At 53.7% G+C, this 55,961-nt stretch carries 60 protein-coding genes and 1 tRNA gene (2 of these 61 running past the window's edge); 30 read left to right on the top strand and 31 right to left on the bottom strand.

All coding sequences use genetic code 11. The annotated features are described in order from the left end of the window. Nucleotides 1–1,324: the 5' portion of an LPS-assembly protein LptD gene (locus tag J9253_RS09760; protein ID WP_210224390.1), read on the bottom strand. 860 nt of this gene lie to the left of the window's left edge; 1,324 of the gene's 2,184 nt are visible here — the first part of the coding sequence; its start codon is at nt 1,322–1,324; its stop codon lies off the left edge, out of view. 360 nt (nt 1,325–1,684) lie between these two features. On the opposite strand from J9253_RS09760, the gene J9253_RS09755 reads away from it, so the two are divergent. Beyond that, nucleotides 1,685–2,113: a DNA-binding protein gene (locus J9253_RS09755; RefSeq protein WP_228291559.1), complete on the top strand. Its 429-nt coding sequence runs from the start codon at nt 1,685–1,687 to the stop codon at nt 2,111–2,113. A gap of 5 nt (nt 2,114–2,118) precedes the next feature. Here J9253_RS09755 and dapE read toward each other — a convergent pair whose 3' ends face one another. From dapE to J9253_RS09720, 7 genes are read right to left on the bottom strand one after another with little or no spacing between them, the layout of a single operon-like run. Next, on the bottom strand, nt 2,119–3,258 hold the full coding sequence (dapE, locus tag J9253_RS09750) for a succinyl-diaminopimelate desuccinylase (RefSeq protein WP_210224389.1): 1,140 nt from the start codon (nt 3,256–3,258) through the stop codon (nt 2,119–2,121). Between the two features lie 17 nt (nt 3,259–3,275). Next, a complete protein-coding gene (locus tag J9253_RS09745) occupies nt 3,276–3,623 on the bottom strand; it encodes an ArsC family reductase (protein ID WP_028489122.1) in 348 nt (115 codons plus the stop codon). Further along, nucleotides 3,620–4,021, bottom strand: a complete 402-nt coding sequence (locus J9253_RS09740) for a S24 family peptidase (RefSeq protein ID WP_028489121.1) — start codon at nt 4,019–4,021, stop codon at nt 3,620–3,622. The genes J9253_RS09745 and J9253_RS09740 overlap by 4 nt, the downstream gene beginning before the upstream one ends. 3 nt (nt 4,022–4,024) lie before the next feature. Continuing rightward, on the bottom strand, nt 4,025–5,455 hold the full coding sequence (cysG, locus tag J9253_RS09735; protein WP_210224388.1) for a siroheme synthase CysG: 1,431 nt from the start codon (nt 5,453–5,455) through the stop codon (nt 4,025–4,027). 32 nt (nt 5,456–5,487) lie between these two features. Next, on the bottom strand, nt 5,488–5,940 hold the full coding sequence (locus tag J9253_RS09730) for a hypothetical protein (RefSeq protein WP_051543238.1): 453 nt from the start codon (nt 5,938–5,940) through the stop codon (nt 5,488–5,490). A gap of 12 nt (nt 5,941–5,952) precedes the next feature. Beyond that, nucleotides 5,953–6,189, bottom strand: coding sequence for a hypothetical protein (locus J9253_RS09725; RefSeq protein ID WP_210224387.1), 237 nt, complete (start codon nt 6,187–6,189; stop codon nt 5,953–5,955). Nucleotides 6,190–6,199: 10 nt separating this feature from the next. Beyond that, nucleotides 6,200–7,318, bottom strand: a complete 1,119-nt coding sequence (locus J9253_RS09720; protein ID WP_210224386.1) for a hypothetical protein — start codon at nt 7,316–7,318, stop codon at nt 6,200–6,202. 118 nt (nt 7,319–7,436) lie between these two features. Here J9253_RS09720 and nadD point away from each other — a divergent pair, with 118 nt between their 5' ends. From nadD to ppnP, 10 genes are read left to right on the top strand one after another with little or no spacing between them, the layout of a single operon-like run. After that, on the top strand, nt 7,437–8,072 hold the full coding sequence (gene nadD / locus J9253_RS09715) for a nicotinate-nucleotide adenylyltransferase (protein WP_210224385.1): 636 nt from the start codon (nt 7,437–7,439) through the stop codon (nt 8,070–8,072). Beyond that, on the top strand, nt 8,062–8,451 hold the full coding sequence (rsfS, locus tag J9253_RS09710; RefSeq protein ID WP_210224384.1) for a ribosome silencing factor: 390 nt from the start codon (nt 8,062–8,064) through the stop codon (nt 8,449–8,451). The genes nadD and rsfS overlap by 11 nt, the downstream gene beginning before the upstream one ends. Further along, the gene (rlmH, locus tag J9253_RS09705; protein ID WP_210224383.1) at nt 8,452–8,925 is read left to right on the top strand and encodes a 23S rRNA (pseudouridine(1915)-N(3))-methyltransferase RlmH; all 474 of its coding nucleotides are present in this window, start codon (nt 8,452–8,454) and stop codon (nt 8,923–8,925) included. After that, nucleotides 8,926–9,525 carry a Maf family protein gene (locus J9253_RS09700; protein ID WP_210224382.1) on the top strand — a complete coding sequence of 200 codons (600 nt, stop codon included), beginning with the start codon at nt 8,926–8,928 and terminating at the stop codon, nt 9,523–9,525. It abuts the gene before it with no gap. Between the two features lie 35 nt (nt 9,526–9,560). Next, complete coding sequence (gene rng / locus J9253_RS09695) at nt 9,561–11,039, top strand: ribonuclease G (RefSeq protein WP_210224381.1); 1,479 nt, start codon at nt 9,561–9,563, stop codon at nt 11,037–11,039. Beyond that, entirely contained in the window at nt 11,026–14,550 is a 3,525-nt protein-coding gene (locus J9253_RS09690; RefSeq protein WP_456121862.1) for a YhdP family phospholipid transporter, read from the top strand. The genes rng and J9253_RS09690 overlap by 14 nt, the downstream gene beginning before the upstream one ends. A gap of 51 nt (nt 14,551–14,601) precedes the next feature. Then, a complete protein-coding gene (locus tag J9253_RS09685; protein ID WP_210224379.1) occupies nt 14,602–15,438 on the top strand; it encodes a carbon-nitrogen hydrolase family protein in 837 nt (278 codons plus the stop codon). Further along, nucleotides 15,435–16,892 (top strand): metalloprotease TldD, encoded by a 1,458-nt coding sequence (tldD, locus tag J9253_RS09680; protein ID WP_210224378.1) that lies wholly within the window; start codon nt 15,435–15,437, stop codon nt 16,890–16,892. The genes J9253_RS09685 and tldD overlap by 4 nt, the downstream gene beginning before the upstream one ends. An 11-nt stretch (nt 16,893–16,903) precedes the next feature. Beyond that, a complete protein-coding gene (gene pmbA, locus J9253_RS09675) occupies nt 16,904–18,247 on the top strand; it encodes a metalloprotease PmbA (RefSeq protein ID WP_210224377.1) in 1,344 nt (447 codons plus the stop codon). A 29-nt stretch (nt 18,248–18,276) separates the two neighbouring features. Beyond that, nucleotides 18,277–18,588, top strand: coding sequence for a pyrimidine/purine nucleoside phosphorylase (ppnP, locus tag J9253_RS09670; RefSeq protein ID WP_028489109.1), 312 nt, complete (start codon nt 18,277–18,279; stop codon nt 18,586–18,588). A 1-nt stretch (nt 18,589) separates the two neighbouring features. Here ppnP and purN read toward each other — a convergent pair whose 3' ends face one another. Both purN and purM read right to left on the bottom strand, forming a co-directional pair. Continuing rightward, nucleotides 18,590–19,249 carry a phosphoribosylglycinamide formyltransferase gene (gene purN / locus J9253_RS09665; protein ID WP_210224376.1) on the bottom strand — a complete coding sequence of 220 codons (660 nt, stop codon included), beginning with the start codon at nt 19,247–19,249 and terminating at the stop codon, nt 18,590–18,592. Next, entirely contained in the window at nt 19,239–20,282 is a 1,044-nt protein-coding gene (gene purM, locus J9253_RS09660; RefSeq protein WP_210224375.1) for a phosphoribosylformylglycinamidine cyclo-ligase, read from the bottom strand. Before purM ends, purN begins: the two co-directional genes overlap by 11 nt. 138 nt (nt 20,283–20,420) lie before the next feature. Here purM and J9253_RS09655 point away from each other — a divergent pair. From J9253_RS09655 to J9253_RS09645, 3 genes are all read left to right on the top strand, one after another. Then, nucleotides 20,421–20,508: transfer RNA gene (locus J9253_RS09655), tRNA-Ser, on the top strand. Between the two features lie 165 nt (nt 20,509–20,673). Further along, nucleotides 20,674–21,987 (top strand): tyrosine-type recombinase/integrase, encoded by a 1,314-nt coding sequence (locus tag J9253_RS09650; protein WP_210224374.1) that lies wholly within the window; start codon nt 20,674–20,676, stop codon nt 21,985–21,987. Nucleotides 21,988–22,066: 79 nt separating this feature from the next. Beyond that, on the top strand, nt 22,067–22,225 hold the full coding sequence (locus J9253_RS09645; RefSeq protein WP_210224373.1) for a hypothetical protein: 159 nt from the start codon (nt 22,067–22,069) through the stop codon (nt 22,223–22,225). Between the two features lie 39 nt (nt 22,226–22,264). Here J9253_RS09645 and J9253_RS09640 read toward each other — a convergent pair whose 3' ends face one another. From J9253_RS09640 to atpD, 10 genes are all read right to left on the bottom strand, one after another. Beyond that, nucleotides 22,265–23,641, bottom strand: a complete 1,377-nt coding sequence (locus J9253_RS09640; protein ID WP_210224372.1) for an ATP-binding protein — start codon at nt 23,639–23,641, stop codon at nt 22,265–22,267. A gap of 109 nt (nt 23,642–23,750) precedes the next feature. Then, entirely contained in the window at nt 23,751–24,632 is an 882-nt protein-coding gene (locus J9253_RS09635) for a F0F1 ATP synthase subunit gamma (protein ID WP_210224371.1), read from the bottom strand. After that, nucleotides 24,629–26,053: an alternate F1F0 ATPase, F1 subunit alpha gene (locus J9253_RS09630; protein ID WP_210224370.1), complete on the bottom strand. Its 1,425-nt coding sequence runs from the start codon at nt 26,051–26,053 to the stop codon at nt 24,629–24,631. The genes J9253_RS09635 and J9253_RS09630 overlap by 4 nt, the downstream gene beginning before the upstream one ends. Continuing rightward, nucleotides 26,043–26,813 carry a F0F1 ATP synthase subunit delta gene (locus J9253_RS09625; RefSeq protein WP_210224369.1) on the bottom strand — a complete coding sequence of 257 codons (771 nt, stop codon included), beginning with the start codon at nt 26,811–26,813 and terminating at the stop codon, nt 26,043–26,045. The genes J9253_RS09630 and J9253_RS09625 overlap by 11 nt, the downstream gene beginning before the upstream one ends. A 3-nt stretch (nt 26,814–26,816) precedes the next feature. After that, the gene (locus J9253_RS09620) at nt 26,817–27,098 is read right to left on the bottom strand and encodes a F0F1 ATP synthase subunit C (protein ID WP_210224368.1); all 282 of its coding nucleotides are present in this window, start codon (nt 27,096–27,098) and stop codon (nt 26,817–26,819) included. Next, nucleotides 27,091–27,774 (bottom strand): F0F1 ATP synthase subunit A, encoded by a 684-nt coding sequence (locus J9253_RS09615; RefSeq protein ID WP_210224367.1) that lies wholly within the window; start codon nt 27,772–27,774, stop codon nt 27,091–27,093. Before J9253_RS09615 ends, J9253_RS09620 begins: the two co-directional genes overlap by 8 nt. Further along, nucleotides 27,764–28,057 carry an N-ATPase subunit AtpR gene (locus tag J9253_RS09610; protein WP_210224366.1) on the bottom strand — a complete coding sequence of 98 codons (294 nt, stop codon included), beginning with the start codon at nt 28,055–28,057 and terminating at the stop codon, nt 27,764–27,766. Before J9253_RS09610 ends, J9253_RS09615 begins: the two co-directional genes overlap by 11 nt. Further along, nucleotides 28,050–28,397 (bottom strand): AtpZ/AtpI family protein, encoded by a 348-nt coding sequence (locus J9253_RS09605; RefSeq protein WP_210224365.1) that lies wholly within the window; start codon nt 28,395–28,397, stop codon nt 28,050–28,052. Before J9253_RS09605 ends, J9253_RS09610 begins: the two co-directional genes overlap by 8 nt. A 10-nt stretch (nt 28,398–28,407) precedes the next feature. After that, nucleotides 28,408–28,809 (bottom strand): F0F1 ATP synthase subunit epsilon, encoded by a 402-nt coding sequence (locus J9253_RS09600; RefSeq protein WP_210224364.1) that lies wholly within the window; start codon nt 28,807–28,809, stop codon nt 28,408–28,410. Further along, nucleotides 28,802–30,223 carry a F0F1 ATP synthase subunit beta gene (gene atpD, locus J9253_RS09595; protein WP_210224363.1) on the bottom strand — a complete coding sequence of 474 codons (1,422 nt, stop codon included), beginning with the start codon at nt 30,221–30,223 and terminating at the stop codon, nt 28,802–28,804. Before atpD ends, J9253_RS09600 begins: the two co-directional genes overlap by 8 nt. A gap of 200 nt (nt 30,224–30,423) precedes the next feature. Between atpD and J9253_RS21325 the strand changes: the two genes are divergently transcribed. The 8 genes from J9253_RS21325 to J9253_RS09560 all read left to right on the top strand — a co-directional run bounded on the left by J9253_RS21325 (nt 30,424) and on the right by J9253_RS09560 (nt 36,601). Continuing rightward, nucleotides 30,424–30,861: a hypothetical protein gene (locus J9253_RS21325; RefSeq protein ID WP_407701777.1), complete on the top strand. Its 438-nt coding sequence runs from the start codon at nt 30,424–30,426 to the stop codon at nt 30,859–30,861. A 13-nt stretch (nt 30,862–30,874) separates the two neighbouring features. Continuing rightward, on the top strand, nt 30,875–31,372 hold the full coding sequence (locus tag J9253_RS21320; protein ID WP_407701791.1) for an RNA-guided endonuclease InsQ/TnpB family protein: 498 nt from the start codon (nt 30,875–30,877) through the stop codon (nt 31,370–31,372). Between the two features lie 22 nt (nt 31,373–31,394). Next, nucleotides 31,395–31,703: a hypothetical protein gene (locus J9253_RS09585; protein WP_210224362.1), complete on the top strand. Its 309-nt coding sequence runs from the start codon at nt 31,395–31,397 to the stop codon at nt 31,701–31,703. Next, the gene (locus J9253_RS09580) at nt 31,700–32,011 is read left to right on the top strand and encodes a hypothetical protein (protein ID WP_210224361.1); all 312 of its coding nucleotides are present in this window, start codon (nt 31,700–31,702) and stop codon (nt 32,009–32,011) included. The genes J9253_RS09585 and J9253_RS09580 overlap by 4 nt, the downstream gene beginning before the upstream one ends. 247 nt (nt 32,012–32,258) lie before the next feature. Beyond that, a complete protein-coding gene (locus J9253_RS09575; protein WP_210224360.1) occupies nt 32,259–33,851 on the top strand; it encodes a CotH kinase family protein in 1,593 nt (530 codons plus the stop codon). Nucleotides 33,852–33,868: 17 nt separating this feature from the next. Then, nucleotides 33,869–34,561 (top strand): DUF4956 domain-containing protein, encoded by a 693-nt coding sequence (locus tag J9253_RS09570; protein ID WP_210224359.1) that lies wholly within the window; start codon nt 33,869–33,871, stop codon nt 34,559–34,561. Further along, entirely contained in the window at nt 34,558–35,715 is a 1,158-nt protein-coding gene (locus J9253_RS09565; protein WP_210224358.1) for an OprO/OprP family phosphate-selective porin, read from the top strand. The genes J9253_RS09570 and J9253_RS09565 overlap by 4 nt, the downstream gene beginning before the upstream one ends. Nucleotides 35,716–35,743: 28 nt before the next feature. Continuing rightward, nucleotides 35,744–36,601 carry an SdiA-regulated domain-containing protein gene (locus J9253_RS09560; protein ID WP_210224357.1) on the top strand — a complete coding sequence of 286 codons (858 nt, stop codon included), beginning with the start codon at nt 35,744–35,746 and terminating at the stop codon, nt 36,599–36,601. A 32-nt stretch (nt 36,602–36,633) separates the two neighbouring features. Here the strand turns inward: J9253_RS09560 and J9253_RS09555 are convergent, their stop codons facing one another. Continuing rightward, nucleotides 36,634–37,308, bottom strand: coding sequence for a response regulator (locus tag J9253_RS09555; RefSeq protein ID WP_210224356.1), 675 nt, complete (start codon nt 37,306–37,308; stop codon nt 36,634–36,636). A gap of 48 nt (nt 37,309–37,356) precedes the next feature. On the opposite strand from J9253_RS09555, the gene J9253_RS09550 reads away from it, so the two are divergent. Next, nucleotides 37,357–38,886, top strand: a complete 1,530-nt coding sequence (locus J9253_RS09550) for an ATP-binding protein (protein ID WP_210224355.1) — start codon at nt 37,357–37,359, stop codon at nt 38,884–38,886. A 52-nt stretch (nt 38,887–38,938) separates the two neighbouring features. On the opposite strand, the gene J9253_RS09545 is transcribed toward J9253_RS09550, so the two are convergent. Together J9253_RS09545 and J9253_RS09540 are read right to left on the bottom strand one after the other, a co-directional pair. Further along, on the bottom strand, nt 38,939–39,688 hold the full coding sequence (locus J9253_RS09545; protein WP_210224354.1) for a carbonic anhydrase: 750 nt from the start codon (nt 39,686–39,688) through the stop codon (nt 38,939–38,941). A gap of 128 nt (nt 39,689–39,816) precedes the next feature. Beyond that, nucleotides 39,817–40,503, bottom strand: coding sequence for a TenA family transcriptional regulator (locus J9253_RS09540; protein ID WP_210224353.1), 687 nt, complete (start codon nt 40,501–40,503; stop codon nt 39,817–39,819). 96 nt (nt 40,504–40,599) lie between these two features. Here J9253_RS09540 and J9253_RS09535 point away from each other — a divergent pair, with 96 nt between their 5' ends. Further along, nucleotides 40,600–41,910 (top strand): YihY/virulence factor BrkB family protein, encoded by a 1,311-nt coding sequence (locus tag J9253_RS09535; RefSeq protein WP_210224352.1) that lies wholly within the window; start codon nt 40,600–40,602, stop codon nt 41,908–41,910. On the opposite strand, the gene J9253_RS09530 is transcribed toward J9253_RS09535, so the two are convergent. Then, on the bottom strand, nt 41,837–42,988 hold the full coding sequence (locus J9253_RS09530) for a deoxyguanosinetriphosphate triphosphohydrolase (protein ID WP_210224351.1): 1,152 nt from the start codon (nt 42,986–42,988) through the stop codon (nt 41,837–41,839). The genes J9253_RS09535 and J9253_RS09530 overlap by 74 nt on opposite strands. 143 nt (nt 42,989–43,131) lie before the next feature. On the opposite strand from J9253_RS09530, the gene J9253_RS09525 reads away from it, so the two are divergent. Next, on the top strand, nt 43,132–44,283 hold the full coding sequence (locus J9253_RS09525; RefSeq protein ID WP_210222581.1) for an RNA-guided endonuclease InsQ/TnpB family protein: 1,152 nt from the start codon (nt 43,132–43,134) through the stop codon (nt 44,281–44,283). Between the two features lie 76 nt (nt 44,284–44,359). On the opposite strand, the gene J9253_RS09520 is transcribed toward J9253_RS09525, so the two are convergent. The 7 genes from J9253_RS09520 to J9253_RS09490 all read right to left on the bottom strand — a co-directional run bounded on the left by J9253_RS09520 (nt 44,360) and on the right by J9253_RS09490 (nt 50,769). After that, the gene (locus J9253_RS09520; protein WP_210224350.1) at nt 44,360–44,590 is read right to left on the bottom strand and encodes an OmpA family protein; all 231 of its coding nucleotides are present in this window, start codon (nt 44,588–44,590) and stop codon (nt 44,360–44,362) included. Nucleotides 44,591–44,697: 107 nt separating this feature from the next. Next, a complete protein-coding gene (locus tag J9253_RS09515) occupies nt 44,698–46,479 on the bottom strand; it encodes a hypothetical protein (protein WP_210224349.1) in 1,782 nt (593 codons plus the stop codon). Continuing rightward, complete coding sequence (locus tag J9253_RS09510; RefSeq protein WP_210224348.1) at nt 46,460–47,908, bottom strand: DUF3131 domain-containing protein; 1,449 nt, start codon at nt 47,906–47,908, stop codon at nt 46,460–46,462. Before J9253_RS09510 ends, J9253_RS09515 begins: the two co-directional genes overlap by 20 nt. Then, a complete protein-coding gene (locus J9253_RS09505; RefSeq protein ID WP_210224347.1) occupies nt 47,901–48,422 on the bottom strand; it encodes a hypothetical protein in 522 nt (173 codons plus the stop codon). The genes J9253_RS09510 and J9253_RS09505 overlap by 8 nt, the downstream gene beginning before the upstream one ends. Before the next feature lie 59 nt (nt 48,423–48,481). After that, nucleotides 48,482–49,819 carry an ATP-binding protein gene (locus J9253_RS09500; protein WP_210224346.1) on the bottom strand — a complete coding sequence of 446 codons (1,338 nt, stop codon included), beginning with the start codon at nt 49,817–49,819 and terminating at the stop codon, nt 48,482–48,484. Continuing rightward, nucleotides 49,819–50,367: a heme NO-binding domain-containing protein gene (locus J9253_RS09495; RefSeq protein WP_210224345.1), complete on the bottom strand. Its 549-nt coding sequence runs from the start codon at nt 50,365–50,367 to the stop codon at nt 49,819–49,821. The genes J9253_RS09500 and J9253_RS09495 overlap by 1 nt, the downstream gene beginning before the upstream one ends. A gap of 45 nt (nt 50,368–50,412) precedes the next feature. After that, the gene (locus J9253_RS09490; protein ID WP_210224344.1) at nt 50,413–50,769 is read right to left on the bottom strand and encodes an Hpt domain-containing protein; all 357 of its coding nucleotides are present in this window, start codon (nt 50,767–50,769) and stop codon (nt 50,413–50,415) included. Nucleotides 50,770–50,926: 157 nt separating this feature from the next. Between J9253_RS09490 and J9253_RS09485 the strand changes: the two genes are divergently transcribed. The 5 genes from J9253_RS09485 to J9253_RS09465 all read left to right on the top strand — a co-directional run. After that, nucleotides 50,927–52,129, top strand: a complete 1,203-nt coding sequence (locus J9253_RS09485; protein ID WP_210224343.1) for a PP2C family protein-serine/threonine phosphatase — start codon at nt 50,927–50,929, stop codon at nt 52,127–52,129. 84 nt (nt 52,130–52,213) lie between these two features. After that, nucleotides 52,214–52,552 carry an STAS domain-containing protein gene (locus tag J9253_RS09480; protein WP_210224342.1) on the top strand — a complete coding sequence of 113 codons (339 nt, stop codon included), beginning with the start codon at nt 52,214–52,216 and terminating at the stop codon, nt 52,550–52,552. Nucleotides 52,553–52,686: 134 nt separating this feature from the next. Continuing rightward, nucleotides 52,687–53,118, top strand: coding sequence for an ATP-binding protein (locus J9253_RS09475; protein WP_210224341.1), 432 nt, complete (start codon nt 52,687–52,689; stop codon nt 53,116–53,118). A 2-nt stretch (nt 53,119–53,120) separates the two neighbouring features. After that, the gene (locus J9253_RS09470; RefSeq protein WP_210224340.1) at nt 53,121–55,316 is read left to right on the top strand and encodes a glycoside hydrolase family 2 protein; all 2,196 of its coding nucleotides are present in this window, start codon (nt 53,121–53,123) and stop codon (nt 55,314–55,316) included. A 12-nt stretch (nt 55,317–55,328) separates the two neighbouring features. Further along, a protein-coding gene (locus J9253_RS09465; protein ID WP_210224339.1) for a glycosyltransferase crosses the window boundary here: on the top strand, nt 55,329–55,961 show its start. The gene runs 1,239 nt beyond the window's last position; only the first 633 of its 1,872 coding nucleotides appear in the window; its start codon is at nt 55,329–55,331; the stop codon falls past the right edge of the window.

Here is a 55,961-nt window from a genome sequence, read left to right as displayed (position 1 = left end):
CGGTGTGGCGAAACGTCAGCGAGGGTTTGACGTAAGCGGCATCAGTGGAGAATTTCTTGCTGACTCGCGTCATCAGATCCAGACGCTTGCCGTTGGTTTCGGTTTTACTGCCAGTAAAGTTGGTGTATTCGGTTTCTGCTTTCAGGTTCAGGCCGTTGCTTTTCTGTGGCGGGTTATAGCTCAGCAGTAATTGGGGCAAGCGCGCGTGGGGGGCAGTGCCACCATCCAATACTTGATAGTTTTGCAGTAGGCTGGAAAAAGACCAGTTGCTGCCTGCGGTGCGGTATTCCAGTCGTCGTTCCAGATTGACGACGCTGGTGGCTGCCAGTGAATTGCCGAGATCCACAAAATACTGGTCATCTGACACGCCTTCTGCCTTGAGTTGCAGGCTGGAAAGTTCCCCCAATCGGGTGTCGTTGTTGACATTGAAGTAAAAACGGTTGTCCTTGTCGCTGGCATTGTCTTTGGGGAGTAAAACGTAAGAGGCCGTGCCTTTATGCTTGGGTGTCAGGTAGCGGAATTCACCGCCCAGTTGCAGGCCACGACGGCTCAACAAGGTTGGCGTCAGGGTGAGGTCATAGTTGGGGGCAAGGTTCCAGTAATAAGGTGTGCTGAGTTGCAAGCCAGAGCTCGTATTGGTGCCGATGACCGGCCAGAGGAAGCCTGATTTGCGAGCATCGGTCAGTGGAAACGAGAAATAGGGCAAATACAATACCGGCACATCGCGGATTTTTAGGGTGGCGTTACGGGCAGTGCCGCGTTCCTCGGCGTGGTTCAGCGTGATGGTTTTGGCGTTGAGGCTCCAGTCTGGTTTCTCGACCGGGCAGGTGGTGTAGGTGGAATCTTCCATGCGGGTCAGGTTGGGGGATTCCTGTACCACGCGCTTGCTGAAACCTTGTCCGTCAGCTTGGCTCAGATGGTATTCCGCCTCACGCATTTCCCCGGTGTTCTGGGTAAGGTTGTAGCGGAGCTTGCTGCTGCGCACCTGCATATTGTCACTGCTGAAGCTGACGTTGCCGGAGCCGCTGACAATGCCTGCGGGTTGTTCGTAACTGGCTTCATCGGCCTGTAAGCGCCTGTTTGCCTGCGAAACATGCACGTTGCCGCTCATGGTGGAGACGCCCGTGTCTCGGAACAGTGCTGAGTCTGCTTCGATATAAACGGCTTGGGGGGGCAGATTTGCCGGGCGTTGCACACCCTTGGCAGCGGCTACCTCAGGTACGGGGCAGGCCATCCATTCAGTTTGGGCAAATAAGGTGGAGGGGCTACAGGCTAGGCCAAATAGTACACCACGTAAGCAATGCTGTTGTAGTCGGTTTACCATGCTTTCCATGCAGCATTTAAAGCGCCCTAACATCGCACACAATGCACTTGGACTCAATGGAAAATATCCCTTAAAAAGTTCTTTTTGATTGAAACCGTAACAAAAAAAAGTGTAACCTACGAAAACTTGCGATAGATAACTTAAACAGAAACATCGGCACAAAGATTGTTGGTGCGATTATTGTACCCTTCAAGTGAATAAAATTATTTATTTTTGGATAAATTTCAAATATCATCTTGAAATGTTGAATAATTATTCAGATAATGCTTGTTTGAATGGTCGGTATCAAGCAACAACTTATTTGTTCTTGTGAGGGAGAATACAGTGAGAACTGCTGATTATATGAATGGAATGTCAGGCATGACGGCTTTACACAACAACAGTCAAGACAACGAAACAGGTCATACACCCATGCAGACTGATGATGCGTCTAACAAGCGCGGGCGGGGAAGACCCAAAGGGGCAACGTCAAGTACGTTGGCTGATGTACGGTCACAGGCAGCGGATGAGAAGCGTAAAATCCGCGATGAGCTGACCCATAAAATAACCCAGTTGCGCAGCCAGCTTGACGAGATGGATGCTAACTACAAGGAAGAAGTGCGCGAGTTACGCGAAGCCCTGCGGGCTAGTGAACAACGCGAATCCTTCTTCCGGGCGGCTTTGGAGGAGCGTCTACACGTCGTAGCAGAACACATCCATAAAAGCCTCACGGATTGGGCAACGGCGGAACTGGAAGAAGGGCAGATAACCCAGCGCAAGCGTGGGCGTCCGCGTAAAACCTTCAAATAATGCAGCTAGCCCTTCGCTTCCGGCAATAAACGTTCCAGGATTTTCTGGTAGATAATCGTGAGTGCGTTCAGGTCATCGACCGCAACGCACTCATTGATTTGGTGAATGGTTTTATTGACGGGGCCTAGCTCCATGACCTGTGCACCGGTGGGCGCAATGAAACGTCCGTCGGATGTGCCGCCTGCGGTTGACAGTTCGGTGCTTACCCCGTTGACTGCCTGAATAGCAGCTACGCTTGCCGTGACCAAATCGCCCCGCGCTGTCAAAAACGGATTCCCCGATAATGTCCACTTCAGTTCATGCTTGAAGCCGTGGCGCTGGAAAATCGCTTCCACCTGTTCACGTAAGCTTGCTTCGGTCTGCTCGGTCGAAAAGCGGAAGTTGAATTCCACCGTCATCGTTCCCGGGATTACGTTGTTCGCACCCGTGCCCCCCTTGATATTGGAAATCTGGAAGCTGGTTGGTGGGAAAAATTCGTTGCCCTTATCCCATTCAATGCTCACCAGTTCTGCCAAGGCAGGTGCTGCGCGGTGAATTGGGTTATCCGCCAGATGTGGGTAGGCCACATGCCCTTGCTGACCAATCACGGTCAAGATGCCATTGAGCGACCCGCGTCGCCCGTTTTTCACCACATCGCCTACGCAACAGGTGCTGGAAGGTTCGCCTACCAGACACCAGTCGATTTTCTCGTTACGTTGTTCCAGCCATTCGACGACTTTGACTGTGCCATTGATAGAAGGGCCTTCTTCGTCACTGGTGATCAAAAACGCAATCGAACCTTGATGGTTGGGGTTTTCGCGCACGAAGGTTTCGCAAGCAATCGCGAATGCGGCAATGCTGCCTTTCATATCCGCCGAGCCACGCCCGTAGAGCATCCCGTCACGGATTTCCGGTTGGAACGGGTGGCTATCCCACGCATCCAATGGCCCTGTCGGTACAACATCGGTATGCCCGGCAAAGCAAAATACCGGGGAAGTCGTGCCGCGCCGTAGCCAGATATTATCCACGTCACCAAAGCGCAGATGTTCGGCAACGAAACCTAACGGTGCAAGGCGATCAGCCAGTAATTGTTGGCAACCTTCATCCAGCGGGGTGACGGAGGGGCGTGAAATCAGGTCGATAGCAAGATCGAGGGTAGCGGACATTAACAAAATCCCGTGTTTTAGTTTTGAAAGAGTTGGCGGTAAGTATCGGGTGAAAAACCGACGATGTGGCGTGACCCCAAATCGAGCAGCGGACGTTTGATGATCGACGGCAGTTCTTCCATCACGGCGAGGGCAATGGCCTCATCCATGTTGTCGCGGGTTTCTTCCGGCAGTTTTCGCCAGGTGGTGCCTTTGCGGTTGACCAGCGTTTCCCAGCCAAATTCATCCACCCAAGCACGTAGCCATACCGGGTTCACACCGTCTTTGCGGAAGTCGTGGAAGGTGTATTCAATGCCACGTTCACCTAACCATGCACGGGCTTTTTTCACGGTGTCGCAATTGGGGATGCCATACATAACGGTCATTTGTCGTACCACTTGTGGTAAGAGCGGCGCTTGCCCGCACGTTGGGTGATGACACCAATAATCTGCTTCATCCCATTGATTTCAATGGCTTCGTAATCTTCGTGAAGCGCGGTCAGGATGTATTTGCCTTCGATAATGCGGAGCTGCCGGAAGATGTATTCATCCTTGTTATCCACGGCGAATACATACGCACCGTCACGCACAATGCCGGTCGGGTCGATGACGATGACGCAACCTTTGGCGAATTCCGGTTCCATGCTGTCATCAATGACTTGCAGGGCATAGGGTTCGTTTTCCGAGCAACTGCCTTCGGTGCCCATATTGTGCTTGAAGTCGGGTTGCGCAACAGCATGTAGATTTTGCTTGAAGGTTTCAACGTTGATGCGGGTTTCTGACATGGCTTATGCCTCCACAGGTGGGTTGCGACTGAATTCGCTGGCGATGACGTGGCGTTGCGGTTCATACCAGTGCAGTTTGTCGTGCAGGTTGACGACTTCGCCGACGATCGTCAGGGTAGGGGCGCGTACCCCGCTGTCCTTCACCAGTTGTGGCAAGGTTGCCACCGTGCCGATGTGGACACGCTGGTTACGGGTCGTGCCCTGCTCAATCAGGGCTGCTGGCGTGTCACCGGAACGCCCGAATGCTTGCAATTTCTGGCTGATGACTTCGATGCCGGTTAAGCCCATGTAAAACACCACGGTTTGATTTGGTTGGGACAATTGCGCCCAGTTCAAATCAATCGTGCCGTCTTTCAAATGCCCGGTGGCGAAGGTGCAAGATTGCGCGTAATCGCGGTGGGTGAGCGGGATGCCTGCATAAGACGAGCAGCCGGAAGCGGCAGTAATCCCCGGTACAACTTGGAACGGTACGCCGTTTTCCGCCAACGTTTCGATTTCTTCGCCACCGCGCCCAAAGATGAACGGGTCGCCACCTTTCAAACGCAATACGCGCTTACCTTGTTTGGCAAGTTCCACTAGCAAGTCGTTGATTTTATCTTGTGGAACGGCGTGATTGGCTTTTTCTTTGCCCACGTAAATGCGTTCGGCGCGTTGGTTAGCCATGTCCAGAATCGACTTGGAAACCAGACGGTCATACACCATCACGTCGGCTTGTTGCATCAGGCGCAGGGCTTTGAAGGTGAGCAAATCCGGGTCGCCGGGGCCTGCACCAACCAGATACACTTCGCCCATGGTTTTGCCGTTGGGATAAGCAGCCAGCATTTCATCCAGCAGGCGGCGGGCATCGTCTTCGTGCCCGGCATACACCAACTCGGCGAAGGTGCCTTTCAGGGCTTGTTCCCAGAAGGTTTTGCGCTGTGCTTCCGGCAGGCGCTTTTTCACGATGTCGCGGTATTCTTCGGTAATGCCTGCGAGTTCGCCGCATTGTGGGGAAATCATGGTTTCCAGCCGCATCCGCAATTGCCGCGCCAAGACGGGCGATGCGCCACCCGTGGAGATGGCAATGGTGACGGGGGAGCGGTCGACGACCGAGGGAATGATGAAACTGCCCACGGATGCGTCATTCACCACGTTAACGGGCACATTTCGCGCATCAGCAAGGCTGGCAATGTGTGCATTTACACCGGGATTGTTGGTGGCGGCGACGACGAGGAATTGCCCGTTAATATCGTTGTCGGTAAACAGACGCGCATGGTGCTGGACGTTTTGCCCACTGATGATAATGTCCATTTCTGCCGTTATCTCAGGGGAAACCAGCGTGAGTGCTGCTCCAGCATTGAGCAGGCTGTCTACTTTACGTTCTGCTACTTTGCCACCGCCAACAACGAGGCAAGGGCGGTTATGTAGGTCGAGAAAGACGGGAAAACGATCCATTTGTCACCTAAAACTGGGTATGTTGACTTGCTTTACTTGCCGCGTTTGGGGCGGCTTTCGTAGTGGACGACACCTTTGACCAGTTCGCCATACGGAAAATCGGCAATATTAACGTATTTTGACAGTGCGATGTTGACCAATTCATAGATGTCCTGCGTGGTTTTTTCCGCTATTTGCTCAGGAAAAAGGTGCTGTTGCAGGGCTAATGTGCCGCCAGCCTGCACTTTGAGTTCCTTATTGTGCGGTAGTGGGCCGTCAATCAGGGTTTCACGCAGGGCAAAGCGGGATTTTTCACGCAATGTGTCCAAAAATACCGTGCAGTTGGCAAGACTGGTTGCCGACTTGCACCCCACAGCTTCACGCGTTGCCAGCAAAAACCGTTCGTGACGGCTGCAATCACAGCGGCGATTGTTGAGCGCTTTTTCAAACACGCAACGGTTGGCGTTGAGTTCGTGGTAAACGGCGCGGTATTGGTCTTCGTCCATAGGGCTAGCGGCTTACTTTTCCCATTCCATCAGGATGGGTTTTTCACGGGTTTCGTGCAGGTTTTCTTCGGCTTCGAGCTGGCTGGCAGCGAACACGATTTTGACGATGGCTTTGTCACCCGGCTCCTGTTGTGCACGCAGACTCCGCGCCAGTTCACGCGCTTCCGGGTAGGCTTCGCAGGCTTGTTTTAGATCCAGATTTTTAATCATCGGGTTGGGCTGGGTGATTTTGAAAACGTAGTAGGGCATGTGTATTTACCTATTTCAGTAAAAGAGTGGTTTGGGCAAGCAAGGGCTGGGTTAGCGGTTCGAGACGTTTACGCATCACGGAACCTACCGAGTCATTGCCACCAAAATACGGGATAAGAGAATCTTCCCCCATTTGCGCCAATATTAACATAGCCTTAAATAGGGGCAAGGTCGCAGGATTCAAGGTGTCACGCACGGCTTTTACCTCTGCTGGGCAATCATCGCTGTGGCAAAACTGTTCGGCACGTTGCAGGGCGCTGCTGAGTTCGCGCACGCCTCGGCGCTCCGGCAGTGGTAACGGGAAGCGTTTGCTGATGGCGATGAATAGCGAAATGACCACTTCCTGATCCACGGGTTTTTCCATGGCCAGTTGCAAGGCGCGTAACCAGTTTTGCCCGGTATTGCTGAGCGTGCTGGCAAACGCGTTGGCGTAAGGGTTGCTGGTTTCGATCAATGCCGCCAGTTGTGCGCTAACATCGGCGTGCTGACGATGCGGCTTGTCGGGTAAGGGAATGTACGCAGCATCAGCGTGCAGGAAGCCAATGTAGAAGGGGTTTTTGCGTTTGGCGCGACTCCAGAGTTTCTCGCGTTCTTCGGCGGAAACCAGTTCACCTTGCAGGCACAGGCGCACAGTGTCTACTACGTCGAGTTGCACTTCTTCAAAAGGCAGGAATTCGAGCAAATAGGCGGTGAGTTCCTTGCCAAGTTCGCCGTTGACGACTTCCGGGTTTTCCAGCAAGCAGCGGGCGTTGGTGGAGCTGGGGCTTGCCCACCACGCGCGGCGGGCGATGTCGTGGCTTAGGCCGGGAGTGTAGACCACGGCAGCGACGGCTTCGGGTTCGCCGAGCAACAGCATTTGTGCGAGGTTGTTACGGGCGTGCCCCATGCGTGTCCAGCGCTTCAGGAAAATCGGGTAGCCGCCGGGTGAGCCGGTGACTTTCATTGACAAGAGTTCGCGTACCCAGCGTAGGTATTGCTCATCACGTGCGGTGGGGTTGAGGCGCACTTTGGCTTCACCCTTGTCGGTCAGGGCGTGGACGGTCATGGTGGACTCGTTGATGCGCACGGCCTGTAATGGTTGTGCAAGCAGGACGTTGAGCCGCAGGTTGTCTTCGTTGGAAAGCTGCAAGGTGTGTACCGATTTCCTATGGAATGAGTCAAGATTATCGGCGCTAAGGGGTTGAGCTGCCAATAACCCTGTTGTGGTATGCCGTGCCAGTCTGCTGTCATGCTGTTATAATCGCGAGATGATTGGTATTCTTGGCGGCACATTTGACCCGGTTCATTACGCTCACTTGCGCACGGCACTGGAGGTGGCGGAGCATTTTGGCGTGGCTGACATGCGCCTGATTCCGGGGAATGTGCCACCGCATCGCCCGCAGCCGGTGGCTAGCCCGGCACAACGCTTGGCTATGCTGCAAATGGCGCTGGTTTCTGAGCCGCGTTTGCAGGCGGATGACCGTGAATTGCGGCGTGAAGGGCATTCTTACAGCATTGATACCTTGCAATCGTTCCGTGATGAAATGGGCACTGAGCGCCCGATTCTTTTTGCCTTGGGTGTTGATGCGTTCCTGCATTTTCAGCGCTGGCATCGTTGGGATGAAATTTTAGGGCTTGCGCATCTGGTCGTGGTGCACCGTCCGGGGTATAGTCTGCCCCCTGACGATTGGTATGAGCCTTATCTAAGCGCAAACCCCGCCGAGTTATGCACCACACCCGCAGGCAGGATTTACCTGTTACCCGTAACCGCACTGGATATTTCCGCAACACAGGTGCGTGAACGATTGAAACAGGGAAAATCCCCTCGATATTTGTTACCAGACAGCGTGCTGGATTCTATTCAACGACATCAACTTTACTGCGAAAAAATTAATGGAACTTGAGACACTTAAACAATTAGTCGTACAAACCCTGGATGATATGAAAGGCCAAGACATCAAGACGATTGATGTACGTGGCAAATCAGCCATTACCGATATGATGGTGATTGTTACGGGCAACTCTAACCGCCACGTGAAATCCCTCGCCGACTCGGTGGAGCTTGCTGTGAAACAGGCAGGTGTGCAACCGCTGGGCATCGAAGGCGATAACCAGTCTGACTGGGTGTTGCTGGATTTGAATGACATTATTTTGCACGTCATGCTCGCCAGCACCCGTGACTACTATAATCTGGAAAAGCTCTGGGAAGTGGGCGAAGGTCTGCCACAATTCCGCCCCGGCATGTTGGATGCTGCCACTGCTTCTGAAAACGAAGTCGACTAAGTGCGCATTCACTTGCTAGCGATTGGCACGAAAATGCCGGGGTGGGTGAACACTGGCACGGAAGAATATGCTAGTCGGATGCCACCCCAGTGCCAAGTGTTGATCCGCGAAATTGCCGCCGAGAAACGCACTAAGAACAGTGATTTGAACCGCATTCGTCAGAGTGAAGGTGAAAAATTGCTGGCCGCTATTCCTGATGGCAATCTGGTGGTTACGTTGGATGTGAAAGGCAAGCCGTGGTCTACCGAGCAGCTTTCCCAACAACTCGATAGCTGGATGATGTCTGGTCGTGATGTCAGCTTGCTGGTGGGGGGGCCGGAAGGTTTGTCGCCCGCCTGCCTGCAACGTGCCGAGCAAAGCTGGTCATTGTCACCCTTGACGTTCCCGCATCCGCTGGTGCGTATCGTGGTGGCGGAGCAATTGTTTCGTGCTTGGAGCATCCTCACCAACCACCCTTATCATCGGGGAGATTAAATGCAGGTTCATGCCCCGCAGTTTATTCTGGCATCTGCCTCGCCACGCCGTCGCGAACTCCTGACGCAGATCGGCCTGCACTTTGTGGTGCAAACGGCGGATGTGGATGAAACGCCGTTGCTAGGTGAAACGCCTGCCGCCTTGGTCGAACGTTTGGCTATCTTAAAAGCTGAAACCGTTTGGAATACCCGCAGGGACGTATTGAATACGCCCGTTTTACCCGTTCTCGGTTCTGACACCCTCGGCATTCTCAACGGCGAACTCTTGGTGAAACCGCGTGATGTTGAACATGCCCGGCAGATGTTGCGGCAAATGTCTGGTCAGCAGCACGAAATCCTGACCGCTGTGGCTCTGGCGACAACGGCAGGTGTACAGCTCGCGGTGAGCCGTAGTGTGGTCAAGTTCCGCACAATCACTGACCCTGAAATTCTGGCATACTGGGAAACCGGGGAACCACACGACAAAGCGGGTGCTTATGCCATTCAAGGGCTTGGCGCGGTTTTCGTCGAAAATTTGCAAGGTTCCTATTCCGGGGTAATGGGATTGCCTCTGTTTGAGACGGCGCAATTGCTGGCAGCAGCAGGCATCCACACATTATAGAAAAACAATTATCACAAATTACCACAGGCGGATTCATGAGCGCAGAACTGTTAATCAACGTTACCCCGCAAGAATCACGGGTTGCCTTGCTCGAAAATGGTTGTTTGCAGGAGGTTCTGATTGAGCGTACTTCCCGCAAAGGCATTGTCGGCAATATTTACAAAGGCAAGGTCTGCCGGGTATTACCGGGGATGGAAGCTGCTTTCATCGACATTGGTCTGGAAAAATCCGCTTTCCTACACGCGTCTGACCTGACACACCCGTCGCTCGAAGAGTTTCACGGCCATACGATTCCGCGCCCTACCGTACAAATCAGCGAACTGTTGTATGAAGGCAAAAAGTTGTTGGTGCAGGTCATCAAAGACCCACTGGGAACCAAAGGCGCACGCCTGACTACCCACGTTACTATACCCTCGCGCTTTCTGGTGTTGATGCCTGACAACAACAATGTGGGGGTATCGGGCAAAATTGAAGAGGGCGCCGAGCGGGAACGCTTGCGTGCCACCATCGAGCGGTTACGGGCTGAATTCGGCGATGAACAAGGCTATATCGTGCGCACGGCTGCGGAAGGCATTAGCGAAGACGACTTGCGCCGTGACATGAAGTTTTTGCGCAAACTCTGGGGGAGCATTTCCAAAACCTCGTTGGAATCACCCGCTCCTATGCTGGTGTATTCCGACTTGCCGCTGGTGTTGCGGGTATTGCGTGACATGGTGGGGGAAAAGATCAGCAAGGTCTTGATAGATTCCCGCGAAACAGCTACTAAAGTCATTGAATTCAGTGAGAAATACATTCCCGATTTGGCGGGCGTGATTGACCATTACCCTGGTGAGCGCCCGATCTTCGACCTGCACGGGGTTGAGGAGGAAATCCAGAAAGCCCTGCAACGCAAGGTGCCTCTAAAATCAGGCGGTTATGTCATCATTGATCAGACCGAAGCCATGACCACGATTGACGTGAATACCGGCGGTTTTGTCGGTAGCCGCAATCTGGAAGAAACCATTTTCCGCACCAATCTGGAAGCCGCGCAAACCATCGCCCGCCAACTGCGGCTGCGTAACTTGGGTGGCATTATCATTATCGACTTCATTGACATGCTGCAACATGACCACCGCCAACAGGTGTTGAAGTTGCTGGAAAAGTCACTGGAGCGTGATTACGCTAAAACCTATGTTTGCGATGTTTCCCCGCTGGGATTGGTGGAAATGACCCGCAAACGTACCCGCGAAAGTCTGGAACATATCCTGTGTCAGGCTTGTCCTTGTTGTAATGGTAACGGCTTTGTTAAAAGTGCGGAAACGGTGTGCTACGAAGCCTTCCGGGAAATCTTGCGGGCAGTGCGCCAGTTTGATGCCCGCGAATTACTGGTGCTGGCCTCGCAGGAAGTGGTGGATTTGTTATTGGATGAGGAATCCGACAGTCTGGCTGAGTTACAACAATTCGTGGGGATTCCGATCCGTTTACAGGTAGAAGCACTTTATACGCAGGAGCATTTCGACGTTGTACTTCTCTAGGAGGGCTGGTGGTTTTGTATTACGCCTCAGCTATCTACTACTAACGTTTTTCTTTCATTGGGCTATTTTTCTGGTTGCGCTAGTGGGTTTTGCGCAGCTCTGGTTGCCGATGGTCAACGACTACAAGGGCATTCTGGAGGCTGAATTGTCGGATTTCGTCGGCAATCAGATCAATATCGGGCAAATTCGGGTGGATAGTGACGGCGATGATTTGTTGTGGGTGATTGATAATCTGCAACTCACCGAGCCGTCGGGCGAATCCCCTATCTTTATCCGCCAACTGGCTTTGACGCTGGACTGGCGTGAAAGCTTGCGCACCCTGCGTTTACAACCCGCCGAGGTCAAGCTGGAAGGGGTGGAATTCATCCTGCGCCAAAAGGCCAATGAATTGCCGGATATTCAGGGCTTGCGCTTTCCATTGCCAGGGCAGAAAAACACTGTCTTGAATGTTGAACGCCAGTCGCCGATTCGCATCAGCATTAACAGTGGCTTTGTCTACTGGATGGACGTGGCTAACCACCGCACCTTATCACTCAGTGACCTGCAATTCATGGGCGAAATTTTGCCGCATGAAATCACCTTGCAGGCTGATGCCTTGTTCCCGCCTTCCATTGGCGATTCGCTGGCGCTGGATGCGGTGCTGCATCAGGTCAAAAAGCCAGATGGTTCGCCGCAATGGGATGGCAAGTTGCATACTCGTACCCAGATATTCAACCTCGCGGCGTTACCTTCCCCTTTAATCACGGCATACGGCGTGAAAGCGGGTGGCCTGAAACTGGATGCCACCATTGACGCGGAAGTCGGTAAACCCTTGCATATTAGCGGGGAAGGCGAGATTTCTCATCTGGGGTGGGACGGCAATGCGGATGTGCCCGCGTTGAAGGAAGTGAATGCCACGTTTGCCGCTGATAATGCAGGGGGTAAGGTTCAGGTTAACGTCAAGGATAGCGCCCTTCAGTTCCCCAAATGGTTTGAAAAAACCTTGCAGCTAGAGACGCTGGAAGCTGACCTGAACTGGCAGGTACAAGCCGACGGCTGGCACTGGCAAATGCCGCGTCTGATAGCCCGTAATGCTGATCTTGAGCTGACAGGTGCAGGCAAGCTGGCAATGCCCACTCACAAACCTGCTGACATCGACCTCACTATGCAGTTTGCTACCCGCCGCACGCTGGATAATGTACGGGATTACATTCCTGCCGTGGTTCCCGATAATACGGAAAAATGGCTGAAAACCGCGATCGTGCAGGGCTATGTTCCCAAGGGTGAATTTGTGTTGCGGGGGAATCCAGCAGATTTTCCGTTTCAGCAGCAATCGGGCTTGTTTGACATCCGTTTCGATATTGAAAAAGGGGTGCTGGCGTATTTGCCGGAATGGCCAGAAGCCCGCGAGGTTAAGGGTGAGTTGCGTTTCCACAATGCCGAGATGAATGCCACGGTACACAGTGCGCGGATGATGGCGCTGGCAGTAACGGGGGGCAGTGTGAGCATCCCTAATATGCATACCAAGGATAACCACCTATTGCTGGACTTGAACACCAAAGGGGATTTGCAGGCACACATGAATTACTTGCAGGATGCACCTATCGGGCGCAGCTTGCGTGATTTTATGCAGGTAGCACAGTTTTCCGGTGGTTCTGATTTGCACTTGAAACTGGATGTTCCCTTGAAAAAAGAGACGCTCGACAAGCAAGGTGTCGCGGTGGATGGGGTGGTCAGCTTGCACGACAACCGTTTTTCGATTCCCAATTATAACCAGCACTTTACCCAACTTAACGGTAAGGTGCACTTTGACCAGTATGGGGTTGATGTGGACGGCGCTAGTGGCGAATACCGTGAGCAGCCGGTTAAACTGTCTGCGAAGACCGATAAAGCCAAAGGGGTGATTAGTGTCGGCTTGCAACAGTCCAATGAACCAGGGGTTTTTCTGCCCGAAAATCTCGCGGGTTTGAAACAATATTTGCATGGCAAAGCCGCGATTGAGACCTCGCTGCAACTGCCTGCGTTCAATCATGGTCATGCTAACGCAGCTAGTAAGCTCAGTAGCCTGATGGTGCAGTCACGCAGCCAGTTACAAGGCGTGACGATTGCGTTGCCGCCACCGTTCGGCAAGACAGCAGCAGAATCACGTAATTTGACTGTGCAGCTTGAATTGCCCTTTGACTCCGCCAAACCTTGGCGTGTAGGGGTGGAGATGGGTAAGCAACTGGGCATTCTGGCGCGTTTGCCCCGTAGCGGTAAACAGCCCACTGCAATCGGCATCAGTCTGGGGGGTAAGCCTATTGGTTTGCCCAAGCGTGGCATTCACGTCGGTGGGGAATTGGCGGAACTGGATCTGTTGGCGTGGCAAGGCTTGGGCACGGCAAGCAGCGGAGGCCAACCAGCCTTTGCCTTACCCAACATTCAGGCGAATCTCAAGGTTGGCAATCTCAAGCTGGGGGCGCAGTCATTGGGTAAAGCCAGCATGAGTGCGGTGGCGGATACGTTATTGAAAGCTCATGTACGTGCTGATAAGTTGCAAGTTAACCTGCATTTGCCCTTGAATGCACCTGCCAGTGGACGGGTCAACCTTGACCTGAACGGTATTGATCTCGACCAGATTGGTGATCATCTGCCAACATCTGGGAAAATGGCTGGTAAGGGTCTATTCCCCCGCGACTTCCCGTCGATGCGCATTACCTGTCGGAACTGCCGTAAAAGTGATTTGCCACTTGAGCAACTGACCCTCAGCTTGAATAAAGTTCGTGATGAAATGCATATCGACAAGCTGGAAGTGCGTTCCCCGTTACTGGCGCTGTCTTCTTCTAGTGGTCGCTGGTATACGGCGGCTGATGGTACTTCCCATACTACTATCAGCGCGACAGCCACTATTCCTGAGCCCGGCAAACTGTTGGCGCAACCGGGTGAGGAAGCCATGCTGGAAGGCGGGCATTTGCAGGCAGAGGCTAAGCTACATTGGGCGGGTGCACCGTTCAGTTTTGCCTTGCCTAACCTGAATGGGGAAATTCATGCCAGTCTCGGCCAAGGCAGCCTGAGCGGGGTCGACCCCGGTGTGGGGCGTTTGCTGGGCTTGCTGGATGTTGAACATTTGCCCGGACGCTTGTCGCTGGATTTTCGTGACATAACCAGCAAAGGGGTGGCCTTTGATGCCATTACCGGTAGTTTTCAACTGAATCAAGGCGTGTTGCAAACCACCGATACAGTTATTGAAGCGGCTGCGATGATTGCTGGTATTCAGGGCAAGGTCGATCTTGCCCGTAAAACGCTTGACCAGACGCTGACGGTTATACCCAATCTGCGTTCTGCTTTGCCGGTAGTCGGGGCTGCGGTTGGTGGAATAGGCGGCGGTGCAGCCATGTTGTTGCTGAATTCCCTCACTGAGAAAAAGGCGGCCGACAAGTTGAAGGCTGGCGGTGGCTGGCGCTACCAAGTAACAGGAGCGTGGGAAAAGCCAGAAATTGTCGAATTAAAACTACCTTTCAAAAAGACGGATGTTGATGTTTTAGCGCATTGAACAGACAATGACATCACCGATATAAACGCACAAGTAAGGGGAGACATTCGCATGGCGCTAATCGCAGCACTACAAATGGCAGCAGGTCCAAACGTTCCGGCCAACCTGATGGAAGCGGGGCGTTTGATCAAGGAGGCAGCAGAGCGCGGCGCAGGTTTGGTCGTGTTGCCGGAAACCTTTGCCATGATGGGTGCGGATGAAGCCGACAGGGTGAAAATTGCCGAACCTTTTGGGAATGGCCCTATCCAGACGTTCGTCAGCCAGCAAGCCAGCAAGTACGGAGTATGGATTGTAGCGGGCACTATCCCGATCTGTTCTGAAGACCCGGCAAAGTCATACGCAGCTTCGATCCTGTACGATGACAAAGGCAAGGTTGTGGCACGTTACGACAAAATTCACCTGTTCGATGTCGAGTTAAGCGAAAATCAGGAAGTTTATACCGAAAGCGATACCACGATGCCGGGCAACAAACCCGTGGTGGTGGATACCCCGTTTGGAAAACTGGGGTTGTCGGTCTGTTATGACTTGCGCTTCCCCGAACTCTACCGACGTTTGTCGGAACAAGGGGCGCAAATTCTGGTGATACCAGCGGCATTCACAGAACTGACGGGTAAAGCCCATTGGGAAGTACTGATCCGTGCCCGCGCCATCGAAAACCTCTGCTACGTCATAGCACCCGGTCAAGGTGGCTACCATGTCAGCGGGCGCACCACTTACGGTCACAGCATGATCGTGGATTACTGGGGGCGGGTACGCGATGTCCGCGAAAAAGGCGCAGGCGTAGTACTGGCGGACATTGACCTTGATGCACTGGAACAAACCCGAAAAACATTTCCAGTGCTGTCACACCGCTGCACCACTCAAACGATTACCAAAGGAACATCATGAATAGTAAAAATCAGTCATACGAGGCCGCCCGTGAAGCTTTTTTCACCCCAACGGGCTTAAGTGAACAACACCTAGAACAGGTGTTTAGCCAGTTGTTAACCCAAGACACTACCTTGGCAGATGTGTATTTCCAGTCAGCCCGTTACGAGTCCTGGGGGCTGGAAGAAAGCATTATCAAGAGCGGCAGTTACAGCATCGAACAGGGTGTTGGGGTGCGTTCGGTTTGTGGTGAGCAAACCGGGTTTGCTTACAGCGGTGAAATTACCCTGCCTGCCTTGCTGGAATCGGCCAAGGCGGCACGCGCCATTACCCGCGCCGGGCAATCCGGCTCGGTGAATGCGTGGAAAATCAGCGCTCCGCAACGCCAACTGTATGGGATGGATGACCCGCTGGCGTCGTTGTCCGAAGACGACAAGATCAGCTTTTTGCGCCAGATTGACAGCATTGCCCGTGCGGCAAGCCCTTATGTGCAGCAAGTCATGGCCAATATGGTGGCGGTGCATGAAATCATTCTGGTGGTGGATGAAACCGGGCGCATGACTGCCGATGTCCGCCCGCTGGTACGCGCCAATGTGTCTGTGATTGTTGAGCGTAATGGGCAAACCGAAAGTGCTACCGCAGGCGGTGGTGGGCGTTTCAGCCTCGACTTTTTCACTCATGGCAACAAGGCGCAGGAATACGCTGAAGAAGCGGTACGCAAGGCGCTGATCAATCTGGATGCCGAAGCAGCCCCCGCTGGCAGCATGACCGTGGTGCTGGGTAACGGCTGGCCGGGTGTGCTGTTGCACGAAGCGATTGGTCACGGGCTGGAAGGCGATTTCAACCGCAAAGGCACTTCCGCCTTTGCCGGGCGCATCGGTGAACAGGTTGCGGCCAAAGGCATTACCGTGGTGGACGATGGCACGCTGGAACAGCGCCGTGGTTCCCTGAGTGTGGATGACGAAGGCACGCAAACCCAATGCACTACCCTGATTGAAGACGGTATCCTCAAAGGTTACTTGTTCGACCGCCAGAATGCAGCGCTGATGGGTACGCAATCCACTGGCAACGGGCGGCGTCAATCTTACGCGCACCTGCCGATGCCGCGTATGACCAATACCTATATGCGGGCAGGCGCATACGATCCGGCTGAAATCATTGCTTCGGTGGAGAAAGGCATTTATGCCGTGAACTTCTCCGGTGGGCAGGTGGATATTACTTCTGGCAAGTTCGTGTTTTCAGCTTCCGAAGCCTACCAGATCGAAAACGGTAAGCTCGGCAAGCCGCTGAAAAATGCTACCTTGATCGGCAATGGCCCGGATGTGTTGACCCGTGTCAGCATGGTGGGCAAGGACTTGCAACTCGATACCGGGATTGGTGTTTGCGGCAAAGATGGGCAAAGCGTTCCCGTCGGCGTGGGTCAACCTACCCTCAGAATTGACGGTATCACCGTCGGCGGCACTGCGACAGCATAAGGACAAGAATCATGATTGAATTGGAAAACCGTTTTGACATTGCTACCGAATTTCAGGCAATGGCAGAGCGCGTATTGGAAGCGGCACAAGCCAAGGGCGCAACCGCCGCAGAACTGGATCTCGACAAAGGCATGGGTCTGTCGGTGGAAGTGCGTATGGGGCAGGTGGATAAATTGCAATACCACCGCGACCAAGGCATTAACCTGACGGTGTATTTCGGGCATTGCAAAGGCTATGCCTCCACGGGTGATTTCTCGCCGCAAGCGCTGGAAGACACGCTTGAGGCGGCTTGCCGGATTGCGCGTTATACCTCCGAAGACGATTTCAATGGGTTGGCGGATGCCGATCGTATGGCTAGCTATTTGCCTAAGCTGGACTTGTATCACCCGTGGGAATTGGATGCGGATAGAGCCATCGAAATGGCGCTCCAGACCGAGGCCGTTGCCCGCGAACACGATGCCCGCATTACTAATAGCGAAGGTGCTGGCGTTGACAGCTATGCGGGGATGAGCTTGTATGCTAACTCGCACGGCTTCATGGGCATTAACCATGCCACGCGCCATTCCCTGAGCTGTTCCGTGGTGGCGCAGGATGGGGCGTCGATGCAGCGTGATTACTGGTACAGCGTCTCGCGTGTGCCGGGTTTGCTGGAATCAGCGGATAGTGTGGGGGCGGAAGCAGCGCAGCGTACCGTGCGGCGTTTAAATGCCCGTTCCTTGTCTACCCGTGAAGCGCCGGTCTTGTTTGTGCCGCAAATGGCGCGTGGGCTGGTGGGGCAATTGATTTCTGCCATCAGTGGCAGTTCCCAGTACCGTAAAGCCAGCTTTTTGCTGAACTCGCTGGGGCAGCAAGCTTTCCCGGATTTTGTGCAATTGCGTGAAGACCCTTTCATTCGTCAAGCCTTGGGTAGCCGTTCCTATGATGCGGAAGGTGTCGCGACACAGGCGCGTGACATTGTGAAGGATGGTGTGATTCAGGATTATTTCCTAGGCAGCTACAGCGCTCGCAAGCTGGGGATGCAAAGCACCGGCAGCGCAAGTGGTGCAACCAATTTGTTGTTGGCGGATACCGGGGTGAGTTTCCCCGGCCTGTTGGCAGCGATGGGTACGGGTTTGATGGTTACGGAGCTGATCGGCAACGGTATCAACGGCATTACCGGCGATTATTCGCGCGGTGCGGTGGGTTACTGGGTCGAAAACGGCATGATTGTCCACCCGGTTGAAGAAGTGACCATTGCGGGTAACTTGAAAGACATGTTCAAAGGCATTGTGGCGATCGGCGATGATGTGGATGAGCGTGGCAGTATTCGCACGGGTTCGATTTTGATTGATAAGATGACTATTGCAGGGCAATAGTTTACCCCCTCATTTTAGAAAGGAAGTGTATGAGTCAGTTTGAGAATGTCAGCGTTAGCAAGACAGCGAATGTGTATTTCGATGGCAAGTGTGTCAGCCACACCGTGACGCTGGCGGATGGGACGCGCAAAAGTGTTGGGGTGATTTTGCCATCCACCTTGAAATTCAATACCGGTGCGCCGGAGATCATGGAATTGCTGCAAGGCCGTTGCAAGGTGCGTCTGGCGGGGAACGACGCCTGGGTAGAATACGCAGGCGGTCAGTCTTTCGAGGTGGGTGCTAACTCATCCTTCGACATTGAGACGTTGGAAGATTTGCACTACGTTTGCCATTTCGGCTGATTTATTCGCCGCTGAGATGCTGGATGGGGCGTGTTAACGCGTTTCCGTCCAGCATTGCCTGATTGCCTTCCAGTTTTAGCCTGCCTTCCACGAACCATTTCACCACTTGTGGGTAAATGACGTGTTCCTGTGTTTGTACCCGTTCTGCGAGACTAGTTTCGGAATCACTCGGTAATACCGGTACTTTGGCTTGGATGATGACCGGGCCGCCGTCCAGTTCAGGGGTGACGAAATGGACGCTGACGCCGTGTTCATTGCTACCATCTTCCAGCACTCGCCGATGGGTGTGGATGCCTTTATACATGGGCAACAGGGAAGGGTGGATATTCAGCATTCGCCCGTGGTAATGGCGCACAAACGCCGGGGTGAGGATGCGCATGAAGCCCGCCAGCACTACCAGATTAGGCTTGAAGCTGTCAATCTGTTGCTGCAAGGTGTCATCGAAGCCTTCACGGTTGGCGAAAGCGGTATGATCAACGACTGCGGTGGGAATGCCTGCCTCAGCCGCGCGTTGCAAGCCGTAGACATCGGGGCGGTTACTGATGACCGCCGCGATACGGGCTTGCAAGCGACCTGTCTGGATGGCCTTGAGGATGGCTTGCAGGTTGCTGCCGCTGCCGGAAATCAGGACTACCAGCGTTGGCAGGGGTTTATACGCCATATTCGACAAAAGGTGCATCGCTCTCGGAAGCATCCATCGTGCCGATTTCCCATGCCTTGATGTTTTCTAGGCGGCAAGTACTGATAATCTCTTCGGATTTATCGGCGGGCACGACCAGAATCATACCAATGCCGCAGTTGAAGGTACGTAGCATTTCATCATCGGATACCTGACCTTTTTCCTGTAACCAGCCGAAGATTTCTGGGCGCTGCCAGCTACTGAGGCTGATTTTGGCTTTGGTGCGGGCAGGTAGTACCCGTGGCAGGTTTTCGGTGATGCCGCCGCCAGTGATGTGCGCTACTGCGTGCAGGTTGTAACGGCGCATCAGGCCGAGTATGGCTTTGACGTAAATGCGGGTAGGTTCCAGCAGGGTACGCCCCAGTGTGCTGTCACCGAACGGCTCGTCCAGCGACGCGCCACTGACTTCAATGATTTTGCGGATCAGTGAGTAGCCGTTGGAATGTGGGCCGGTGGAGGCCAAGCCAATCAGCACGTCGTTGCGGTGTACGCGGGAATTATCCAGAATATTGTCACGCTCGACCACGCCGACGCAGAAACCTGCCAGATCGAAATCATCGCCGTGGTACATGCCGGGCATTTCTGCGGTTTCACCGCCGGAAAGTGCCGCGCCTGCTTGTACGCAGCCTTCGGCAATGCCGCTGATGACTTGTTCGGCGACAGCCACATCCAGCTTGCCGGTGGCGTAGTAGTCGAGGAAAAATAGGGGTTCTGCACCGCTGACGATAATGTCATTCACGCACATGGCCACGAGGTCGATGCCGATACTGTCGTAAATGCCAGTATCAATCGCCAGTTTCAGCTTAGTGCCTACGCCATCCGTACCAGAGACCAGTACTGGGTTTTTGTAATGCGAAGGGATCGACATGAGTGCGCCGAAGCCACCCAGTCCACTCAGCATTTCAGGGCGTCTAGTGCGCTGGGCAAGGGGTTTGATACGTTCAACCAGATTGTTGCCTGCATCAATATCAACACCAGCATCACGGTAGGTTAGGGAAGGTTTGCTTGAATCCATTAAGCCTGTCTCTGTTAGGGCAGTCATAAAGGCGGGATTCTATCATAGCCACCCCAAGGCTGACAGACAGAAAGGTAAACCTTTATCTGAAAAAAGACTGGAAATGCAGTTGAGTTTTACGTAACATACGCATCCTTCGGAGAGCTGGCAGAGTGGTCGAATGCGGCGGTCTTGAAAACCGTTGAGGGTTAAACCTCCGGGGGTTCGAATCCCTCGCTCTCCGCCATTACCTTGTATCATGATGCGTCATGGTGCTTCAACAAGCCCTTACAGGCCGCAATCTGTAAGGGCTTTGTTGTGTCAGCTTGTATCAGGATGGTGCATAACAGCCCATCAAAATGTTTGTATTATTGTTGGTATCCTTACCTGACACCCAAGGGGATACCAACAAATGACCGCAAACCAAGACGCCAAGCCATGCAAGCGCAAACTTACTGATTCACTGGTGAGGGTTGCCAAACCCTACAAAGACGGCAAGACGCGCAACTATTCAGATGGTGGTGGAATGTATTTACACGTCATAACCACCGGGAAATTCTGGCGCTACAACTACCGTTTCCCAAAACAGAAAACTTTATCTATCGGCAAATACCCGGAAATCTCCTTAAGGCAGGCACGGGAACGGCACGAAGAGGCACGGGCGCTGCTGGCGCGTGGCATTGATCCTTCTACCTACAAGCGAGAACTACAGACAACCAAAGCTGAAAGTTCTGCTAACAGCTTTGAGGTAGTAGCGCGGGAATGGTTTATCAGTCATCTTTCGCACAAGTCACAGACCCACCAAACCCGCACCGTTAGCTATTTGGAGCGGGATGTATTCCCCTTCATTGGTAAGCGACCCATAGCAGACCTGAAACCCCGCGAACTGATAACCGTGATTGAACGCATCCAAAAGCGGATAACACACGACACCCACTTACGGGTATTAGGCACAATTGGGCAGATATGCCGCTATGCCATCGCCACAGGCAGGGCAGAACTAGACCCGACCCCAAGTCTTAAGGGATTGTTCAAGCCGGGGGAAGAAGAACGCAAAATGCCAGCTATCACCGATCCGCACGAAGTAGGGCGGCTATTACGGGTTATCGACAATTACCACGGCAACTTTTACACGGTATGCGCTTTGAAACTGTCTGCACTGGTGATGCTAAGGCCGGGCGAATTGATAGAAGCCGAATGGTCAGAAATCAACTTTGAAACCAGTACATGGGAAATTGAAGTAAGGCGGATGAAAGCCCCTACTCACATCAAGCAGGCCAACAACCCGAAGAATAAGCACATCATCCCGTTATCCAGCCAAGCCATGGCAATCTTTGAAGAACTCAGGGCGCTATCAGGTGGCAAGCGTTACGTATTCCAAGGGATCCCCACCAACCGCGATAACCCGATGAATCGCGCAACAGTGAACATGGCCTTACGGCGTTTGGGGTTCAAAGGGCAGATGACCGCACACGGCTTTAGGGGCATGGCATCCAGCCTGCTGAATTCCATGTTTGTGAATGGCCTGAAACGCTGGGATTCATCATTGATAGAGCAACAGCTAAACCATAAGGAAAAGGACGTGATTAAGGCCGCCTACGACCGCCAAGACTGCCCCGTATACGTGGAGGTAAGGCGCGAAATGCTGCAAGCGTGGGCAGACTACCTAGACGAACTGAGGGCAGGCGGGCAGGTTATCCCCTTCAAAACCAAAGCAGGTAAGTAGCTGGGCAGGGATACCCTTACAAGCCATCTCCTTATTGTCATGTCCCATGGGACATGACATTTAGATAAATACCCTCTGATTGTGGTATTTTAGCTACTGTTGCACCCTCAAGTTCAGTTTTCTGGATGCCGAACTTACCCGCTATGTCGGATGTGATGTAAAACGGATACATGAAGGCGGGCAAGCCTTGGTAGAACTGGGTTTGCTGGAGCATATCGAAAAAGGCGCATTATTATGATCCTTTGCCGATATTCATGTTGATATGCCATAACCAAGGCTACGCCATTCCCACAACCACCGCCCCCAACCGTTCCACCAAATACAACGGCAACGACACCAGTTTGTAACTAACGTCCTTCCGCTGATTATCGCTGTTCACCACCGCATTGACGGTACTAATCGCAGGCAAACCCGCATCAAATCGCACCGCAAACGGTGCTTGTTTCTCTGCCATAAATTGGTGTAGTGATTTCATGCTGCCACTTGCACCCGCTTTGACTTCAACCGGAATAATCTGCCCTTCCAGCGCCACCACGTAATCCAGTTCGGCATTGGCGGAGCGGCCTTCGCGCAGCCAGTAAGTCAATTCCCGATTGGGTGATTCTGCCAGCAATGCCTGTAGGTGTTGCCCCACAAACTGCTCGGCAATCGCCCCTTCGTTCACCAACTTGAGGTCATCGAATTGGGACAGCGTGCGCCAATTGAGGCCGCAAATGGCATTCATCAGGCCGACATCCAGAAACAGCAGCTTGTAAACCTTTTCCTCAAGACTGGCTTGTAGCGGTAGTCCTGAACAATGGCTGTGAATAACCTTACTGATCACCCGCGCCATGCACAGCAATTCCAGGTCTTTTTTGAGGGTGGCACTCTGATCTTCACGGGAGATATTGCTGTATTTGACTTTTACGCCCACGTTACGGGCGGTGAAGTTGAATACATCCAGCATTCGATTATGGTCACGGTTTTTGCCGTATTTGGGGAAATCTTCACGGTAGGTTTCGATAATCGAGTTATGGACTTCACTCACTGGCTGGTAGCTGCGCGTTTCCGCAAACGCCGCCACTGCTTCAGGCATTCCACCCACGAAATAGTAGCTGCGCAACAGTTGCAACAGCCGTTGGTGTACTACCTCACCGATCTCGTCACCCGGTTGATATTCCGTCACCACGTGATACAGCTTATCTTCACCCAATGCCCGCAAGAATTCTGAAAACGTCATCGGCCCCATGTGCAGGTATTGAACCCTACCCACCGGCATCGAAAATTGGTGTGCCGATAACACAAACTCCAGCAGTGAACCTGCACACACGACGGGCAATTGTGGGCGGTCTTCGTAGAAGTAACGCAGGGCAGGGATAGCCTCCGGCACAGCCTGAATCTCATCGAGAAACAGCAATGTCGATTCATCGACGGCAGGCATACGCGGCAAGGCTTCAATTTGTTGCAGGATTTTTTCCGGGTCATTACTGGCAAAGGTGTTTGCCAAGGCGGGGTAGCGTTCCAGATTGGCCGTCATCAGGGTCATGCCTTGCTGTGCGGCGAACAACTGCACCAATGTAGATTTGCCGACTTGCCGCGCACCCCGGATGATCAGGGGTTTACGATTTTTGTTGTGTAACCAGCGGGTCAGAAATGGTAGCTGTTGACGTTGCATGAAGACTTGCCCATTCAAGTGAACGAGCCTTCACTATAGCACAATCATACAGTGATTATGATTTTAGGGGTGTCTTTTCATACAGTGACTATGATTTTAGGGGTATGTTTTACGCAGGATTACCAAACCCCGCGATGACATCAAACAATTCCGCATCAATACTGTCCTGCCGCTGCTGGTGGTAGCTCTGCGTCAAATTTTCCAGCATTTCACCGATGTTTTTATCTGCCCGCTGCATCGCTGCCAGACGGCTGGCATTTTCGCTCGCCAGCGATTCGGCGCACGCCCGGTATAGCGACACAAACAGGTATTCGCGGATCAGCGCCCACAGCGTTTGCTGGCTGGAACCCAACGTTTCCGGCAGCTTGTGGGTTTGCCAGGGTTGTGCCAGCAAGTGGTTTTGCCATTGTGCATCCAGTGGCAACAGGCGTTGACTGATCGGCTCATATTGACCCGCGACAGCGCCAGGACGGTTGTGGAACAAGTACAAATGGCTGAGCTTGCCGTGTTCATGCGCCGCTTCGGTTGCCAGCAGCAATTGCCCGATCAGCGCGGTAATCGCATTCACCGAATTCGGTACATTGAACAGCCCCGCCAGCGGCAAACCGGCGTCTTGCAAGCGGTCACGCATTCGCTCGCCCACTGCCCACACCTGCTTGTCACCCGGTAAATCGGTCAGGGCATGAGTGACAAATTCCACCAGCAAGTCGTTGAATTGCCCGACCAGTCCCTGATCAGAGCCGAACACAATCACCCCCGTCATCCGCGCCGCCTTGGGGCGGGTGAAGGTGGTCGGCAGTTGCAGGTCAGGCTGGCGCAAACAAGCCACCAGCCCCAGTTCGACGGTGTGGAAATACACCTCCAGCGCGTGGACGGCGCGTTCATACTGGCTGATATTGGCGGCGGACAGCGCCTTCATGGTGCGTACCACCGCCTGAAGATCGCCCGCCCCGTCGATCCGATGCCGCAGGGTTTCGCCGCTGTCGCTCATGTGGCTGGCTCGAAACCGGCGCTGGCATACAGTGCTTGCTCGGCGGCGGGCATTTTTTCCAGCGGCACTTCGTCAAACTTGCCATCGCTCAGGGCTTGCAGCAGGCTGATTTGCGCGTCGACCGGCACGGGTTGGTGTTCACCCTGTTGCAAACAGGCGCGGATGCGCTGCCCGTGTGTCAGCACTTTGCGGGTGTCATCATCCAGCCGCGTGCCGAAACGGGCAAAGTTTTCCAGCTCTTCAAACTGCGCGTAGGCCAGCTTGAGGCTGCCCGCAACCTTGCGGTAATCCTCGCGTTGCGCCTTGCTGCCGACCCGCGATACCGAGCGCCCCACGTCCACCGCCGGTAGTACGCCCAGTTCAAACAGCTTGGGCGAGAGGTAAATCTGTCCGTCGGTGATCGAAATCAGGTTGGTGGGAATGTAGGCGGCCATGTTCTGCGCTTCGGTTTCAATCACCGGCAAAGCAGTCAGCGAACCGCCGCCGTGTTCCGGGCGCAAGTGCGTGGCGCGTTCCAGCAGGCGCGAATGGATGTAGAAAATGTCGCCCGGAAACGCTTCCCGACCGGGCGGGCGGCGCAACAGCAAGGAGAGTTCGCGGTAAGCACGCGCATGGTTGGTGAGGTCGTCGTACACAATCAGCACGTCGCGGCCTTGCTGCATGAAATATTCGGCAATGCTGGTAGCCGCGTAGGGCGCGATATAACTCAGCCCCGGCGGGTCATTGCCTTCGGTGACAATCACGGTGGTGTAGGCCATTGCGCCGTGTTTGCGCAGGCTGGCAATCACTTTCGCTACCGCTGAGGCGCGTTGCCCAATGGCGCAATACACACACAGCACGTTCTGGTCATGCTGGTTGAGGATGGTGTCGACCGCAATGGTGGTCTTGCCGGTCTGACGATCGCCGAGGATCAGTTCGCGTTGCCCGCGCCCGATCGGCACCAGCGCGTCAATCACCTTGATGCCAGTCTGCAACGGCACAGTGACCGGGGCCCGCTGCATGATCGGCGCGGCGGGGCGTTCAATCGGCAAGCGTTGGGTAACGCTCAGCGCACCCTTTTCATCCAGCGCCTCGCCCAGCGGGTTGATGACGCGCCCGATCAGCGCATCGCCGACGGGCACATCCATGACCCTGCCGGTGCGTTCCACTTCATCCCCGGCTTGCAAATGCCAGTAATTGCCCAGCAAGACCACGCCGATGTCGGTTTCGGTCAGCTCGAAGGCGATGCCGTACAAGCCGCCGGGGAATTTCACCAGTTCTTCGTAACCCACATTCGGCAAGCCCGTGACTTTGGCAATGCCGGTGGCGACGCTGCTGACGCGCCCGATTTCGCGGGCTTGCAAGGGTGGGGTGAAGGTTTCGCGGGCTTGGTGGAGGGCGTGAAAGGCTTGGTCGAGGGTGGTTTGCAGGCTAGCTGTCATCGGTTTTTTCCTCCACCTTGCTGTCCAGTAAGCCGGTAATGCTTTCTTCCAGCCCGCCCAGATATTCGGCGATACTCCAGCCCAGCTTGTGGCCGCCGCTGATCAGTTCAATCCCGCTCACCAGTTCCGGCTCCGTCTCGAACTGGAGCGGTGCTTTGATGGAGAGCGCCTCCTGCACCGCCTTTGTCAGCGTGGCTTGTTCGGCTTCCGGGAGCGGAAAGGCGCTGCGGATCAGCACTGCGCCATCCGGGGTGGATAACGGCGCTTTTTCCGCCTCACCCAATGCCTGCAAGCGTTGGATAAACACCGCGACTATGCGTGTTTCCAGCCCGCTATCCGCCAGTTCCGTCAAAGCTTTGCGGGTAATGGCGAACACTTCCTGATGGGTGCGGGTGGCAATGCTGGCGCTGAGGTTTTGCTGTTCCTTGCGCACGGCTTCCTGCCATTGGGTGCGTAAAGCGGCGGCTTCGGTACGGGCTTCTTCGAGCAACTGGCTGCGGGCGGTTTGGGCTTCGGCGCGGGCTTTTTGCAGCATCGCGGCGTGTTGTTCCTCGAAATGCGCGTTGTTGTACTCGAATTCCTCACGTTCCAGTGCCGCTGCGGCTTTGTCTTTTTTCACCTCCTCCAACTGGCTGGCAAGGCGTTGCTCGCGGGCGTCGATGGCATCCAGCACCGGTTGGTAGAGGAAATGTTTCAGCAGCCACATCAGGATCAGGAAATTGATCACCTGTGCGCCGACCGTGAACCAATCAATTAGCACGGTTTAACCTCCGGCTGCCTTGGCGATGGCATGGTTCCAGAACGGGTTGGCGAAGATCAGGATCATCGACACCACGAAACAGTAAATCGCCACCGATTCGATCATTGCCAGCCCCACGAACAGGGTACGGGTAATGGTGGGGGCGGCATCCGGTTGTTGTGCCAGAGAGGTCAGCGCCGTGGCGACCGCGCGGCCTTCGCCGAGTGCCGGGCCAATGCCGCCGATGGAAATCGTCATCCCGGCGGTGATGATCGAGGCAATGGCAATCAGGGTCATGCTATCCATGTGTTTTCCTTGTTTCTTTGCGGGTGGCAGCCGCGATATAAACCGTGGCGAGGATACTGAAAATATAGGCTTGCACCATGCCCGTCAGTAAGTCGAGCATCTTCATCAGAATGGGAAAAAACAGCGGTGTAATGGTCAGCAAAATAGCGATAATCATCCCGCCGCTCATGACATTGCCGAACAGGCGGATGGCTAGCGCGAGCGTGCGCGAAATTTCGCTGATGATATTGAACGGCAGCATCACCACCGTCGGCTGCAAATAGGAACGCAAATAGTCCGTCACACCTTTTTCCCGGATGCCGAACAGTGGTACGGCGGCAAATACGCAAATGGCCAACGCGGTGGTGGTCGACAGCGAGCCGGTCGGTGGCTCGTAACCGGGCACAATCGCCATCAGATTCGACACCACGATGAACAGGAACAGCGTGCCGATGAAGGCAATGTATTTGCGCGACTCAAGCAAACCCACTTCTTCGATCTGTGTTTTGATGCCCAGCACGATCACTTCCAGCGCATTCTGCCAGCGCGAAAGGTGAACGTCGTTGCTGATACGACGGGTAATCAGCCATGCGCCCACGCTCAGTACCAGCATTAACCCCCAAGTGGTGACAATGGTGAGGTTGAGTTTGGCGAAACCGTATTGCCAGAAAATCAGCTCGTCGGAACTAAGGTGCATGGCTGCGCTCCTGCGAGGATAACGGTGTCGGGGTGAAACGGATTAACAGCATCCGTGCCAGCACGAAACCGACCAAGGCGGCCAGCAAGCGTCGCCAGTCTCCTGCGCCCACCGCATAAAATCCGCCCAGCGCCATACCAGTACGCAACAGGAAACTGCCGAGAAACCACAAGGCAGGGTTGTTGGCGATGCTTCCCTTGCGCACTGTCCACCACAGCCCGCCAAAGAAAAACAGGCCGAGCGCGATGCCGGTCAGTAGTGGCATTAACAGACTTTCAAGCATGTTTATCCTCCTCTTTGTCGTCGTGTATTGCCCGCTGTTCCTTGCTTATCCAGTAATAGACATTCACACAGCCGATGACCAAGCCGACGATCAGCAGGTTCAGTGTCCAGGTGTATTTGCCGGGGCAGCAGCCATCCAGCCATATGCCCGTGAACAGTCCGATGAGTACTGGCACGGCTACTGACCAGCCGACGATGCCCATGACTCCCAGCCCCAGCCACACAGGCTGCTTCCCCTCGCGCTGTGCCTTGAGTTTGCGCTCTGCTTTTGTGCCTATCTTGCGCAGGAAAGCGGTGTTCTGGTCAGGGTTTGGAATAGGGTTTTGCTCAGTGGGTTGCATAGTCGTACCCTCAGGGTTGCTGGAGGCCAGCGAAGCGGCGCACGAAGCCACTTTCCAGCTTTGCGAGCGCGGTGCGGACTTCGCGTTCGCGCTCGTCCAGATTCAGGAATTCGTCTTTCACGGCAGCGTAGAGCTGGTCAAGGTTTGCGCCGCCTTGGGCATTGCGCACTGACACCCGCACTGCGTTGCCTGTTTTCACCAGTATGCCCTGATCTACGGCAATGTAAACCTCGCCGTCCGCTTCAGTGGTGTAAGTGAGGATGCCAGGTTCGAGTGCCGCTACGCAATCCAGCCGCTGGGGGAGCAGGCCGAAGGAGCCGTCGGGGGTTTCCGCCACGATGCTGGTGACCCCGGTGTTGTCGGCGAAGACGGCGAAGGGTAGGAGGATTTGCAGGTGCATCAGGTCAGGCATCGGCAGCCTCTGGTTCTGGCTTTTTCGCCTCACTAATCGCACCGATCATGTACAGCGCACTTTCGGGGTAATCCTTGAATTCGTCGTTGAGGATGCGTTCGCAACCGCTGAGCGCGTCTTCGAGGCTGACGCTTTTGCCCTCCATGCCGCTGAATTGTCCGGTGGTGTAGAACGGTTGGGTGAGGAAGCGTTCCAGCCGCCGGGCGCGGAACACGGCGTTGCGGTCGTCTTGCGAAAGTTGTTCGAGGCCGAGCATGGCGATGATGTCTTTGAGGTCTTCGTATTGCGCGAGGGTGCTGCGCACGGCTTGCGCCAGATGGTAGTGGCGTTCGCCGACGATGCCGGGGGTGAGCATTTTTGAGGCTGATTGCAGCGGGTCGACCGCTGGGTATAAGCCTTCGCTGGCACGTTTGCGCGACAATACGATGGAGGCGGACAGGTGCGAAAAGGTATGCACTGCCGCCGGGTCGGTGAAATCATCCGCAGGCACGTACACCGCCTGGATCGAGGTGATTGCCCCGGCGTCGGTGTTGGCAATGCGTTCTTCCAGTTGCGCCAATTCTGTTCCCAGGGTGGGCTGGTAGCCGAGGCGCGAAGGCATTTGCCCCATCAGCCCGGAAATTTCCGCCCCGGCTTGGATGAAGCGGAAAATATTGTCGATCAGCAGCAGTACGTCGCGGTGTTTGTCGTCGCGGAAATATTCCGCCATCGTCAGCGCCGCATGACCGATGCGGAACCGGCTGCCGGGTAGTTCGTTCATTTGTCCGAACAGCATCACCATGTTGGGCAGCACTCCGGCGCTCTTCATGTCGCGGTAGAGTTCCTCGCCTTCGCGGCAACGTTCGCCGATGCCGCAAAACAGGCTGACGCCGTTGTGATGCCCAACCATGTTGTGGATCATTTCGGTGAGCAACACGGTTTTGCCCACGCCCGCGCCGCCGAACAGCCCGGCCTTGCCACCGCGTTCCAGCGGAACCAGTACGTCGATGACCTTGATGCCGGTGGTAAAGACTTCGGATTGGGTGGAACGGCTGGACAGTGGTGGCGGGGTGCGGTGTACCGAGCGCCATTCCACGTTTTCCGGGGGCGGTAGCTGGTCGATGGGCTTGCCGAATACGTCGAACATGCGCGAGAGGATGCTGTCGCCAACCGGTACTTGCAACGGTGCGCCGGTGTCTTCCACTACCATGCCGCGTGCCAGCCCTTGGGTCGGGGTGAGGGCGATGGCGCGTACTTTCTGCTCGTCGAGCTGGGTGAGAACTTCGAGGGCGATGTGCTGGTTGTCGCCCGTGCGCAGCAGGGTACGGATGGGGGGCAGGGTGTGCGGGAAGCAGATGTCGACGATGCTGCCGTGGACGGCGGTGATGTTGCCGGTGTTGGGGGGAGGAATCGTTCCGTTCGGGGGCAGGTTCATGAGGCGTCCTTGAAAGACTGGTGGGATGCGTGATGTAATCTGATACGTTATGCTTGTTGGCATGAATCCGCAATCGGAGGTTATCAGTAATCGCGTAAAACCTCGTCCTTCAGGGCGGGGATATAAGCGTTTTCGGCTTTCTCTGATGAAACGTCGTCCACCCAGTGGTTTTTTGCCGTCATGCCGCTACACTCTATCGCATGAACCCTATCGCCACCACCTTGAAAACGCTCCAAGTCCGCATCCGCGACAAACACGCGCCGGTGTTGCGCCAGTGGGCGTTTGAGTGCAATCAGGTGTGGAATTTCGCCAATGCTTACACGGCAGAATACAGCAACATTCCCATTCCCGGTGTAGGTTGGGTGCGCAGTAACATCACCGCCTTCGACTTAGCCAAACAGCAGGCAGCGTACAAAAAAGAGCGCGGCTTCACCCTGCATTCGCAAACCGTGCAAGAAGTCACTGAGGCACACGCGAAAGCCCGCAAACAGTTCAAAAAAGACAAATTGCGCTGGCGGATTTCCGGTGGCTCCCAACGTTCGTTGGGCTGGATTCCCTTCAAGTCGGGTGCGGCGGTTTGGAAAGACGGACAAGTTCGCTATAACAAGCATTTTTTCAAGGTATGGGACAGTCTGTAGCGATGGCACGGTATTGGAACGCCAGCAGCGTTACCGCAATCTTGAGGTGAAGCTCGGCAAAGCCCAACGCGCCCATCAAAAGCAGCGCGTCAAGGCTATTCATGCCAAAATCAAGCATCAACGCCAAGACGACACCCACAAATTCACCACCGCACTGGTGCAACAGCACGGTGTCATATTCGTTGGCAACGTCAGCAGTGCTGGCCTCGCAAAAACCACGATGGCTAAAAGCGTCTTGGATGCAGGCTGGTTCATGTTGAAAACACAACTGAAATACAAAGCGATAGCGCGGTCAGTGGTGTTTGCAGAAGTCAACGAAGCGTACAGTACCCAGACGTGTTCGTGTTGCGGGAGCCTTTCCGCCAACAGTCCGAAAGGTAGGACAGGGCTTGGAATAAGGGAATGGATGTGTGCCGACTGTGGCACGCTGCACGACAGAGATGTCAATGCAGCCCGCAACATTCTCGCGGCTGGGCATAGCCGTCTCGCAGGAGGAATCATCGCCCTTTAGGGCGGGGAGGATGTCAATCACCATGTTGAGCTTACAGTTGGATGTGCAGCCTGCCACCGAGCAGCGTTTGCGCCGGTTAATGTCGCAAGTGGCGGATCAGGAAACCTTTGCCCGCAATGTCATCGCCTTTCAAGTGCATGAACTGAAACGGGGTATCCTGAACCTGCGGCTGGATTTGAAAAAGTTTGAAGAGCAGTATCAGATGCTTTCCGAAGTGTTTTACAGCCAGTTTGAGCAGGGTGTCGCGGATGACCGCGAAGACTACATGCTGTGGTCGGGGCTGTATGAAATGTTGCGTGATAATCAGCAGCGCTTGCAGGAATTGCAATGATCGAGGCGTATTTCGCGCAAATTGAGCGGGTGTTGCAAGCTGTTCCCAATGCCCAAAATCTCACGCTGCGCAAAACGCTCTACAACGACAAGCAGGGTTACATTGCTGGTTCCATCGTGTTTGAAGGGGGCGATCGGCTGGATTTTGCTGAAGTCAAAAATACCGACCATGCGGGTAAGGTCAAGTATCGGTATCCTAAAACAGGCTCCGAGATTGCCGATTTCGTTATCGAACATCAGGCTGCAATTACCGGGGCAATCGCCACGGCGGTAGCCGTCTTGAAATCAGCTTGCTTTTGTGGAAAATGATCGGTTTACGCTCTCCTTTGCTACTGCCATTGGTTTGCCATGATTTATTTTCTTTTTATATCAGTGATTTAACCAGCAATTCTTACTAGAGCGAATAAGCGAATTGTATCGTGGCTAGTTGGGGCCATAAGTGTTAATTGGGTCATTTTCTCCATATTTCCCTCACATTTCGCCTGTATATTTATTCGCAATACATCTTCAGCTCTTCTCATGATGAAGGGCTATTTACTAATAGCAGGGTTAATTTATGTTTAATTTATCGTCCACTGGGCATTCGCCTGATATGTTCAGAAAATCTTTACTTATTATGGCTTTGGGGTCTGCACTGCTGGCATCAGGGTGTAACAGTAGCAGCAGTACAACCATTAGTACTGCGGATACCACCACTACCGATACTGCGGATACAACCACCAGCACTGATACTACCGATACCACAACGAGTACCGCTGTGGTATCAGATGCTGATTTCGAGGCGACAGACTGGACGGATGCAACGCATAGTAAGAGCGCCGACCCCAACTTTGATGAAGTTTTCAATGATACACAGGTTAAGCGTCTGGATTTCGTGGTGACTGCCGAACGCTGGCAAAGTATGCTCGACAATATGACCACTACTTACGGTACATTTGGGGCTAGTACGACGGGAACTACTGGTGGTGCTCCAGCAGGCGGTGCTGCTCCTGGCGGTGGCGGTGTTGGTGGTGCTGCTCCAGTCGCTGCTCAAGCCGCTGCTCAGACGCTGATAACGTCTGATGAAGATCAGGTCATGGTTCCTGCTGAAGTCTTTTACAACGGTAAGGAATGGTATCGTGTAGGCATTCGCTTCAAGGGGAATTCTACCCTGCAAGGCAGTTGGCAATCAGGCATCCTCAAGCTATCGTTCAAGATGGACTTTGATGAATTTGAGGATGATTACCCGCAAATCGATAACCAGCGTTTTTATGGCTTCAAAAAATTCAGTCTGAAAAACAATTATCTTGATAACTCCCAGCTCCGGGAAAAAGTAGCGTCAGAAGTCTTTAAAAACGCGGGAGTACCCGTTTCCCATACGGCGTTTTACACGTTGTACCTCGATCATGGTAATGGCCCAGAGTATTTTGGTTTATATACCTTGGTAGAAGAGATAGATGACACGGTAATAGATACCCAATTCTCTAGCAATAAAGGTAATTTGTATAAGCCGGAAGACGGCAGTGCCAACTTTGTTAAAGGCACGTTCAATGCGGACGATTTTGAGAAAAAGACGAATGAAGACGATGCCGATTGGTCTGATATTGAGTCCTTGTTCGCCGCGCTGCACGCCGATACCGCGACCACAGACCCCGCTACGTGGAGAGCAAACCTTGAAGCAGTTTTTGATGTCGATGGATTCCTGAAATACTTGGCTGTTAATGGCATTATCCAGAACTGGGATACTTACGGGCGTATGGCTCACAACTTTTATCTTTACAACAATCCAGCAACCGGCAAGCTGACCTGGATTCCTTGGGATAATAATGAAGCCTTGCAAGAGGGCAAACAACAGGGCGCACTGGCGCTGGATTTCGCTAATCTGACAAGCTCAGAATGGCCTTTGATCGCCAAGATCTACGCGGATACAGAGTATAAAGCACGCTATAACGCTTATTTGTCTGAAGTGATTCTGGGCGCATTTGAAACCAATACCCTCCAGACGACTTATGATACTTATTCGACCTTGGTTGCTCCTTATGCGACGACGGAATTAGCCGGGTATTCCTTCCTGAGCAATGCCAGTGATTTTTACAGTGATGTGAGCGCACTCAAATTACATGCGACCAGCCGAGCGACAGCGGTTAGTACGTATTTGAACAATCAATAATGGTTGAGGGGTTTGAAATGGATATTATGGGGTTCGACTTTATTATTCGCTTTGGCATCCACGCCATCGCCTTGTTGTTTTTATTGAAATACACCTTTTTTCGCTACAGCAACGACCGTGATTCGCTGTTCAGCTTCACGTTATTCGGTCACGGCGTGTTTATCGTCGCTGGTTTGCTGCATAATATCGACATCTCAATGGGCTTTGCCTTTGGGTTGTTTGCGGTGTTCTCAATGTTGCGCTACCGCACGGAGTCCATCTCCGTGCGCAGTATGACTTACCTGTTTTTGGTGATTGTGGTTGCACTTATCTCATCGGTTGGACCGGTTTCTCATGGCGAATTGTTGGTGATAAATGCCCTTATTTGTGCATTGGCTTGGGTGTACGAAACCCGCATTCTGGCTGTTCGTCACGAGGTTGCCACGCTGACTTATGGGCGTATGAAGAATCTCAAACCAGAACGCTGGGGGAATCTACTGGCTGACCTGCGTGAGCTTACCGGGCTGGATGTTCAAATAGTGGAGGTGGTTGATCGCAACTACGATAGTAAAACCGCCAAATTGCGGATTTACTATCCAAAACCTGAATTGAATAGCAGCCTTTCCCCGGTAAGTGAGGAAACCCCGCGCGAAGACAAGATTGCGCCTGTGTCCCCGCGTCCCTTCGTGGCGCGTCCAAATACTGTCGTATTGAGAGGTCTGAGCGGATGATGACCACTCAAAAGTCTCGGATGGCGGTTGTCGGTGCGCTCGCTTGCGCATTGATACCCTTGCCACTACTGGCTGACAGCCTGCTGACTGAGACGGCATTGACCAAAACTGCTACGGAGAAGCCCCGCGTGAGCTTCGACGGGGTGTTGATGCTGGACAGCTCAAGTTTCGACGGTGTTTACGGCAAAGGTGTGGAGCAGACAGAAACGGAGCTGCGCCGCGCCACCTTGGGAATGTCGGCGGAGCTTGCTCCCACTGTTGAGCTTGAGCTGTCGGCTCAACTGGAGGATGGCCTTGATAATGCCAAACTCAAGGACGCGCTGTTGAGCTGGGACATCACGGAACATCAGCAGTTGACAGTCGGTCGGCAAAAAGAACCCATGGGTTTGGAGAACAATCAGTCATCGAAGCAGATTGCGGGCATCGAACGCAGCATGGCGACTGAGCTATTCGCCCCGGATCGTCACACAGGGCTAGTGTATGCCACTCAAGCCCCCCGCCACACGCTGGCTATCGGGGTGTTTGAGGCCGATGCTGACAGCGATGTCAGCGGGCTGGCGTTCAGCGGTCGTGCGACCAAGGCAGTGCTGAATAACGATACCCAAACCGTACACCTTGGTGCCAGTGCCACCCACCGGGATCTGGGGGGCACTTCACTGAAGCTCAACAATGAAGGCGGCGTCAATCTGGCTGCAAATATCATCGCCAGCAAACGCCGCGATGTCGACACGATGCAAACCGTGGCTCTGGAAGCAGCATGGTTGCGTGGGCCTTTGGCAGTGCAGGGCGAGTGGTTTCAGTCAGACCTGAGCCTTGCCGAGAACGCGCCCGATCCACGTTATTCCGGTAGCTATATTCAGGGGGCATGGTTGTTTGGGTCGGCTCACCGCGAATATCGCAACGGCAGCTTTAAGCTATCGGGTTTGAAGAAGGGACGTTCGGCCTGGGAGATGGTTTTGCGAGCCGAGCAAGCCGATCTGCGTGATGCCGATGATGGTACGCAAGCCGAGACGCTGCTGGCAGGGGTAAATTATTATCAGGGTAAAAACTTCAGCGTGATGGCTGCCCTGTTGACGGCAGATACTGCTGGCGCGGATGTCAGTGATGATCCAAGTGGTAACGCAGCGACCCTTCGAGTGAAATATGCTTTCTGAGCGTCGTCGGCAGACGTGTGGCAGGCTTATGTCTGTTGCACTGTTTATGGGTACGTTGCTGGTGACAGCACCGCTTTTGGCTGAGCCTGTGCTTTCGCTAGACTTTGTTTCAAGGGAAAAACTCAAGAATGCTTCCAGCGGCCTCAAGGAGCCATCTGGACTGACCCTTTCTGCGGTTACGGGTGAATTATGGGCGGTGAGTGACGATACCTCGGCGGTATTCAGGTTTTCCCCGGATGACCCGGCGATAGTGATTACCCTGCCTATTAATGAGGACGAAATGGAGGCGATCACCCTGGCGGAATCCGATGGTAAATTTTTCACCATCAACGAAGTCAAGGGGCGTATCTCTTGTTTTGCGATGTCTGACGGGCGGCGGCTTGCCAGTCAAAAAATCCACGCCCTGGCCGGGTACGCAGACATTCGCGCCAGCATCAAGGCGGCCAGTAGCAAGAGCGGCTTTGAAGGCATTGCTTGGCATCCGGGGCGCGGCAGTTTGTTTGCGGTACTCGAAGGCCCGCCGGGGCTATTGGTGGAAATTTCTGCCGATCTGAAGACAATTTTATCATCGACACCGTTGACGGCGGCACGCGGCTTTATCGACCCCGACAATCCCGACGCTACCGTCGACTTTTCGGGGCTGAGCTACGATGCCAAGCGAGAACGGTTGTGGATACTGAGCGACGAAGCCGCCCGCGTGTTTGTGTTCGATCTGGCCAGCAGTCAAGTGACGCAGAGTTTGCCGCTGCATTGGCTCAGTGGCAAGGACAAGGAAAAAACGGTCGACAAGCCCGAAGGCATCAGCCTGAGTCTCGATGGTACGCAGCTATACGTGGTCAGTGACAGCGAAGCCCGATTGTATCAGTGGCAGATTCGCCAGCACTGATGGCGATTTCGCCAACTCTTGGGCGGTTATTGCTAAAACTCCAGTTTGTAACCCACCCCGTAGATGGATTTGATCACGTCGCATTCCGGCTCGATGCTTTGCAGCTTGCGCCGCAGGTTTTTGACGTGGCTGTCGATAGCACGGTCGGTCACGATGCGGTGGTCGTCGTATAAACGATCCATCAATTGCGCTCGTGAATACACGCGGGCAGGGTGATTAAATAAATATTCCAGCAGGCGGAATTCCACCGGGGTCAAATCCAGTTTTTGCCCATTGAAGCTGGCCTCCATGCATTCAGCATTGATCTGGATGCGGCTGTCGTTGGCCTGTTCGTGCAAGGGGCGGGTCATGCGCCGTAGGAGGTTTTTTACCCGAACGGTCAATTCCCGTGGGCTGTAGGGTTTGCAAACGTAATCATCTGCCCCCAGTTCCAGCCCGATCAGGCGGTCGATTTCGTCGATTCTGGCGGTCGCCATAATCACTGGTATGTCGGAAAACGTGCGTAACTCGCGGAAAATGTCGAGGCCGTCACGCCCCGGCAGCATCAGGTCAAGTATCATCAAATTCGGTTGGTGTTCACGTACCCACGGGATGACTTGTGTGCCGTTATCCAGCCAATGCGTTTGTAGCCCTAGTTGATTCAGGTATTCGCCCACAACCTGCGCCAATTTTGGCTCATCTTCTACGATTAGAATGCGCTCATCCATATTTTCTACCCATTTTGTATGTATCCTGCCCGCAGAGGTATTAATTCCATGCGATTGAATATTTTTCCTAAACTGTTTCTGGCGATGTTGCTAGCGACCCTTATGGTGGTGCTGGTCATGGTGGTGTTCATGAACTGGAGCTTTCGCACAGGCTTCACAGCTTACCACCATGCAGAGGAGTTGGACAAAGTACAAGAACTCGCCGAAGTGCTAGGGACTGAATTTGCGACCCATAACAGTTGGGATTTCCTGCGTGATGATCCGCAACAATGGGGAAAATTGCTGGGAGATTTGGGGGAGTCCGCGCCGCTACCCCCGCAGCACCCCCCCGGCATGATGGAAAGAGGAGGGCAGCCGCCACCTTTTCCGCCGCCTGCTGGCCCGCCACCGGATCGAGATCAACTGCCACCACCGGATCAGGGTAAATTGCCACCACCACCGGATCAGGATAAACCGCCGCCGCTGGGGGCGCGTCTGAGCTTGCTGGATAGTGATCAGCAACAGGTGATAGGTGGTTTGCGTCATCCGCTAGGTCGCCCCGGTAATCGCCGTGATCAGGGTGGGCTGACGAAGGTGGAAGTTCGTGCGGCTGACAAATTGGTGGGCTGGGTGACGGTCTGGCAAGGCGGTGTGGTGACAGACGGTTTGGCGCAATCTTTTTTAGATCAGCAGGTACGCAACCTCTACCTGATCGCGCTGTTTGCTACCGGGCTTTCCTTCCTGTTGGCTATCCTGTTGGTCAGGCACTTATTGCGCCCGGTGCATTCCCTGACGCAGGGGGCGCAAGTTTTGACGACGGGCAAGTTCGATACCCGCATTGAGGTGGCTACGCAGGATGAGCTGGGGCGTTTGGCACAGGCTTTCAATACCTTGGCAGAAGCCTTGCAGCACAATGAAATAATGCGCCAGCAATGGGTGGCGGATATTTCGCACGAATTGCGCACCCCGATTGCCGTTTTGCGCAGTGAAATCGAGGCGCTGCTGGATGGCATCCGCCAGCCGACGCCGGAGCGCATCCAGTCCCTGCATGTGGATGTGTTGGCGATGGGCAAACTGGTGGAAGATTTGTACCAGCTTGCTTTGTCGGATAGCGCCGAACTGAGCCTCGCGGCTGAACCCGTGAATTTGACAACGGTGTTGACGGAGGCGGCCTTGAGTGCACAAGCGCGTTTGCAGGAAAAGCAGATCGGCCTGACCACCCGCTTCGACCCGCAGCAAGCGTTGTGGGTACGTGGCGATGCCGAGCGTCTCTACCAGTTGTTTGGCAACCTGTTGGGCAATTGTTACCGCTACACCGATGAGGGCGGGCAGGTGGAAATACTGGCACAGCAGCAAGGCAACAAGGTGATGGTTAGCATTCAGGACAGTTCGCCGGGCGTACCGGATGCGGCATTACCGCGCTTGTTTGAACGCTTGTTCCGGGTGGATAAGTCGCGTAGCCGTGCCTTGGGTGGTTCCGGTCTGGGTTTGTCGATCTGCAAGAATGCCGTGGAAGCGCATGGCGGCACGATCCGGGCGGCGCATTCGCCCTTGGGTGGGTTGTTGATTGAGGTGGTGTTGCCGTTGGAGTCCATCTGAGTTTTGCTAGGCAGGCCACCCCAAGGATGGCCTGCCAGCAACTGGGCGAAAATTACTTCAACACAGGGCGTGCATTCACCGCCTGTACCGGACGGTTGTTCGGATGCCCCATGATCTGGGTGAACTTCTCGATCTGTGCTTTGGAAGCAATGACGGGCTGTTTCATGACCAACCAGACAACCCCTTCGGTACACGGAGGTGTCGTCAGCGAGCCGTTGAAACGGTAGTAATCATGATCGGCTGGCAACAGTTTGGAAACGTCAGTCTTGGCTGTCAAGGCGGTGGTTTCTTCCGCTTTGGCTGGCATTTGTGGCCAGAACTGTTCCAGACCGGCATTATCCTCTGTGCCTTCTGCAAACATGAGTGCGACCACGGCGAGGTTGCCATCTTTGTCAGCATGTACTAGATGTGCTTCCATGGGGTAAGACTTGCCGTCAATCTGGTTTTCGCTGGGGGCGTGGAAGTGGAATTGCTTTAGCTCGAAAGCCTGCCCGTCCAGCGTCAGGGTACTGCCTGGCTCATATTTGACCTGAATGGTGTGACCGTTGTTGAGCACTTCGTTGCCACCCGCTTGGTAAGCCAGGGTCAACGGCGACAGTTCGGCTTCGATTTCAACTTTGCTGTCGAGATTGATAGGGGATTGGTTTTTGCCTGTGGAGCAGGTTTTGTAGGTATCAGCCAGTTCACCCCAGTATTCGGGGCCTTCAGCGCCGTCATACGTCCAATGGGTAGTATGGGCTTCCTCGGCGTGAGCAAACCCTGCGGATAGTAATAAGATGCCAGTAGCTAGCCATGGTTTCATGTGGTGTCTCCCGTTTTTTAGATAAAAATTTGCTCTTTAACGATGGGGCGCGATTATAGAAGCAGTTTTTGCCAGATGCAGCAGAAATTTGCTTACTAAAGAGTAATTTTCACCCGTTGCTGTGCCGGTCAGTTGCCAAACACTTCGCGCTGCAAACCACTAAGCTGCACCAGCCGCGCATTTAGATTCAGCTCAATACCACGCCAGAGGGAGGCTTGCCCTTCGCGGGTTTCCAGATGCGGCAGGATGGCATCTTCGATCATGCGCGAGTGTTCAAGATCGAGTTCGATGTGCCCGACAAACAATTCCAGCGCGTCTTCGCTAAGGCCGGGGACGGTACGCAAGCCGGTCAGCAACATGCGGTAATAGGGTGGAATCGGCCATTCCCCGGCAATGCCTGCGACGCCGACGGCTGCTAGCCAATCGGTGCCTTGAGTCACGCGCATCATGGTGTCGATATAGCCTTGCTGTTCGGGAATGACGGGGGCGTTGGCCATGTCTGCGTCGCTGAAATCCAGCGCCCGCAGCAGTTTGCGGTAAACTTCCATGTGCGATTTTGACGGGTCGCCGTTGCCGTACTCGTCGTACAGAATATCCGCTAATACTGCCTGAATGCGTTCATCCGGCGTTACGCCCAGCGCATTGGCTTGATACAGGCGCGTGCGCAAAATATGCGGGTAATACAGCAGTGCAAAAGTGCGTGCCTGTTCAAACGTCAGAGCTTGTGTGGAAAACTGGTGTAGGAATGGGTGACGCAAAAAAGGGTGCTGATTGACGCGTTCTTTGAGTTCTTGCAGGAAAACAGGTGCGTTCATGTGCTAGTGCCTTCTAAAATGGGGTAGGTGCGTAACTGTAGCAGTAGTGGCTGCCGCACTGAATTTTCCATAAGTTTTAACTGATATACCACCGTAATGCTCAAGAAACTGTTGATTTTTATCCGTGCGCTGGCTGTGGCGCTGTTCCATGACATGCATCAGGGTAGCCTTACCTTGCGGGCGATGGGGTTGGTATATACCACGCTGTTGTCATTGGTACCGTTGCTGGCCTTGAGCTTTTCGGTGCTGAAAGGCTTTGGGGTGCATAACCAGATGCAGCCGTTTTTGCTACGTTTGTTTGCACCAATGGGGTCGAAGGCGGAGGAGCTGACTACTCAAGTACTCGGGTTTGTCGATAATGTGCAGGTCGGGGTACTGGGGTTTGCGGGTTTGACCATTTTGCTCTACACCGTGGTGTCGCTGATGGGCAAGATCGAGGAAGCCTTCAATCATGTGTGGCGGGTCAGGAAGCCGCGCTCCATCGTGGCACAATTCCGCGATTATTTGAGCATGGTACTGGTGGGGCCTATTTTGATTGTGTCCGCGCTGGGGGTGTGGAGTTCGCTGGGTAATCTGGCGTTGTTGCAAACCATTGCAGGCGTAGAACCGCTGGGGGTGTTGCTGAATGTCGTGGTGCAGATTAGTCCGACAGTCTTGATTGTGTTGGCTTTTTTCTTTGTTTACCTGTTGATGCCGAATACACGGGTGCAGCCTTTAGCGGCGTTGGGTGGCGCGGTATTGGCTGGGTTGGCGTGGCAGGTGGCTGGCTGGATATTTGCCTCTTTCGTGGTCAGTTCCGGGCAACAAACGGCTATTTATTCGATTTTTGCTAGCTTGTTTTTGTTCATGTTGTGGTTGTATGTGGGCTGGATTATTGTGCTGACGGGGGCGCGGTTGGCGTATTATTTCCAGCACCCTGATGCCGTGTATTTGCCCCAACAACCGACCGAAACCAGCGTGCAAACCCGTGAAATGCTGGCGGCGGTGGTATTGCGCGAAATCGGCGAACGCTTCCTTAACAAGCAGGAACCGGCGACGCTGGATGTATTGAGCCGGGCAATTCCAGTATCGCGTTTGCTGCTGGAAGATTTGCTGGAAGACCTGATGGAATACGGCATTCTCAGCCGCGACGACGATGACCCTGCCCATTATTTACTGCGGGTTTCGCCAGCAAAACTGACGGTGGCAGAAATTAGGCACTGCTTCTGGCAAGGTAATCACCAGCAGCAACGGCAGGCGCGGCAAATCCAGCGCCAGACCGGCTTGGCGGATGCGTGGTTAGCGGATGTGGCAGCCCATCAACAAATGAGCATCAGTGAGTTGCTGGCAGAGGCTAGCGCAGCCCCGCCAGATCAAACAATTGCCCATACTCCCGCATCGCGTAGCGATCCGTCATCCCGGCAATGAAATCGGCAATCGCCCGCGCCCGTCCGGCCTCGCCGTCAGCCGTTTCATAACGTTTGGCGAAGGCTTGGTATTTCGGGGTCAGTAGGCGCGTGTCCTGCATGTAGGCTTCAAACAGCGCCCGTACTACCTTCCGCGCCCGCCAGGTCATGCGGTAAACGGTGGGGTGAAGATACAGGTTTTCGCGCAAAAACTTCTTCAGCACATTTTTCTGCTGGCGCATCTCGTCGCTGTAACGCATCAGCGCCAGCGGTTGGGCGCGGACTTCCGCTAAGGTTTGCACGCCTGATGTGGTAATGGCGGCACGACTGCTTTCGATCAAATCCACCACCATGCAGCCAATCAGGCGGCGCAAGGTTTCGCGGATTAAACGACGCCCTGTCAACTCGGGGTAAGCCTGCCGCACTGCCTGATATTCCACGGCAAACACTGGCACGTCCTGCAACTGTTCCAGTGTGATCAGGCCGGAGCGTAAGCCGTCCTCAATGTCGTGGTTGTTGTAGGCAATTTCATCGGCAAGGTTGGTGAGTTGTGCTTCCAATGTCGGCTGGGTTTTGTTGAGGAAACGTTCGCCGACATCGCCCAGTTGTTGCGCGTGTTTCAGGGCGCAGTGTTTGAGAATACCTTCGCGGGTTTCAAAAGTGAGGTTGATGCCGGGAAAATCGGCGTAGCTGTCTTCCAGCACATCCACCACGCGCAGCGATTGCAGGTTGTGTTCAAATCCACCGTAGGCTTTCATGCAATCATTGAGTTCATCCTGCCCGGCGTGCCCGAACGGGGTGTGCCCCACGTCGTGGGAAAGCGCAATGGCTTCGGTGAGGTCTTCGTTCAGCCCCATGCTGCGGGCGACGGTGCGGGCAATTTGTGCCACTTCCAGCGAATGTGTTAGGCGGGTGCGGTACAAATCGCCTTCGTGGTTGACGAATACCTGCGTTTTGTACTCCAGCCGCCGGAAGGCTTTGGCGTGGATCACGCGGTCGCGGTCACGCTGAAATTCCGTGCGGTACGTCGGCGCAGGTTCGGGGTAACGCCGCCCTTGGGTGTGGGCGGGGTTAGCGGCGTAAGGGGCGATGCTGTTCATCCATCTTGCGCGAGATACCCCGTCCTTCAGGTCGGGGAGGGATAGCGCGTCGGCGGAGCCGACCCTGTTCTCGCTCCTCTTTTCGTTTACGCTATTTTGGTTAAACAGGCACAACGAACACGGCATGGACTACACTGTGAGTCATGCCAACGAAACGCGCCTACCAATTCCGGTTTTACCCAGACCCGCAACAAGAAAAGTTGCTGGCGCAGACGTTTGGTTGTGTGCGTTACGTGTACAACAGCATTTTGCGTTACCGCACGGATGCTTACGATCAGGCTCAGGAAAAGGTCAGTTACCTGGGTGCTAATGCGCGGTTGACCGCCATCAAGAAGCTGCCTGAACGGCTTTTTCTGAACGACGTTTCCAGTGTTCCGCTGCAACAATGCTTGCGGAACCAACAAACCGCGTTCAAGAACTTTTTTGAGGGCAGGGCAAAATACCCTGTCTTCAAATCCAAAAAGCACCGACAGTCGGCAGAATTTACTTACCGTGCTTTTACATACCGCAACGGTGAATTGAAGCTGGCGAAGTGCGATGCGCCGCTGAACATTCGATGGAGCCAGCCACTTCCTGCTGCCCCGACCACTGTCACCGTGTCCAAAGATCAGGCCGGACGCTACTTCGTGTCCTGCTTGTGTGAATTTGAATCCACGCTGTTGCCCGTCACCAACAAAAAGGCTGGCATTGACGTGGGCATCAAGGATTTGTTCGTCACTAGCGACGGCTTCAAGTCCGGCAATCCCCGCCATACCGCCCAACACGCGGTTAAACTGGCGAAGTATCAACGCCGTCTTGCCAAGAAGAAATTCGGCAGCAAGAATCGGCTGAAAGCTAAACGCAACGTTGCCCGTGTTCACGCGAAGATCTCCGATTGCCGGTCGGACAACTTGCACAAGCTGTCCCGCAAACTGATTAACGAGAACCAAGTCGTTTGCGCTGAAAACCTCGCTGTGAAAAACATGATTAAACACCCAACATTAGCCAAGCACATTGCCGATGCGAGTTGGGGGGAATTCACCCGCCAGCTTGAATACAAAGCCCACTGGGCAGGCAGGACGTATGTCGAAATCGACCGTTTCTTTCCTTCCAGCAAACGCTGTAACGGCTGCGGTTTCGTGAAAGAAAACATGCCGCTGGCCGTGCGGTCTTGGGAATGCCCGGAATGTGGCGCAACCCACGACCGTGACGTGAATGCAGCACGTAACATTTTAGCCGCCGGGCTGGCGGTGTTAGCCTTTGGAGAGAATGTTAGCGGTGATGGCATTTCGGTGTCGTTGTCCTGTTCTCGATGAATTAGGAATCCCCTTCCTTTAGGGAGGGGAGGAAGTCAAGTTGCCTTTCCTTGTGCTTACTTCGGTTTGATCGGTGTCACCAATTGCGGATGGCAACCGCACGGCGGGCAGACAGCACGTCGTTGGCTTCTTCGTCAGTGTCGCGCTGGTCGGAATACGTTTCGACCCGATAGCGGTATTGTGAGCACGCTTTCATGTTATCCGCAACTTTGCCCAAAATCACGCTTTTGGCGCGGCTGATCGTGGCGGAAGCAGTGGGAAATATTTCGGCGTACTGAAGGATGTCCAGATACCGGCGGTGCAGCATTGTGCATTGTATTCGATGCGCGGTTCGCCCGCTTTGAATGGCTCCAAATGCTTGGGATAGCTGGGGAACATGCTCATTTCTAGCTGTCCCGGCGTGTCGGGCAACGCTTAAAACTGCCAGCTCCGGCTCACCGTAATCGCGCCATCTTTCAGGTTGTCGCCGGGGAACTGGTTTTTGCCGTAGTTGGCATATTCGATCTTTACGCCACCCGGTTTGGGGCTGGAATAGCCGACCACATAATTCCAGTTCGGCTTGCCGCCTTCGAGGGGTACGCTGGCAGTGGCTCGGGTGTATACGTTGGGTTTGGGGTTCCATTGCATGGTGCCGCTAAGGCTGCGCTTGCCCTTGACGGGAATGCTCAGGTTGGTGGAGGCCGCCAGTTTGTGTTTGGTGAGTTTTTCCGATTTAATTTTTTTGCCAATATTGACCACTGCCTTGTCCAGTGCCAAGCCTTCGCCCGGTTTGATCGGCCCCCAGTTGTTGACCTGTGCTGACATACCGCCCGGTTTATAATCTGCGTAGCCCGCGCTCCACGAATACCCCATTTCGCCCTCCTTGAGCGAGGCATTGCCGCTGACAAACCAGTTGGGTTTGGGTGACCAAGTGGCACTGGCAGATAAACTGTTTTTACCATCCTTGAGTGAAACGGTGTTGGCAAAGCTGCCTGCCAGCCGTAACTTCTTTTTCTTGCTGTTGTTTTTCCTGTTTTTATCAGTACCAATAATGCCGGTGGTGCTATGAGCTTGTTGGTTAGCAGATGCTGTTTTCTCCTCGTCTTCGATGTATATGGGAATATCGCCACCCGCCGCTATCGGAATAACGGCTGGCAGGTTCATCTGCTCTTTTGCCGTGTGCAGCGTTGGCGGGGGGGCAGCTTTGCCAACCTCTCCTTTTGCACCCAACGCAGCTTGTGAAGGGGGCGTGGGTGTTGGCAGGGACAGTATGAGCGGCGGTGAAGTGGTTGGCGTCACTTGCGTTTCCCGGCTTTGCTGTTGTGCCTGTCGGGTTTGCTGCCGTATCTCACGCTGTTTTTTGCGTTCAGCTTTATTGGATGCCAACGGTACTTTGCTGGTTTTCTCTGCCGTTTTTTTGGGGAGAGTTGCTTTGGTTTTGGTGGTGGCTGCCTCCTTTGTGTTGGGGAGAGCCTTTTTCTGTGACGTTGCCGGTTGTTTAGCAGGGATCACCTGACAGGTGTTGTCCCATTTGAACGGGTAAGCTTGGGCAATTTCTTCCGGTATTTCGGTCAGGGTTAAAGCGTGATTGGATACCGCCGCCGAAGGGGCTTCTGCCTCACTGACCAATAGGCCGGTTGCCGGGTGTGGGAAACAGCGTTTGCGGTAAATTTCGTGTAGAAACAGGTGGTAAGCTTCGGGTGCGATGCGGATTTCATCCAGCAGTTTGGGCACAAAGCGTTTGGCTGGATCGGGTGTTAAAAATCCCCATTCGCGGAAGCCTTTCGACTTCAGCGGTGTTTCATCCGCCGCCAGCATCTTGTACAGCTTTTTTTGCCGCAAGATCAGATCGTGAAGTTTCTGATCTTCCAGCACCTCGCAGTAGCCCCATTGCAAGGCGATCCGTTCGGCTTCTTCCCGCAAGTCGGGGAAGCGTTCGGCGGTGGATTTTAAGGTATCCAAGGCAATATCCAGCAACCCGGCATGGAGAGAAGGCTCCGATTTTTGCCCTAGCCATTCATCCGGCCACTGCTGACCGGGTGGAGTAATATTGTTCAAGGTTTTGAGGATTTCCTGGGCTGACTTGGCATCTGTCGCACATTGCAGCGCGTGCAGTTTTTGTTGTAAGGGCGGCGGGGGGTCATACGCCATCGCTGGCGTAACCAATACCCCCCCACCCAAAGAGAGCAGTAAAAACTTATTGAGTGGCGCAGACATCGCACGTTCTGGCAGGAATGGCGTCTGTCTTTATCTCGCGCTGGCAGCGTTCGCACATGGGGTGGAATTCGCCATATTTTTTGTACAGCAGCAGGCTCATGATGATGCCGTTGGTATTGGCAGTAATGGCCTTGTTGTAGCCACCGCCACTTTCGTAAATGCCTGAGTACCAGCCACGATCCGGGTTATAGGCAGAGTTGACGGTGTAGGCCAATTCCTTGCTGTAAGGGTCAGCCGGGTAGAGCAAGGCCATGGAGAGCGCGGCTTTTACCGAGGTGGTTTTGAGGCTGTCGTAACGCACGCCCTTGTCGGTGGTGGTGTTCCACGGCAAGCCAGCGGTAAATATGGTGTTGTAGAGGAAGTACGGTTTCTGGTCGATATTGTCTTCGGAAACGGCGGTAACAATCCCGGTTTCTTCCCAGCGGCGTTTTTGGACTTTGTAAATATTGTCCAGCAGCGGGCGGTTTTCAGCGTCAATGCCGTTTTCAATCGCATCCATCGCATACGATTCGGTAACAACGTAGTTGTATGCGCCTAAATCACGCGGGTCACGTCGGTCATAAGCAATTGGTACGTCATAAATATTGATGCTTGTACGGAATTCGTTGTTATAGGTGGCAGCGACGTGTTGGTCATAGCCGAGCTTGCGGAAAATCTTGCCTGCGTATTGCTCATATCCTAAGCGGCCTTCTTGTGCCACGACCATATTTTTAGATACCGGGTCACGATACAGGCCAAACATTTGTCCGTCTTTGATCAGGCGTTTCATATCCCAGCGTTTGATGACTTGTTTGGCGGGGTTGGCGTATTGCGGGTGCATACAACTGAGGGTATTCAGCCATGACACTAACCGCGCCAAATCCAGTGCGGAAACGCCAATACCATCGGGCGTTGGCTGGTTGCGGTAATCGACCATTTCACCTTTGATGGCGTGATATACTTTGTTGGGTGCTTCTTTGTTGAACAGCTCCATGCTGTTGAGGGTTTTGAACATGGCGCGGACGCGCTCATCAAAATCCTTGTCATCAATCAGGCCGAAATCACGGGCGGCAATGGTGGCAGCGAGTGCTGAGCCGGTATCCCACATGGTGGTGGAGGGGTATTTATCGGCAGCGTTGTACAGCCCGGTTTCCGGGTTATAGTTGTTTTCAAAGTATTTCCAGGCGATTTGTGCCATTTCCATGTCGGTGCTGCACAGGGCTTGGGGATTGCCCAAACAACTGTTGTCCGGGCCGGTGGTGAGGGCGCAGAAGGTGTCGTTGCGCCCAGAAGTCGAGCCTGTTTTCAGCATTTGCAACAGGCTGGGGGAGTCGCTGGCAACGTTAGTCGTTACCGACGGTGCGCTGCGGTTGCTGAAAAAAATGATGAGGCCAGCCAGCAGCAAACCTGTCAGCCAAGCCAACCCTGTTTTGAGTTTATGGTTATTCATGACCCAGCTCCCCTAGGACAGCTTCGATTTCCTTGCTTACAGCGTCGGGCGCAGTGCTGGTGTCACCGCTTTTCCAGGCCGCCATGAATTTGTCGATCGGCCCCATCAGCGCTTGCAGGCGGGTTTTTTGCGCGGTGAGGGTGTCGCCTGCTTGCCAGATCGGTTTCTTGGCGCTGGCAAGTTTTTCAGCCGCTTCTTTGCCTTTACCGTCGGTGCGTAACTGATTGGCTTGTTTGAGTGTGGCGAGGATATTGCTCAACTCACTGCGTTGCTTGGCTAAGGCTTGCTGCTTTTTTTCGGCTTCATCGGCTGCTTTGCCCTGTTTGCTGGTGACGGCGTTAATCGCATCAATTTTGATTGCAAGGGGTGCAAGCGTTTCTGCCAGCACGGTGGATGAGCCTTGCTGTAACGTGGTGAGCACCTGTATTTCGGCGCGTAGTTGTTGGTTCTGGAATACCAGGTAGCTGATCAGCACCAGCGACATGCTGAGCACGACATGTTGAAAGTGGTTCATTGGCGGTATTACCCCCTTTGCTATTATTTTTTGTTATGTATTAGGGTGTTGTGCCTATCTCAGGCAGTGACCAAACACCACGCCTCAAGTGTGGTTGCTAGGGTGTTGATCTGGATGGGTTTGGTCAGGCAGGCATTCATGCCCGCAGCTATATAGGCTTGTTCGTCGCCCTTCATGGCATTGGCGGTCAGGGCAATGATGGGCAGGTGACGATCCGGGAATTCGGCGCGGATTTTTTCAGTGGTTTCCACGCCGCTCATGCCGGGCATCTGGATGTCCATCAACACCAATGCAAAATCTTCACGACGTAAGCAGTCGAGTGCCTCGAAGCCGTTTTCTGCCAAGGTGAAGTGATAACCGAGTTTGGCGAGCATTCCTTTGGCAACCATCTGGTTGACTTTATGGTCTTCCACCACGAGGACGCGTTGATTACCGCCATCTGCGATAGGGGTTGATGGCTTCATGGGTATGTCTGGCTGGGCTGAGGAAGCTAACCCGGTAGAGTCTGCGATGATGGGTAATTCAAACCAGAAGGTGCTGCCGACACCTTCAGTGCTGTGTACGCCGATCGTGCCACCCATCAGGTTAGCCAGTTTGCGGCTGATCGCCAGACCCAGCCCGGCACCGCCGTTATTGTGCTGATCGTAGCGGCTGATTTGGCTGAAAGCGTGGAACAGGCTGTTGAGTTTTTCCGGGGAAATGCCCGTACCGCTGTCTTGTACTTCAAAGCGTAATGTTTTGGTATTCGCCTGGGAGCGGGATACCCGTACCGTGACTTGCCCAGCGGTGGTGAATTTGATGGCATTGCTGATCAGGTTGAGCAAGATTTGGCGTAAGCGCAGGGCATCGCCACATAAGTTCGTGGGAATATTTTTCTCCACGCTCAGCACCAGTTCTAGTTGTTTCTGGCTGGCAACAGTGCGCATGGTATCGATGATATTGGGCAGGATGCTACAGAGTTGGAAGGGTTCTTCCAGTACTTCCAATTTGCCTGCTTCCAGCCGTGAAATGTCGAGAATGTCGTTGATAATGCCCAGCAAGGATTGTGCAGATTGCAGCACAGTGTCGAGTTGCTGGCTTTGTTCGGGGCTTAATGGGGTGTCTTGCAATAGCGTCGCCATGCCGATGATGCCGTTCATCGGTGTGCGGATTTCATGACTCATGGCTGCCAGAAACGCGCTTTTGGAGCGGCTGGCAGAAAGTGCCTGATCGCGGGCTTCGGTCAATTCCTGAGTGCGTGTGGTAATCGTATTTTCCAGAGAGCTGGCTACCGCCCGCAATTCGTGGTTGGCTTGATACAGCTCCAGACTTTTGCTTTCCAGTAACTGCTCAGCCTGTTTACGGGCGCGGCGCTCGCGTTCCAGACGGCGTTCCAGACGGGTTAGCTGATCAATCATTAGGCTGTCATCCGGGTGATGTGGAATTCAACATGTGTGCCCTTGCCTGCGGAACAATCCACTACTTCAATCTGTGCTTTGGTTTGGTAGTGGTTGATGCAGCCTTCGATTAGCCCTTCCGCTAGAGTGGCAAACGGGTGTTGCGAACGGTAGATCATGATCAGTTTTTGTGAGCCTTCACGGCGGGTTTCAAAGGTGGGTAGTTGGGCATCCGGGTAAAGTTTGCGTACTTCCACATGAACGTAGTTTTCGATGGAATCGAGAAAATCGAACATATCCGGGCTGTTGGTGAAGAATGTCGGGTAAAGCACCACAAAGCGCCCGAAAAGATACTGCCCAAAGGCTTTGACCAACGCAGGAACGGGCATTCCCGTTTGTTTGGAAAGGCTCTGTACCAGCGTAACCATTTCGGAGTGTGGGTAAGTGCCGACAGTGGTGTAAGCACCCCCGGAGGGCAGGTCGGATGCTTCAATAATGTCGTCAACCATATCGGCGGAAAAGGTCTGTTCCACCATTTCCATGAACTCCGTAAACACTAAACCTTTCATGCGGTATTCCCGTTGTTATTGTTGTGATTTATTTGTACTGTTTAATTAAACGGCAATTGCTTGTTGTTTAAGCCATTCGAGAACTTGGGTATATTCAGCTTGTAACTGGCTTAAATGGAGCGCTGCGGCTTGATGGTCATTGTTTTCACGATAGTCTTCCAGTAAGTGGGCAAATTCCGCTAACCTAAAAGCACCAATGAGCTTGCTACTGGATTTGAGTTTGTGGCAAAGCGCACCGACCTGCGGGCTATCTTGTGTTGCAACACATTGTTTTAGCGTAATAAGACACTGCTCGGTATCTGTGGTGAAAAGGCCAATCAGTTCGGCGAACTCATCTGCCATAATTTCTTGCAACTGGCTATAGGTTTCTTCGTCAACGGGGGTGTGTGTCATCGTTGTCATCGTTATTACCCACTGGTTTATTTATCCGGCACGTCTCAAAAGTACCACTTGCCGGAATTGTGTTTTTTATAATTTCTATCTATATCGACAATTTATATTTTGATGTTAGCATAGAACTATTCGAGTGTTAATAACCGCATAAAAACAATATATGAGCATGAACATCCTAGTTGTCGATGACGCCAGAGATATGCAGTTAATCCTACGTCGCATCCTGACCCTGATGGGACATCAGGTGGTGCTAGCTGACCATGGTCAGGAAGCATGGGAGCTGCTCCAGAAACATAATTTCCAAGTAGTGATCAGTGATTGGGTAATGCCTGTCATGGATGGCCCAACCTTGTGTCGAACGATCCGTTCCGCCGAGTTACCGCACTACGTTTACATCATTTTACTGACGGGTATGTCGGGCAGGCAAAACCTGATTCTGGGCATGGATGCTGGCGCGGATGATTTTTCCACCAAACCTATCGTGCGTGAAGAATTGGAAGTGCGCTTGCGTGCGGCTCAGCGTGTGCTGAATCTGGAAAAGACGCTTGAGGAAAAGAACCGCCATCTGGGAAGTGTCAATCAATCCTTGTCAGCGGCACAGGCATTGATCCAGAGTGATTTGAAGCGGGCGGCTACCTTGCAAACCGGGGTGTTGCCGATCCAAAAGAGCTTGGGGCGCTTGTGTGTTGATTGGTTTTTCCAGCCTGCCCAGTACATTGGTGGCGATACTTTTAACTACTTTCCGATCAATGATGAATTGCTGTTTTTCTATTCCATTGATGTGTCGGGGCATGGCATTTCCGCCGCCTTGCTGTCGATGTGTTTGCAAACCTTACTCAGTTCAACGGGCGAACTGTATTGCATGGATGAACTGACGCGAGCGAATGCGGCAAGTTTCCCGGCGCGTTTGGCGGAGAATCTGAATCATCACTTGAATCATGTGCTGGATACCGGAGACCATTACTTGACCCTGATCATGGGCGTAGTGGATACGGTAGACGAACGTTTGTATTTCGTACAGGCAGGACATCCGCAACCTTTCCTGTATAACCCCGCCACCCAGCAGGTTGAGCGAATCGAGTGTACCGGTTTCCCGATTGGGCTATTACCGGACATGGAATATGAAACCATTGATCTGCCATTTCCACCCGGTAGTCGTTTTATTTTGTACTCTGACGGTATCCTGGAATTGCAGCATCCATCAGGTGATCCCATGACCGAAGATGATTTGCAGGAGCGTTTACAGGCGTTGAGCGGCCTGCCTGCTCGTCAGCTTGTTTCCCAGTTGGGTGAGCAGTTGGGGCTGGGTAGGGAGGATGATGACAAGCCGGATGATATTTCCCTGCTAATCATTGACTTCTGTGGCTAGCTAAAACCCTTAATTATAGATATAGTTTATTTAATAATTATTACTATAAATGCAAGACAACATCAAACCAAGAGGACAACAAGAATGAAACTCTCTACTCACACCCAAGGTGAATTCACCGTTGCGGTCATTGGCGAAACCCGTATGGATGCCGCCGTAGCCCCCGAACTCAAACAACAGATTGCCCAGTTACTGGATGATGGCGCGACCCGCATCGTGCTGGATCTCAGCGCCGTGACTTTCATGGACAGTAGCAGCCTTGGCGCACTGGTCAGCCTACTGAAAATGGTCGGCAACCGTGGTGATCTGATCATCGTTGGCGCAAAAGGCATCGTTGCCGACCTGTTCAAACTGACCCGTATGGATCGCGTCTTCCGCATGGCGGATAGCGTGGATGCAGCACTGGGTGCAGTGGCGGCGTAATGTGGGCTTACCGTGTATTTGAGAGGAGGGGCTTCTATGAAAGCGATAGCAGGGAAGGGGACGCGGGTGCGCTCCATTACCAACGAAATGCCGGGTGCCTACGAGGGGCGGTTTGAAGAAGCGGAGGCAGCCTGATGGAAACCGAGTATAAACAATACAATATCCGCCTTTCCATCGACAGCCGTCTGGAACAGGTGCGGGTACTTTCCGGTGCGCTACGGGGCATCGGCAAGGAACTGGAACTTTCCGACGACAAGCTGGGGCAGCTCGAATTGATGATGGTGGAAGCTGTCAACAACGTCATCGAACATGCTTACCAAATGCAGGGTGGCAATGATGTACAGGTGCGGGTCGACTACAGCCCGGCAGCCGTACACCTGATCATCTCTGACAGCGGGCATACCATGCCGGAAGCCGTGCATTCCGAAGCACGCGATATGCCTAACCCGGAAGATTTGCCGGAAGGTGGTTGGGGCATGGGTTTGATCCATTTGCTGGCAGATTCCATCCGTTACAGCATTGATGCCAAGGGCAACCACTTGCACGTCAGCAAGCAGTTGGGTTGACGATGCAACGGGCTGTCGGCGTAGTGATGACGGTGTTACTCCTGCTATTGCAGGGGTGCAGTGTGATGCCGTCCGTTCAGCCGGTTGCCATCACACCTGCTGGTTCACTGGCTGGGACGTGGGAATTCCTGCCTTCTGGTTCAGCAGCTATGCTCGCCGGGAATGCCCAATGGCAAGCCATCAACGTTCCCGCCAACTGGTACACCCAAGGCTATGATCATCATGGCGTTGCGTGGTATCGGCTCAAGTTTTCTGCGCAAACTTCCTCAGAAACGGTGTCTACCCTGCATTTCGGCGGGGTGGATTACTTTGCGGATGTATGGCTGAACGGGAAGCAGATCGGGTCACATGAAGGTTATTTTCAGCAATTTTCGTTCGATGTTTCGCAGAACCTGAAGGCTGGCGAGAATACCTTGCTGGTCAGGGTGAACAGTCCGCAAGAAAAAGCGGAAGATTATTCGTTGCATAAACGCTTGATCAAAGGCATTTTTTCGCACCACGACACGCGCCCCGGTGGGGCTTGGTCGGATCGTGGGCAAGAGCGTAATACCGGCGGTATCTGGGGTGAGGTGAATTTGCGCCAGACGCAGCAGGTACAAATTTCACCGCGCCAAATCCGCGTCCAGCCCACCAAAGGCTTGGAACAATGGTTGGTGTCGGTGGATCTGGATGTGTTGGGGAAAGTGCCACAGGGTACGGAGTGGCAATGGTCGGTTGAACCTGTTGGGTTTGCCGAAGAGGGCGTATGCAATACGCCCCTACAATGCCCGCGTAGGGGCGTATTGCATACGCCCTCTTTATCCATTCCCATCACCAATCCCAAACGTTGGCATCCGCACGGCTACGGCGACCCAAACCTCTATAAGCTGACCGTCAGCGCAGTACAAAACGGCAAGGTGCTGGATAGTTTCGAGCGCACTATCGGCTTCCGCAAAGTCCGCCAGTCACCGCAGGAAATCTGGACGATCAACGACCAGCGCATCCAGCTCAAAGGCACTAATTACATTGCCAACCAGTGGCTTGCTGAGATGAAAACGGAAGATTTTCGCCGTGACATCCAGTTGATGCTGGACGCCCATATCAACACCGTGCGGGTTCATGCCCATGTTACCGCCCCAGAGTTTTACCGCCTGTGCGACGAAATGGGTTTGATGGTGTGGCAAGATTTCCCGCTGCAATGGGGGTATCAGGATACGCCGGAATTCCAGCAGCAAGCAGTGTTGCAAGTGGGCGACATGATCCGCCAGTTCGGGCAATACACCTCCATTATTCAGTGGACACTACACAACGAACCGCCATGGGATGCGGACTGGATGAAGTGGAAATACAAGGATTACGACCCACAGCAAAACAAAGTGCTGGATAATCAGCTCTATCGCGCTGCTGTTGCGCTGGAGAAAACCCGTCCGATCAGCATGATTTCCTCGACCAAGGAACACCCGTGGCTGGGCTGGTATTCCGGGAGCTGGCTGGATTATGCCAAACCGACCAAACACGCCACCATTGCCGAATTCGGGGCGCAAGCTTTACCCGATAAGGCTACGTTGAGCAAAATTCTGGGACATGAGGCGGAACTACCCACGACGGATGCACAGTGGCAGGAATGGGCATTCCACAATTTCCAACGCAAGGAAACCCTAGAGATTGCCAAAGTTCCGCAAGGCAAAACGCTGGATGAATTTATCACCAATACCCAGCAATATCAGGCGCGGTTAAACCAGCTTGCGGCAGAATCTTACCGTCGGCAAGCCTATCGTCCGGTGGGGGCGCTGTTCCAGTTTATGCTGGTGGAAGATTGGCCTTCGATGAATTGGGGTATGGTAGATTTCTGGCGTAAACCCAAACCGGGCTATTACGCTTTGCAACGTGCCTACCAACCGATTTTGCCGAGTCTGGCTTGGAACAAGGTTGACTATAAAACAGGCGAGTCTGTCAGCGTGGGCTTATGGGCATTGAATGACAGCACCGCCAGTTACCCGCAAGCGCAGTATCAGGTCAAACTGTTATGCGGCAAGCAAACGCTGGATACGCAAACGTGGGCATTTGAGCTGAGCGCGGATATGCACCAGCACTTGCACGATTACCGAGTACCGGCAACTGAAGCCGGTGAGTATCGCCTTGAAGCCAGCATTCTTGATGCTAAAGGGGCATTGTTAAGCACGAATGAATACCGCTTCACCCTCCAATCACAACAATAAAAATGAGTTGCTATGGGATTCTATTTCGACAAGTTTGAAGAGCGCAAACCTGAGCCGCCGCTGGCATATTCGGCGGTTACGGAGAGCATTTGGCAATTTTTCGCGGTTATCGCCCTGACGTTAGGTGCATGGTATTTGTGGTGGCGCTGGACGGATTCGCTTAACCCGGATGCCTTGTGGTACGCCATTCCTTTGGCGTTTGCGGAAACCGCGTCGTATTTTGGCTTGGGTTTGTTCGTGTTCAACTTGTGGAAAGTGCAGGATTACGAGCAATTGCCACCGCCCGCTAAACTCGACGAGGTGGTGCGCCCCGGTCATGGCGAAGAACGTCCGTTGAAGGTGGATGTGTTTTTCCCCAGCTACAACGAAGACGTGGAACTGGTACGCCTGAGCATCCGCGATGCCAAAAAAGTGACGTATCCACACGCGATTGACCTGAAAATTTTCGTGCTGGATGATGGCAAACGTCCTGCCATGCGTCAGGTGGCGGAAGAAGAGGGCGTCGGTTACATCACCCGCACCAGCAATATCGGTTTCAAAGCAGGCAATTTGCGCAATGCGATGGAACAGACTCACGGTGATTTCATCGTGATTTGTGACGCGGATACCCGCCCGTTCCCCACTATTCTGGAACACACGCTGGGC

It is taken from the genome of Thiothrix litoralis (assembly GCF_017901135.1).
GTDB lineage: Bacteria > Pseudomonadota > Gammaproteobacteria > Thiotrichales > Thiotrichaceae > Thiothrix > Thiothrix litoralis.
This window is presented reverse-complemented; position numbering and strand designations above follow the sequence as displayed.

Coding starts and splice junctions, on each gene's coding strand:
- J9253_RS09755 (WP_228291559.1), top strand. CDS start 1,685: ATGACGGCTTTACACAACAACAGTCAAGACAACGAAACAGGTCATACA.
- dapE (WP_210224389.1), bottom strand. CDS start 3,258: ATGTCCGCTACCCTCGATCTTGCTATCGACCTGATTTCACGCCCCTCC.
- J9253_RS09745 (WP_028489122.1), bottom strand. CDS start 3,623: ATGACCGTTATGTATGGCATCCCCAATTGCGACACCGTGAAAAAAGCC.
- J9253_RS09740 (WP_028489121.1), bottom strand. CDS start 4,021: ATGTCAGAAACCCGCATCAACGTTGAAACCTTCAAGCAAAATCTACAT.
- cysG (WP_210224388.1), bottom strand. CDS start 5,455: ATGGATCGTTTTCCCGTCTTTCTCGACCTACATAACCGCCCTTGCCTC.
- J9253_RS09730 (WP_051543238.1), bottom strand. CDS start 5,940: ATGGACGAAGACCAATACCGCGCCGTTTACCACGAACTCAACGCCAAC.
- J9253_RS09725 (WP_210224387.1), bottom strand. CDS start 6,189: ATGCCCTACTACGTTTTCAAAATCACCCAGCCCAACCCGATGATTAAA.
- nadD (WP_210224385.1), top strand. CDS start 7,437: ATGATTGGTATTCTTGGCGGCACATTTGACCCGGTTCATTACGCTCAC.
- rsfS (WP_210224384.1), top strand. CDS start 8,062: ATGGAACTTGAGACACTTAAACAATTAGTCGTACAAACCCTGGATGAT.
- J9253_RS09700 (WP_210224382.1), top strand. CDS start 8,926: ATGCAGGTTCATGCCCCGCAGTTTATTCTGGCATCTGCCTCGCCACGC.
- rng (WP_210224381.1), top strand. CDS start 9,561: ATGAGCGCAGAACTGTTAATCAACGTTACCCCGCAAGAATCACGGGTT.
- J9253_RS09685 (WP_210224379.1), top strand. CDS start 14,602: ATGGCGCTAATCGCAGCACTACAAATGGCAGCAGGTCCAAACGTTCCG.
- tldD (WP_210224378.1), top strand. CDS start 15,435: ATGAATAGTAAAAATCAGTCATACGAGGCCGCCCGTGAAGCTTTTTTC.
- pmbA (WP_210224377.1), top strand. CDS start 16,904: ATGATTGAATTGGAAAACCGTTTTGACATTGCTACCGAATTTCAGGCA.
- ppnP (WP_028489109.1), top strand. CDS start 18,277: ATGAGTCAGTTTGAGAATGTCAGCGTTAGCAAGACAGCGAATGTGTAT.
- purN (WP_210224376.1), bottom strand. CDS start 19,249: ATGGCGTATAAACCCCTGCCAACGCTGGTAGTCCTGATTTCCGGCAGC.
- purM (WP_210224375.1), bottom strand. CDS start 20,282: ATGGATTCAAGCAAACCTTCCCTAACCTACCGTGATGCTGGTGTTGAT.
- J9253_RS09650 (WP_210224374.1), top strand. CDS start 20,674: ATGACCGCAAACCAAGACGCCAAGCCATGCAAGCGCAAACTTACTGAT.
- J9253_RS09640 (WP_210224372.1), bottom strand. CDS start 23,641: ATGCAACGTCAACAGCTACCATTTCTGACCCGCTGGTTACACAACAAA.
- J9253_RS09635 (WP_210224371.1), bottom strand. CDS start 24,632: ATGAGCGACAGCGGCGAAACCCTGCGGCATCGGATCGACGGGGCGGGC.
- J9253_RS09630 (WP_210224370.1), bottom strand. CDS start 26,053: ATGACAGCTAGCCTGCAAACCACCCTCGACCAAGCCTTTCACGCCCTC.
- J9253_RS09620 (WP_210224368.1), bottom strand. CDS start 27,098: ATGGATAGCATGACCCTGATTGCCATTGCCTCGATCATCACCGCCGGG.
- J9253_RS09615 (WP_210224367.1), bottom strand. CDS start 27,774: ATGCACCTTAGTTCCGACGAGCTGATTTTCTGGCAATACGGTTTCGCC.
- J9253_RS09610 (WP_210224366.1), bottom strand. CDS start 28,057: ATGCTTGAAAGTCTGTTAATGCCACTACTGACCGGCATCGCGCTCGGC.
- J9253_RS09605 (WP_210224365.1), bottom strand. CDS start 28,397: ATGCAACCCACTGAGCAAAACCCTATTCCAAACCCTGACCAGAACACC.
- J9253_RS09600 (WP_210224364.1), bottom strand. CDS start 28,809: ATGCCTGACCTGATGCACCTGCAAATCCTCCTACCCTTCGCCGTCTTC.
- atpD (WP_210224363.1), bottom strand. CDS start 30,223: ATGAACCTGCCCCCGAACGGAACGATTCCTCCCCCCAACACCGGCAAC.
- J9253_RS21325 (WP_407701777.1), top strand. CDS start 30,424: ATGAACCCTATCGCCACCACCTTGAAAACGCTCCAAGTCCGCATCCGC.
- J9253_RS09585 (WP_210224362.1), top strand. CDS start 31,395: ATGTTGAGCTTACAGTTGGATGTGCAGCCTGCCACCGAGCAGCGTTTG.
- J9253_RS09580 (WP_210224361.1), top strand. CDS start 31,700: ATGATCGAGGCGTATTTCGCGCAAATTGAGCGGGTGTTGCAAGCTGTT.
- J9253_RS09575 (WP_210224360.1), top strand. CDS start 32,259: ATGTTTAATTTATCGTCCACTGGGCATTCGCCTGATATGTTCAGAAAA.
- J9253_RS09570 (WP_210224359.1), top strand. CDS start 33,869: ATGGATATTATGGGGTTCGACTTTATTATTCGCTTTGGCATCCACGCC.
- J9253_RS09565 (WP_210224358.1), top strand. CDS start 34,558: ATGATGACCACTCAAAAGTCTCGGATGGCGGTTGTCGGTGCGCTCGCT.
- J9253_RS09560 (WP_210224357.1), top strand. CDS start 35,744: ATGTCTGTTGCACTGTTTATGGGTACGTTGCTGGTGACAGCACCGCTT.
- J9253_RS09555 (WP_210224356.1), bottom strand. CDS start 37,308: ATGGATGAGCGCATTCTAATCGTAGAAGATGAGCCAAAATTGGCGCAG.
- J9253_RS09550 (WP_210224355.1), top strand. CDS start 37,357: ATGCGATTGAATATTTTTCCTAAACTGTTTCTGGCGATGTTGCTAGCG.
- J9253_RS09545 (WP_210224354.1), bottom strand. CDS start 39,688: ATGAAACCATGGCTAGCTACTGGCATCTTATTACTATCCGCAGGGTTT.
- J9253_RS09540 (WP_210224353.1), bottom strand. CDS start 40,503: ATGAACGCACCTGTTTTCCTGCAAGAACTCAAAGAACGCGTCAATCAG.
- J9253_RS09535 (WP_210224352.1), top strand. CDS start 40,600: ATGCTCAAGAAACTGTTGATTTTTATCCGTGCGCTGGCTGTGGCGCTG.
- J9253_RS09530 (WP_210224351.1), bottom strand. CDS start 42,988: ATGAACAGCATCGCCCCTTACGCCGCTAACCCCGCCCACACCCAAGGG.
- J9253_RS09525 (WP_210222581.1), top strand. CDS start 43,132: ATGCCAACGAAACGCGCCTACCAATTCCGGTTTTACCCAGACCCGCAA.
- J9253_RS09520 (WP_210224350.1), bottom strand. CDS start 44,590: ATGCTGCACCGCCGGTATCTGGACATCCTTCAGTACGCCGAAATATTT.
- J9253_RS09515 (WP_210224349.1), bottom strand. CDS start 46,479: ATGTCTGCGCCACTCAATAAGTTTTTACTGCTCTCTTTGGGTGGGGGG.
- J9253_RS09510 (WP_210224348.1), bottom strand. CDS start 47,908: ATGAATAACCATAAACTCAAAACAGGGTTGGCTTGGCTGACAGGTTTG.
- J9253_RS09505 (WP_210224347.1), bottom strand. CDS start 48,422: ATGAACCACTTTCAACATGTCGTGCTCAGCATGTCGCTGGTGCTGATC.
- J9253_RS09500 (WP_210224346.1), bottom strand. CDS start 49,819: ATGATTGATCAGCTAACCCGTCTGGAACGCCGTCTGGAACGCGAGCGC.
- J9253_RS09495 (WP_210224345.1), bottom strand. CDS start 50,367: ATGAAAGGTTTAGTGTTTACGGAGTTCATGGAAATGGTGGAACAGACC.
- J9253_RS09490 (WP_210224344.1), bottom strand. CDS start 50,769: ATGACAACGATGACACACACCCCCGTTGACGAAGAAACCTATAGCCAG.
- J9253_RS09485 (WP_210224343.1), top strand. CDS start 50,927: ATGAACATCCTAGTTGTCGATGACGCCAGAGATATGCAGTTAATCCTA.
- J9253_RS09480 (WP_210224342.1), top strand. CDS start 52,214: ATGAAACTCTCTACTCACACCCAAGGTGAATTCACCGTTGCGGTCATT.
- J9253_RS09475 (WP_210224341.1), top strand. CDS start 52,687: ATGGAAACCGAGTATAAACAATACAATATCCGCCTTTCCATCGACAGC.
- J9253_RS09470 (WP_210224340.1), top strand. CDS start 53,121: ATGCAACGGGCTGTCGGCGTAGTGATGACGGTGTTACTCCTGCTATTG.